The following is a 55229-nucleotide window of genomic DNA, read 5'->3' as shown; positions in this document are numbered from 1 at the left end:
GACGTTGGACACATAGCTGCCGAGCACTTCCGGCGTGTCGCGCTCGGGGTCGACGGTGACGAAATAGGCCTGCATCTTCGAGCCGTCCGGGTCGGTCTTTGCCAGCCAGCCATCGAGTTCGAACAGCGTCGTCGGGCAGACCTCCGGGCAATGGGTGAAGCCGAAGAAGAGGGCGGTCGGCTTGCCGGCGAAGGCCGCCTCGGTGATCGGGCTGCCGTCCTGGGCGACGAGGGTGAAGGGTACGCCGAAGGGCCCCTCGGCCAGCTTCTCGCCGGCACTCTTCCATTCAATGGTGACCCAGCCGAGCAGGCCGGCAAGGACAGCGATGGCGATCCAGAGCGCTATGCGTACGGTTTTCATGCAATTTTCCCAATTTCCGGCCTGACGGCCACGTTTGCCGTTGTCTTAAATCGCTGGCGGGCAGCGCGCAAATGCGCCGATCGCCGCAACCGGCCTCTCGCGAGAAAGTGATCGCCTGAGAGCTTAGAAGCACCAGGAAAGGCCGCTTTCGGCCATCGAGAGCAGGATCGAGGACCCGTGCCCGATCCAGCCGGCAAAGGCCAGCGAGAACAGGACGGCGAGAAGCGCAAGCCCAAGGGCGTAGGCAATGCCGGTCCGGACGGTGGTGCGGTTCTGGTTCATGGCGACAATGTAGTGCAAATCCGGAGGAAACGAAATGCGGCGACGCCCGATCGCGGCCGGGCGTCCCGAGGCCGGGACCCAACGGATCTGGGAGCGATTCTTAGGGGTTGCTTAATCTCTGTTTGCGAGGCTGCCGGGGCGTATAGGGCCGCCCGCGGTCCGTCGGGCATGAGGTCCGCAGGCCGCCGAGGCCTCCCGCGCATTCGCGAATCCTGCCGCCGCAATCTGGGAAGAGTCCGATCCATGTCCAACGCCATCAAGCAAACCGGCGCCTACCTCGAAATCGTCTCGTTTCACCTGGGCGACCAGGAGTTCTGCATCGACATCATGGCCATCCGGGAAATTCGCGGCTGGGCCCCGGTGACGCCGATGCCGCACACGCCGCCCTACGTGCTCGGGCTGATCAATCTGCGCGGCGCGGTGATCCCGGTCATCGACATGGCCTGCCGACTCGGCATGAAGATGACGGAGCCGTCGGAACGCTCGGCCATCATCGTCACCGATATCGCCGGCAAGCTGGTCGGGCTGCTGGTCGAGCAGGTCTCGGACATGATGACCATCAAGAGCGAGGACCTGCAGCCGGCGCCGGAAATCATCCCCGAAGCCCAGCGCGCCTTCTGCCGCGGCATCGTCGCGCTCGAGAAGACCATGGTCTGCTTCCTCAACCTCGATACGGTCATCGCCGACGAACTGGCACAGGCGGCCTGATCGACGAAGTGGCCGAACGGCACCGAGGACCCCGGCAAGCGGCCGGGGCCTTGGCATTTGCGCGCCCCGCCGAAGCCGACACGCGCCGCGGGCGGTTTCTCGATCCGCAGCCGTTGCGCTAAGATCACGCTCACGACCGCCCTCGGCCTGCATCCCGCCCGACCGGAGTACCGCTGATGAAATGCCTGCTGCTCGTCGACCTGCAAAACGGCTTCTGTCCCGGGGGCAACCTTGCGGTCGCCGGCGGCGATGAGGTGATTCCGGTGGCGAACCGGCTGATGGCGGAGGGCGGCTACGACCTCGTGGTGGCCTCGCAGGACTGGCATCCGGCCGACCACGGCAGCTTCGCCTCCCAGCATCCCGGCAAGCAGCCGTTCGAAACGGGAGAACTGAAAGGGCGGCCACAGGTGCTCTGGCCGGACCACTGCGTCCAGGGGACGACGGACGCCGATTTCCATCCCGCTCTCGACATGTCCGCGGTGCACCACATCCAGCGCAAGGGCATGGATCCGCTGGTCGACAGCTATTCGGCCTTCCGAGACAACGAGCGCACGGCCCATACCGGGCTTGCGGACTACCTGATCGGCCGCGGGGTCACCCGGCTCGACATCGGCGGACTGGCCACCGATTACTGCGTGCAAGCGAGCGCGGTCGACGCGGTCGAGATGCTGCCCGGCGTGCGCGTCCGCTTCATCGATGACATGAGTCGCGGTATCGCTGCCGAGACGATCGCGGCGGCAAAGCAGGCGATGGCCGAGGCGGGCGTCGAGACGGTGACCTCGGTCGAAATTTTGCGCGAGGCAGGCGCCGGCTAGGCGGCCAAGTGGAACAAACCCTGCGAGCGGGCATTCTCCTTGCCAAAGCGCCAGCCGCGCCCAGGGAGAAAAAGATGAAACCGCTCGCAGCCATCGCCTCCATCCTTCTTGCCTCCGTTGCCGGATCGAGCTTCGCCGCCACGACGATCGACGGCATGACCGTGCCGGTGCCGACGCCGCGCCCGGCGGTCACGGAAATGGCGCAGGCCGCGGCCGACAGCGGCAAGCCCGCAGCCGCCGCGCCCACCGCGACCTGGGCGGATCCGATGACCACCGGCGCGGTCAAGCCGGGCGGCCCGGGCGCTGAAGACCTCAAGGCCGTGGATATCACGAGGATTACGGTCATGCGGGTCGACGAGATGTCAGACGAGAACGAGCGCGACCGCTACCGCCATATGGCGGACGGCCCGTCTGCGGATGTGGGCCGTCTTCAGGCCGATATCCGGGACATTCCGGATCTGGCAGCCGCCCTGCAGGCAAGGCAGGTCGATGTCGAGGATATCGTCGAGGTGCAACGCAACGCCGACGGCAGCGTCACCTTCATCGTCATGTGACGTCACCAGAGGACGGCGCCCGCACGCGCGGGCGTCCGCTAGTCCGGCTTTCCCTTCGCCCAGGTGACGTCGCCGCCGAACAACGGCACCGTCGAGATCGACATCTTCGCCGACCCGTCGGTCAGTTCGCGCGAGTGGGCCAGATAGATCAGCGTATCGTTCTTGCGGTCGTAGATCCGCGTTACCACCAGCTTCTTCCAGACCAGTGACAGGCCGGCCTTGAAGACCTCCTCGCCACTTTCGGAAAAGTCGATGTCGCCGATCGTGATCGGGCCGGTCTGCCGGCAGGCGATGGCGTTGTTGGACGGATCCTCGAACCAGTTGCCCTTTTGAAGGCGGTCCAGCACGCCGCGGTCGAAATAGGTGATGTGGCAGGTGACGCCCTTGACCTCCGGGTCGCTGACGGCGTCGATCATGATGTCATTGCCCATCCAGTCCACACCGACTTCACCGACGGTCTCGGCCGAGGCGCTGGCTGTGGCAAGGGAGAGGGCGGCCACAAGGGCGAGGCGGAAGCACGGCACGGTCATCGTTCGTTCTCCTTGCACTTCGACGTCCGCGGGCGAGGAGCCGCCCGCGCATTTGCCGGATCAGGCGCCCTTGGCGGCCGCGATCGTCGCGCGCACGGCGTCCCGGTCGGTCAGCGTCAGTTCGTATTCGCGGTCCTTTTCGGTGCCGCCCATGCCAACATGCGGATTGCGGAATTCCATGCCGCTCGGCACCGTCTTCAGCGCGGCGAAATGCATCTCGCGGAGATCCGCGCCGTCGCGCACCGCCTTGATGTTGTCGGCGTCGAGCGCGCCGCAGCCCATGATCACGATGCGGTCAGCCGCCTGCCGGTTGATCGACGCCAGGATCTCCAGGCCTTCCAGCGCGGTGTCGCGCTGGCCGGAGGTCAGCACCCGGTCGACGCCGCAGCGGATCAGCGCCTCCAGCGCCTCGGCGGCGTCGGCGGTCATGTCGAAGGCGCGGTGGCAGGTGACCGACATGGGTCGCGCGGCCTCCACCAGCGCCTGCATGCGTTCCTCGTCGATGCGGCCGTCCGCCGTCAGGCAACCGATGACGACGCCGGCGACGCCCTCCGGGCGCAGGGCATGAATGTCCTCGCGCATCGTCTCGAACTCGGTCTGCGAGTACAGGAAATCGCCGCCGCGCGGGCGAATGATCACATGCACGGGAATGCGCGCCGCCTTCACCGCCGCACGGATCGTCGCCAGGCTCGGCGTAAGGCCGCCCTCCACCAGGCTGGCGCACAGCTCGACGCGGTCGGCGCCTGCCTCCTGAGCCGCCAGAAATCCGTCAATGCCTTCGACGCAGAGTTCGATGAGCGGCGCTGCCATGCAAAATGTCTCCCATGTGTGCCATCTGTGATTCCGCGGGCACGTTAGGGCGGCCGGGCCGCGTCGGCAATGGGGCTTGGCGAGCCGGTGCCGCTATCGTTGCGGGCAGGTGCCTGTTGTGAATTGTCCTTTTGCCGGACGCGCCGTATTCTCAGGGACGTTCCGGCCGGAATGCCGGCCACAGCTTCTGGAGGGATCCATGGGGCGGAAATTTATCGATTGCCGGGAATATCCGAGCGAGATGCAATGCTCCATCGCGATTTCGGCGGATAGCGACGAGGAACTCGTCGAGGCTGCGGTGCTGCATGCCGTGTCCGTGCACGGCCATCACGACACGCCCGAGTTCCGTGCGGAGATCCGCAAGGCCATCCATGACGGCATGCCGCCGTTGAAGTGGCCGATCCACGCGGTGCGTTGATCGCCGGCGTCCCTGCCGTCCGACCGGCTCAGGGCCAAAGCCACCCGCTACCCCGACCGCACCGCTGCCCGATAAGTCAGCCGGCTGCGATGCGAGGCTGCCATGGCTCGGCGCTCTTCCAAACCGCTTCAGGTATCGTTGCAAACCGCCTTGAAAAGGCTGCGCGATTCGCTCCGGCGATGGGGGCGATGGCACGCCTGTCAATCGGCGTAAAGGAATTGCTTACCATAGTTTGACACTATTTCCGTCATTGTTTTGACCAGCATGCATGGCACGGGGCGCCAAAAAAATCGGCGCTCGACGCCGTCATGACGGTCCCGACGACAATCCTTCGATTGGCGACGGGTCGAGTAACCAGTTCTATGGATAGCGAGTATCATGGCGTCATCCGTCGCAGCGTGCAGTGACAACCCTTCCCGCAAGGCGCTCCTTCCTTTCTCCAGAAAATCCCGCGCCGCGCTCTTCGCAGCCGTCGTCGTCTGCCTCGCGGTCACCGCCGCGACCTGGATCACGGCTGCGCTGGCGACGGTTCACACCATGGCCGATCCGGCGGCGCCGAAGCAGGGCAGGCTGCAGGCGTCGCTCGACCTGCCGGCGGTCGGCCGGGCGGCACCCGTCGAGCGCAACGTCAAGGTGCGCAAGTTCGCCCGGCTGTCGAAGACGCCGGCCGACCAGCTGTGGCCGGCCGGCCTGACGGCAGCAGCAATCAGGGCGCATCACGACCGGCGCGTGGCGCTGGCGGCGTCGGAACTGAAGCTGAAGGCAGCGGAGCGGGCGAGAGCCTTTGCCGCGCTCAGGACGCCGCCGGCGGAGAAGGTGCTTGCGGCGGCCCTGCCGGCCGCTGCCCAGCCGACCATGGTGGCCGCACTCGTCGATCCGCGCGTCGCGCGCGACGGCGCGCGCGGCAAGCCCTTTGACCTCGTGATGCCGGAGGCCGACCGGGCCGAGACCGCAGAACTGCCCGATACCATCCCGCTGCCCGAGGCCCGGCCGAAGGCGCTGGCGCGGGCGGGAGATGGCAAGCCCGAAGCGCGGCGGGCCAAGCCGGCCGCAAGGGAACTTGCCTATGCCAACCCGGCCCAGGTCGACACGGATGATGCGGTCCGGCGCGAGACGCGGCCCAGCCTGTTCGGCACGCGTCATCGCTCACGGGGGCGAACCGCTTACTACGACATTTCCGCCGGCGTCGTGCACCTGCCGAACGGTGAGCGCCTCGAGGCGCATTCCGGCATCGCCAACATGCGCGACAATCCCAAATATGTTCACGTGAAGATGCGCGGCTCCACCCCACCCGGCGTGTTCCGGCTGTCGATGCGGGAAAAGCTGTTCCACGGCGTCCAGGCGCTACGGATGACACCGGTCGACGGCGTCAACCCGCATGGACGCGACGGCCTCTTGACCCATTCCTACCTGCTGGGACGGAACGGCAACTCGCATGGCTGCGTCGCCTTCAAGAACTATCCGCGCTTCCTCGCCGCCTACAAGCGCGGCGAGATCGACACGCTCGTCGTGGTGCCCAGCATGGGAAGCCAGCGGCTTGCTGCGATCTTCGGCAAAAGAAGCTGACAAAGCCGCCACGCTGCCGGTCGGTGCGACCGGAAGCCTGGCGGCCCATCATATTGCGTGCACGCCAACCCCGTGCCGTTCAAGCTCCCGGCGACGTCGACAGTCGCGCCCGCGCGCCAGACGCCGCGCCCAAGGGTCCGTTCGACACCTTGTGCCCGCATGCGATTCCGTATCCGGAAACCGTGACCGATTTCCGGTGGTGGGCGCTAGGCCATGAACAGCCGACGCAGGGTTGCAAAGAATCCAGGCGGTTTCGGCGCCAGAATTGCCCGGATCTGTGCCGCTGCCGTTGCCGCACTCACAGCGGATCCGTAGTGGCAGTAGCAGATGACCTCGTGCAGTTCGTCATCGGACAGTTCGAAGAACCGCCGTGCCTCGCCGTAGGTGTCGTCGGCCAGCCCGGCTGCGCGCAGCATTGGATCGCTGTAGGCGACCGAGATCGGTGACCCGTCTCCGCGCATGTTGGCGCGGACGCTCGGTGACTGGTGCTCGGTCTGGCGCAAGGTCGAAAGGTGCCAATGAGGATTCCGCTCGAGCAGTTCCGCCCAGCGCTCGAGGCGCTCCTTGCGGTTCAGTGTCTGAGCCGGAAAGGTCTCGACTTCTGCAACAAGTCGTAGTTGTTCGACCGTTTGATGCTTCATCTTGGACTCCCATTCAGAGGATGAATGTTCCGTCCCCCAATGCTCACAGTTACCCCCTCGGGAAAGCGTGACTCCACTGAGGGAAGAAGTCCAATCACGATAGGAATCCAACGGCTATTTCTGCCGCCGCTGCAGGCGAGCGCCCTTCTGTGGCCGCACCGATGCGCGCCAGGCGCCGGCCCTCTTGCAGGTCGGCTTCGGTCCGGCGGGGCCGCTGCCGACTACACGCGCTCCACGAAGCCGTCGAGGACCCGCTTCTGGCCGGCGCGGTCGAATTCGATCGTCAGCTTGTTGCCCTCGATCGCGGCGATATTGCCGTTTCCGAATTTCAGGTGGAAGACGCGGTCGCCGACCGCAAAGCGCGACGGCTCGGTGGCGGTCGACTTGGCGACAAGCTCGCCCTCGATCGTGCGCACCCGCGGGCCGCTCTCGCCATAGCCGATGCGTTCGACGGCATGGCCGGAGCGGTTGCCCCAGTTGTCGCGGGTCGCGTCCGTCCTGTTCGCCTGCGCCCGGCGCCAGCCCGGGGTGGCATAGGCGTTCTGGAACGGTTCCTGCCGGTCGAAGCGGGACTGGCCGTACCCGACGCGGCCGTAGCCGCCATAGCTCTGATCGGTCTCGGCCACCTCGACATGGGCCTCGGGCAGTTCGTCGAGGAAGCGTGAGGGGATGGTCGACTGCCAGAGGCCATGGATACGTCGGTTGGAGACGAACCAGATGTGGCAGTTGCGCTTGGCGCGGGTGATGCCGACATAGGCGAGGCGGCGCTCCTCCTCGAGCCCGGCGCGGCCGCCCTCGTCGAGCGCACGCTGGTGGGGGAACAGCCCTTCCTCCCAGCCGGGCAGGAACACCGTCTCGAATTCGAGCCCCTTGGCCGAGTGCAGCGTCATGATCGAGACCGCGTCGAGATCCTCGTTCTGCTCGGCGTCCATGACGAGCGCGACGTGCTCGAGGAAGCCGCGCATGCTCTCGAACTGCTCCATCGAACGGATCAGTTCCTTCAGGTTCTCGAGCCGGCCCGGAGCCTCCGCCGACTTGTCGTTCTGCCACATGGCGGTGTAGCCGCTCTCGTCGAGGATCTGCTCGGCGAGCTCGGTATGCGGCAGGGTCTCGAGCAGGCCCGACCAGCGCTTGAAGTCGGCGACGACGTCGAACAGCGCCTTGCGCGCCTTCGGCTTCAGCTCGTCGGTCTCGGTGATCTCGCCGGCCGCCGCCAGCATCGGAATGTCGCGGGCGCGGGCATAGTCGTGCAGGTTGCGGACGGTGGTGTCGCCGAGGCCGCGCTTCGGCGTGTTGATGATGCGCTCGAAGGCGAGGTCGTCGGCCGGCTGGCAGACGAGGCGGAAATAGGCCATCGCGTCGCGGATCTCGAGCCGCTCGTAGAAGCGCGGGCCGCCGATGACGCGATAGTTCAGGCCGAGCGTGACGAAGCGGTCCTCGAACTCGCGCATCTGGAACGAGGCCCGCACGAGGATCGCCATGTCGTTGAGGTTGTGCCGCCTGCCGTTGCGATCCGGTCGCTGCAGGCTCTCGATCGTCTCGCCGACGGCGCGGGCCTCCTCCTCGGAGTCCCAGGCCGCATGCACGATCACCTTGCCGTCATCCGGATCGTGCCGGTCGGTGAACAGCGTCTTGCCGAGCCGGCCCTCGTTGTGGGCGATGAGGTGGCCGGCGGCACCCAGTATGTGCGCGGTCGACCGGTAGTTGCGTTCGAGCTTGATGACCCTGGCGCCGGGAAAGTCCTTCTCGAAGCGCAGGATGTTGTCGACCTCCGCCCCGCGCCAGCCGTAGATCGACTGGTCGTCGTCGCCGACGCAGCAGATGTTTATCTGCTGCTTCTCGCTCGCGCTCACGCTGTCGCCGCTGCGCGGCTCGCTCCGCGGGGGGGCGCCATCGGGGCCGACGGCCGCTTGGCCGGGCCGGGCATCGGCCGGAGCTCGCAGACCACTCGATGCCGGCGACCGCTGTGCCAAAAGCCGCAGCCACAGATACTGGGCGGTGTTGGTGTCCTGGTATTCGTCGACCAGGATGTAGCGGAATTTCTGGTGGTAGTCCTTCAGGATGTCCGGGTTGGCACGCAGGATGCGGATCGGGTGCAGCAACAGGTCGCCGAAGTCGCAGGCGTTGAGCGTCTTCAGCCGGTTCTGGTAGGCGGTGTAGAGTTCGCGGCCCTTGCCATTGGCAAAGGCGCGGGCGTCGCCCTCGGGGATCTGCGCCGGGTCGAGCCCCTTGTTCTTCCAGGTGTCGATCATGCCGGCGAACTGCTTGGCCGGCCAGCGCTTGTCGTCGATGCCCTCCGCCTGGATCAGCTGCTTGATCAGGCGCACGACATCGTCGGTGTCGAGAATGGTGAAGTCGGATCGCAGTCCGACCAGTTCGGCGTGGCGCCGCAAGAGCTTGACGCCGATCGAGTGAAACGTGCCGAGCCAGGGCATGCCTTCGACGGTGCCGCCGACGAGCAGGCCGATGCGCTCCTTCATCTCGCGCGCGGCCTTGTTGGTGAAGGTCACCGCGAGGATCTGCGAGGGATAGGCCCGGCCGGTGGCGAGGATATGGGCGATGCGGGTCGTCAGCACCCGCGTCTTGCCGGTGCCGGCGCCGGCGAGCACCAGAACCGGTCCGTCCAGCGTCTCGACCGCCTCGCGCTGCTCGGGATTGAGCCCGGAGAGATAGTCGGGCGTGCGGGCCGCATCGCGGGCCGCCATGGCGCGCGCGGCGATGCCGCCCGCGGGCGCGAGGCCGGGCCTTGGCTCCGGGGCAGGGGGCTTCTTCAGCGTCGGATCCTCGTCGTCGAAGAAGGGAATGTCGTCGTAACCGCTCATCATGCGCCCAATGTAGCGATTCGGGGGCGAAAGGCCAGTTCGTGTTCCTCTTTTATTCCGGTCGCCGGCCACGCAGCGGCGGCCGGCGCGGAGCAACGGCCGCCTGCTACTGGTAGACGACGATGCGGGCGTGGTACGGCACGCGGCGGTAAAGGTCGATCGCGTCCTGGTTCATCAGGCGCACGCAGCCCGACGAGACCGCCTTGCCGATCGAGCGCCATTCCGGGCTGCCGTGCAGGCGGTAGAGCGTGTCCTGGCCGTTCTGGAAAATGTAGAGCGCCCGCGCGCCGAGCGGGTTCTTCAGCCCGGGCTCCATGCCGCCGTTTTCGATGGAGTATTTTGCCAGTTCCGGCTGGCGGGCGACCATCTCGTTCGGCGGCTTCCAGCGCGGCCAGGCCTGACGCCAGTGGATGACGCCTTCACCCTGCCAGGCAAAACCATCGCGGCCGATGCCGACACCGTAGCGCATGGCCGTGCCGCCGGGCTCGACGACGTAGAGGAAGCGCTTCGGCGTGTCGACGACCACCGTGCCCGCCGGTTCGCCGGTCGGGTCGACCACCCGCTGGCGATAGAACCGCGGGTCGATCTCCTGATAGGGCACTGCCGGGATGAGAAAACCGCCGTCCTCGACCGGGCCGTACATCGCCTGCAACTCGGTGTCGCTCGGCGCCAGCACGGGCCGGCGCGGCGCGACCGGAACGGGCGCGGTCCTGGGCATGGAGGTGGAGCAGCTCGCGAGCGCCACGGAAGCCGCGGCGAGGATGAAGGATCTCCGGGTGGTGGTCGGCATGCGTGCGGGTCTTTCGAGGCGGTTGTGCGGAAGATGTACCCCCCGTAGCGAAGGTGTCCGCCCCAGGGCAAGTCCGGGCGGCGATCACATTTTCGTCACGGCGCGGCATCGTCACGGAAAGCCAGCCCGGTGCCGTGGGTGGCGCGATGACCGCGCAAGGCGCGGCGGTGGCCGGAGTGCGCGATCCGGCGAGGAGTGTCTGCAATCACCGCAACGGCGAGCGCGCCGCCGGCAGCCGATGGTTTGGCTGCATTCGGTTGCTCGCGCAATTCTTACAATTCCGTAATGATTGCATTCTTTCGTTGCCGGTTCATGGGCAAGACACGATACTTGTTCTATGTGGCAACCGTGCCGACGCGGTACGTCGCCCTATGCCCCGGAGAATTCGATGCGCCTTTGGAAACAAACCCTTGTGAGCCTTGCGGTGATCGCGGCCGGTGTGCTGATCTGGGGGCGCCTGGCACCGGGCGCAGGCGACACGCTGAAGGCGGCGGGCCTGCCCGATAGCGTGGTGGCGTGGGTGGCGCCGGCGGCGGAACCCGGCAACGGGCAGGATGGCCAGGGCGAGCGCCGGCGCGGCGGCTTCGGCGGTCCGTCGCTGGTGGTGACGAAGCCGGTGCAGATGACGCTGGTCAACGACCGGCTGAGCGCGATCGGCGACGGCGAGGCGATCAGGAACGTGATCGTGACGCCCTATTCGGACGGTTATCTCGAGCAGGTGCTGGTCAGATCCGGCGAGCGGGTCACCCAGGGCCAGATGATCGCGCAACTGGACAACATCGAACAGCGGATCGCCGCCGACCAGGCGCGGCTGACCCGCGACCGGGCCGAGGACAAGCTGGACCGCTACGAGAACCTCAAGGCCGCCGCCGCCGTCACGGCCGTCGCGATCCAGGATGCGCGCGACGAGCTCAAGGCGGCGGAACTGGCGCTGCAGAAGGCCGAACTGGATCTCAGCCGCCGCGACATCAACGCGCCCTATGCCGGCGTGGTCGGCATCATCTCGGTCAATCCGGGCGACTATGTCACCACCTCGAGCGAGATCGCGCGCGTCGACGATCGTTCGGAAATCCTCGTCGATTTCTGGGTGCCGGAACGGTTCGCGACCAAGATCGAGGTCGGCGGAGCCGTTTCGGCAACGGCGATCGCCCGGCCCGGCGAAGTCTTTACCGGCGCGGTGCAGGCGATCGACAATCGCATCGACCAGGCGAGCCGGACGCTGCGCGTGCGTGCCCGCATCGACAATCCCGAGGACGTGCTGCGCGCCGGCATGTCCTTTTCCGTCACCATGCGATTCGAGGGCGATCGCTACCCCAGCGTCGATCCGCTGGCGGTGCAGTGGAGCGCCGACGGCTCCTTTGTCTGGCGCATCGTTGGTGACAAGGCGCAAAAGCTGCCCGTGAAGATCATCCAGCGCAACCCGGACAAGGTTCTGGTCGATGCCGAACTCGCCGAAAACGACGCCGTGGCCACGGAAGGACTGCAGCGTCTGCGCGACGGAAGCGAGGTCAGGATCCGCGACGCCGGCAGCGCGGCGCCCCAATCCGCGATGGCGGAGGGCTCGTGATGTCCAAGCACGGTGCGTCTAAGGAGATGCAGGGCGGGCAGGCTGGTTTTACCGCGCTGTTCGTGCGCCGGCCGGTACTGGCCCTTGTCGTCAACACCCTGATCGTGGTGGCGGGGCTGGCCGCCTTCAGCGGCGTCGAGATCCGCGAACTGCCGTCGGTCGACCAGCCGGTGATCACCGTCACCACGGACTTCGACGGCGCCTCGCCGGAGACCGTCGACCGGGAGCTGACCGACGTCGTCGAGGGCGCGGTCTCGCGCGTTCAGGGGATCAAGGACATTTCCTCGACCTCCTCCTTCGGCCGCAGCCGCGTCGTCATGCAATTCTCCGATTCGACCGATGTCGGCCAGGCGGCGAACGACGTGCGCGATGCGCTCGGGCGCGTCGCCAACCAGCTTCCCGACGAGGCCGAGGAGCCCCGAGTCGTCAAGGCCGACGCCGACAGCCAGCCGATCATGCGCCTTGCGCTCACCTCCGACCGGTTGTCGATGGAAGACCTGACGCTGCTGGCGGAAAACGAGATCACCGATCGCCTCGCGGCGGTCGAGGGCGTGGCGGACGTTTCGGTCTACGGCGAACAGGAGAAGGTGTTTCGAGTCGACATCGACCAGGCCAAGCTGGCGAGCCGCGGGCTGACGATCGCCGACCTCAGCGCTGCGCTGAAGACCGCGTCCTTCGACGTGCCGGCCGGTTCGCTGACCAGCATGAACCAGGACATCACCGTCCGGGCGACGGCCGATCTTGCCTCGCCGGAGGACTTCGAGAACCTGATGCTGCAGAACCATGTCCGGCTCGGCGACCTCGCGACCATCACGCTCGGACCGGACGACGGCACGACGGCGCTGCGCGCTAATGGACGTCAGGGCATCGGCCTCGGCGTGATCCGGCAGGCGCAGTCGAACACGCTCGAGATCTCCGACGGCATCCGCGCCACCGTCGCACAGCTCAAGGAGATCATGCCCGAGGGCACCGAACTGCGGGTGACCAGCGACGACGCCGTGTTCATCGACGGCGCCCTGCACGAGGTCGAGATCGCGCTCGCGGTCGCGGTCGTGATCGTGACGTTGGTCATCTTCCTCTTCCTGCGCGACTGGCGGGCGACACTGATCCCGACGATCAGCATGCCGATCGCATTGATCGGCACGATCGCGGCAATCTATCTCGCCGGTTTTTCGATCAACATCCTGACGCTGCTCGCCGTCGTTCTCGCCACCGGTCTGGTCGTCGATGACGCGATCGTGGTGCTGGAGAACATCGTGCGTCGGCGCACCGAGGGGCTGGGGCCGCGCGCGGCCGCCGTGCTGGGAACGCTGGAGGTCTTCTTCGCCGTCCTTGCCACGACCGCCACGCTCTGCGCGGTGTTCGTGCCGCTGTCATTCCTGCCCGGGCAGACCGGGCGGCTCTTCCGCGAGTTCGGCTTCGTCCTCGCGTTCGCGCTGCTTCTGTCCAGCTTCGTCGCGCTGGCCCTGTGCCCGATGCTCGCCTCGCGCCTGCTCAACCGCAAGCCCGACCACAACCAGTCCAGCCTGCTCGGCCGGTTCGGCACCCTGTGCTCGGCGTTCTACCGGCGCACGCTGAGGGCCTGCCTCAACGCGCCGCTGATCGTCTACGTGGTGGCGCTGCTGTTCACGGCGTTCGGCGCCGGGTCGTTCCTGACGTTGGAGTCGGAATTGACGCCGCGGGAGGACCGCTCGCTGGTGATGATGCGCATCAACGCCCCGCAAGGCGTGTCGCTCGAATACGCGCAGGAACAGATGCGGCTGATCGAGGAGCGCCTGCGCCCGCTCTACGAGGCGGGCGAAATCGTCAACATCTTCTCGATCTCGGGGCAGGGCGGCTCGACCAACAGCGGCTTCATGGTGCTGACGCTGGCGCCTTGGGGCGAGCGCGAGCGCTCGCAGCAGGAGATTGTCGTGGACATCAACGCGGCGGCGGAGGCCGTCCCGTCGGTGCGCGCGTTCGCGATCCAGCCGAACAGCCTCGGCATCCGCGGCGCCGGTAGTGGCCTCCAGGTGGCCCTCGTCGGCAACAACTACGAGAAGCTGGGCAAGGCCGCGGCCGAGCTGGTGCGCAAGATCGAGGACAGCGGCCGATTCGAGAACGTGCGGCTGAACTACGAGGCGAACCAGGCGCAGTTGTCCGTGACGATCGACCGGGAGCGCGCCTCCGACCTCGGCATCGACATCGACGGGCTTTCCTCTGCGCTCAAGGCGGTGATCGACGGCTCCAGCATCGTCGACGTCTATGTCGAGGGCCAGGCCTATCCGGTGATGATCTCGTCGACCACCAATCCGGTCAACGATCCCACCGATCTCGAGAACATCTTCCTGAAGACCGGCGATGGCCGGATCGTGCCGATGTCTTCGATTGCCTCGCTCAGGGAACAGGCGGTCGCGCCGCAATTGTCGCGGGAGCAGCAGCTGCGCGCGGTCTCGCTGTCCGCCGGCCTGAAAGACGGTCTTGCGCTCGGCGAGGCCCTGACGCTGGTCGAGGAAATGGCCGAGCCGCTGCTGCCCGAGGGCTCTCGGGTGATCCCGCTGGCCGAAGCCGCCACGCTCGACGAGAATGCCAGCGGCCTGTTCATCACCTTCGGCTTTGCGATCGTCATCATCTTCCTGGTGCTGGCTGCGCAATTCGAAAGCTTCGTCAGCGCGCTGATCATCATGACGACGGTGCCGCTCGGCCTGGCCTGCGCGGTCTTCGCGATGATCCTGACGGGAACGACGCTGAACATATACAGCCAGATCGGGCTGGTCCTGCTGGTCGGCATCATGGCCAAGAACGGGATCCTGATCGTGGAGTTCGCCAATCAACTGCGCGATCGCGGGCAGGACGTGCGCAACGCGATCGAGAACGCGTCGAACATCCGCCTGCGCCCGGTGATGATGACGATGATCGCAACGATCTTCGGCGCGCTGCCGCTGGTGTTGGCAAGCGGGGCCGGCGCCGAAGCGCGCATCGCGCTCGGCTGGGTGCTGGTCGGCGGTCTTGGTCTTTCCGCCATCGTGACGCTGTACCTGACCCCGGTCGCCTACCTGACCATCGCCCGTTTCACCACGCCGCATGCGGACGAGGAGAAGCGACTGCAGATGGAGATGGACGCCGCGGCGGGGCCGCCGCTCCAGCCCGTTCCCATGCCAGGAAAGACAGCGCTGCCCAAGGCCGAGGCTGCGGAGTAGCAGCCTCGGAGATGTCCCGGGAACGCCGCGACCGCAATCGCACGGGGCCGGAGTTCCATCGGCAAGGGGCCCTTGCCCAGGTCAGTTGCTGGTCCCTGTTTGGGTTCCCTCCGCCGGCACCGGTTCGGTCGTTCCGCCCGTTGCGGGGGCGCTTGTGTCGGTTCCTGCCGGTTCCGTGGTGGTGGCTGGCGCCGTCGTGGTCTCGGCCGGCGGTGGGCGTTCGCCGAGCATCCGGTAGCCGAAGAAGATGATGACCAGGGCGAGGACGACGGCAACGATTGTCCAAGTGCTGCGCGGGTTCATGGCTGGCACTCCTTTCCATCCCTGCGTGCAATTATCCGGCATCGCGCGGTATATTACAAACTAATAACATAAGCGTGTTTCGACCGGGGATTTGACGGCGGGTGCCGGGAAATCTTGCTCTGGACAGCCGCCCTGCAATCCGCACATATGGCCGCAGTCACGCGGGGAGGAGCAGCCATGGCGCTTTCGGACATCCGGGCGGGAGCCCGCAACGAGGAGGCCATCAAGGCCGCCGCATCGGCGTTCAGGGAGGCCTTCGGCACGCGCTTCCAGACGGGCGAGGCCGTCCGGGCGCAGCACGCCCACACCACGACCTACATCCCGGCGCAAATCCCCGACGGGGTGCTGTTTGCCGAGAACGCGGAGGAGGTGAAGACCGCCGTCCGGCTCTGTGCCGAGCACAGGGTGCCGATCGTTCCCTTCGGCGCCGGCTCCTCGCTCGAGGGCCAGGTCAACGCGCCGCACGGTGGCATCTCGATCGATTTCAGCCGGATGAACCGGGTGCTGGCGGTCAACGCCGAGGATCTCGATTGCACGGTGGAGCCCGGCGTCACGCGCGAGGAGCTGAATGCGTACCTGCGCGACACCGGCCTGTTCTTCCCGATCGACCCCGGCGCCAACGCCTCGATCGGCGGCATGACGTCGACCCGCGCCTCCGGCACCAACGCCGTGCGTTACGGGACTATGAAGGACAATGTTCTCGCGGTGACGGCGGTGACCGCCGCGGGCGAGGAAATCCAGACCGCCCGGCGGGCACGAAAGTCGTCGGCGGGCTACGACCTGACCGGGCTCTATGTCGGTGCGGAAGGCACGCTCGGTGTGCTCACCTCGATCACGCTGCGGCTACGCGGCATTCCGGAGGTGATCGCCGGCGGCATCTGCGGGTTCCCAACGCTCAAGGATGCCTGCAACGCGGTGATCATGACGATCCAGCTCGGCATCCCGGTGGCGCGGATCGAGCTCGTCAATGCGCTGCAGATCAAGGCTTGCAACGCCTATTCGGGGCTGTCGCTGCCCGAACAGCCGACCCTGTTCGTCGAGTTCCACGGCTCCGGCGACAGCGTTGCCTTGCAATCGCGACAGTTCGGCGAGGTCGCCGCCGAGTGCGGCGGCGGCGATTTCCAGTGGACGTCGGACGCCGAGGAGAGGGCGCGGCTGTGGAAGGCGCGGCACGACGTCTACTGGGCCGCGAAGGCCTTGCGCGCCGGGGCCGCCGTGCTCGCCACCGATGTCTGTGTGCCGATCTCGCGCCTGGCGGACTGCGTGGCTGAGACCGAAGCCGACATCGAGGCGCATGGCCTGCTCGCCCCGATCGTCGGCCATGCCGGCGACGGCAATTTCCACGTCAGCGTCGTCTTCGACGACAGGGATCCCGCCGACATCGAGAAGGTCGAGGCCTTTGTCGCGCGCCTCAACGCGCGCGCGCTCGGCATGGACGGGACCTGCACCGGGGAGCACGGCATCGGCCAGGGTAAGCAGACCTTCCTGCCGCGGGAACTGGGTGGGGCAGTCGATGTGATGCGGCAGGTCAAGCGCGCGCTCGATCCGGACAACATCTTCAATCCCGGAAAGATTTTTCCGCTGGAGTGAGACAGGGAGCCAACATCCTGCTTATAGTCGGGGCTGGATCGATCCGGCGAAGAGCGCCGGACAGCGTGGGCGTGAGCCGCTTCCGGGCGGCCATGCGGATGGGATAGACTCGGGTTTGGCGGCGTGCTGTCACGGGTAATGTTGGCAATTGGTGGTCTGGTGGTCGTGGCGCTGTTTGCAGCCCTGCTCGCCCCGTTCTTCATCGATTGGACCGAGTTCCGCCGCGACTTCGAGCGCGAGGCCAGCCGCATCGTCGGCCGCCGGGTGGTCGTGCATGGCAGCGTCGACGCGCGGCTGATCCCGTTCCCCTCGGTCACCCTCAGCGACGTGCGCGTCGGCGAGGAGGACGGAGCCGAGCCGGTCGCCAGCATCCGGCGCTTTTCGATGGATGCGGAACTGGCGCCGTTCCTCAGCGGTGAAGCGCTGATTTTCGACATGCGCGTGGAGGAACCGAAGGTCAGGCTGAAGCTGCGCGCCGACGGAACGCTCGACTGGGCGCGTGGACGCCGGACCGCCATTCCGGCCAAGGTCGTCGTGCTCGAAAATGTCGAGGTGACGGGCGGCGAGATCGAGTTCGTCGACGAGCAGGCCGGCCGAACCCGGCGACTGGCGGGGCTGGACGCGCAGCTTTCCGCGCGCGCTCTCGGCGGGCCGTGGCGCGCCGAGGGCCGCGGCGTGCTCGACGGCCAGAGCGGCTCGTTCCAGCTGTCCACCGGACAGCTGGACGATGACGGCAGCCTGAAGGTGAAGACACGGATCGTCCCTGACAGCGCCGGCTTTGCCGCCGATCTCGACGGCGACTTCCGTGTCGTCGACTTCCGGCCGCAATATAACGGCAACTTCTTTCTTGCCGAACGAAAGCCGGCGGGAGACGGCGATCCCCCCACCCCGATCCGCGTTTCCGGAGAGTTCGAGCTTTCGAACGATCGCCTGCGGGTGCCGCAGTACAGTCTTGCGGCCGGCGATCCCGCCGATCCCTATGTCGTCACCGGCGAGGCGACCCTCGACACCGGCAAGCAGCCGGAATTCCTGCTGATCGCCGACGGCCAGCAGATCGACGTCAACCGCATCGGCAACAGCGGTGAGCGCGGCAAGACCGGGCGAAACGCGGAGGTGTCGGCGCGGCAGCGGCTGCAGGGGCTGCTCGGGATCCTGGCCGACATCCCGATCCCGCAGGTGCCCGGCCGCGCCAGTCTGAAGCTGCCGGCGATCGTCATCGGCGACACGACCGTGCGTGAGGTGATGCTGGACGTCGTGCCGGACGGGACCGGCTGGACCATTGCCCGCAGCACCGCACAGTTTCCCGGCCGGACGACGGTCGAGGCCAAGGGCCGACTGACGCTCTCGGGCCGGCGCGGGTTCAGCGGCGAGCTGCTGGTGGCCTCGAACCAGCCCTCCGGGCTGGCATCGTGGCTGGCCGGCTCGGTCGACCCGGAGATCCGCAAGCTGAGAAGCGCCGGCTTCGCCGCCAAAGTCGACCTGGCCGACGAACTGCAGCGCTTCGAGGATCTCGAAATCGCCGTGGGCGCTGCGACCCTCACGGGGCGGGTCGAGCGGCAGTCGCGCCCGGACAGGGCGCCGACGCTATCGATCGCGCTCACCGGCGACAGCGTCGAGATCGAGATGCTGCAGGCTCTGGTGGGGCTCGTCGCCGGCGAGGCGTCCTCCGAGGCTTTGTACCGGCATTCGATCGCGCTCGACCTGAAGGCGGACCGCTTTGCCGCGCTCGGCGAGGAGGCGCGGGCGGTCGATGCCGTGCTGTCGCTGAAGAACGGCGTGTTGAATGTCGGCCGGCTGGAAGTCGGCTCGCTCGCCGGGGCGGCCGTGTCCGTCAAGGGACAGCTGGGCGGCACCGTGGCTTCGCCTTCCGCGGGCCTCGAACTGAGCCTGAAGGCGGCACACTTGCGGCCGGTGCTTGAAATGCTGGTCCGGCATTTGCCGTCCCACCCGGTGCTCCCGCGCCTCGCCGCCAGCGGCGGCTATTATGACGACGCCGACCTGGCGCTGACGCTGGCCTTGCCCGGCGACCGCAGCGGGCCGGCCGGGATCATTCTGGCCGGCAGCGTCAATGGCGGGCGGATCGACGCGCGCCTTTCCGCGGACGTGTTCGGGGACTTGCTCCAAGGCGGCAACTTCGAGGCCGAGGCCGTGCTGGAAAATCCGCGTACGGTCGTTCTGGCGGGGCAGCTCGGGCTTGAACCGCTGCCGCTCGACGGCGAGCCGGACGGCATCGTGGCAATGAAGGTCAGGCAGCCCCGGCACGGTGCGGCGGACCTCAGCTTTTCCTTCACCACCCACGGCACGTCGATCGAGGCCGCCGGCAAGGTCGAACTGGCGCCAGACCGGTTCCTCGAAGGCAAGCTGGACGTTTCCGCCGAAGCGGGCGACATCGAGCCCTACCTGCTGATGAACGGCATCGTGCTTCCCCAGTCCGGCGCGGGCCTGCCGGTGGCATTGAAGGCCACGGCCCTCATCGACGCGGCGGACGTCCGGCTGGCGGACATCGCCGGAACGCTGGACCGCAACGGCGTATCCGGGCAGGTGGTGGTCGCCCGTAGCGCCGCCGCCAAGGGCAGCGGTGCACTGCGTTTCGATACCATCGATCTGGCGTGGCTCGCCGAAGGCGTGCTCGGGCCGCTCGAGGACGTCGAGGCCGGCGGTTTCAATCGAGCGTCGCTCGGCAGTCCCGTCCGCGACGGCGCCGATTTCACGATCCGCCTGACGGCCGGGCAGTTCTGGACGGGGCTCTACGAGCCGGTCGAGAACTTCGATGCCTGGCTTGCCTGGAACGGCGGCGACGTCGCCCTGTCAGACATCGCCGGTGACTGGCTGGGCGGGACGCTTTCGGGTCGGCTGAAGCTGACGAACGCGGAGGGCAACGGCCTCCTGGAGACGCGTCTTGGGTTGAGGGGGGGCGACGTCGCGCAGATGGTGTGGGTCGGGCAGGACGGCGTGCCGGCGGCAGCAGGCACGGCCGACCTGACGCTGGCGCTGGACGCGTCGGGAACCAGTGTTGCCTCTATGGTCGCGGCCGCGAGCGGCTCGGGCGAGGCACGCCTTGAAGGATTGAAGCTCAACGGGGTCGACAGTGGCGGCTTCGGCGCGATCCTCGCGGCGGCGGACGCGATCGACGGCGATATCACCGAACCGAAGGTCGATGCGATCGCCCGAGACCATGCCCTGGGCGGCGAAGCCCTGCTCGGCGCGGTCGATATTCCCTTCACCCTCGCCGCCGGCAAGCTCCGCGCCGACACCATCACGGGCACGGACGGCGCTGCCAGCTTCGAGGGCTGGGCGGAGGCCAACCTGCCGGCCCGCACGCTGTCGGCGCAGATCGCCATGCGCCTGAACGCCGGCGAAGAAGCCCTGGCCGGCGGAGAGCCGGAGGTGGTGCTCGCCTTTGCCGGGCCGATCGACGCGCCGCAGATGCGGCTCGACGCGCAGCCGCTGAGCAACTACCTCTCGCTCCGCAAGTTCGAGCGCGAGCGGCGCCGGGTCGAGATGCTGCAGGCGACGGTGCTGGAAAAGCAGCGCCTGCGCCGCGAGGCGGCCCTCTACCGATCGCGGGCGGCGGCGCGTGCTGCCCTGGCCGAGGCCATCCGTCTGCAGGCGCTGGAAGAAGAGCGCAGGCGCAAGGCGGCGCAGGATGAGGCTGAGCGCCGACGGCAGGCGGCCGAGGCGGAGCGGCGGGCCGCGGAGCAGGCCCGACAGCCGGCAACGCAAGGACGCGGGCTGCCGGTCAGCCCCGGCGAAGGGGTGGTGCGCGAGGAACTGCCGCCGATCAGCGGCCAAAGCCTGAACTTCGATTCGCTGCCCGGCGTGAACTGACGCTGCGGACCACGGTAACGGACGGCCCGGCCGCGGCCGGTCGTGGCTAGCCGCTCAATCGCGCGGTCCGGCAGGCCCCCGTCTGGCGAGCCTGGCCTTGAACTGCTCGAGCACGTAGACGCGTAGCGCGGAGGAAAGATTGCTTTCCGGGTCGCGGCCGTCGTCGACCTCCCGGAGCAGCGCGGCAAGGGGAATGCCGCGATCGGCAGCGATCTCCTTCAGTTCCGCCCAGAACGGCTCCTCCAGCGAGAAGCTCGTGCGATGACCGTGCAGGGTGGCGGAATGTTTGCGGATCACCCAAGGCTCACAAACGGATTCAGGTTGCTGGCGGGTTGATTCCGCCGGCTGGTGCAAACTGCTGAAATGGAAGCGTTTTCGCCTGTTGCGGGGTGTGGCGTCATTCGCCCTGGCCATCCGGCTTGCCGTCCGGTCGTTCGAGTCGGCCCTGCTCGAGCACCTTCTCCGCCTTGTCGTTCAAGGCGCGGGTGAGGTTCTTCTCGGCCTTGGTGCGGCCAAAGGAGATGCGGTTCTGCTCGGCCTGGCGTTCTTTTTCCGAGCGGGCCTTCTGCTTCCGGACCTGGCGGAGATTGACGACGTCGCCGCTCATGCCGCCTCCGTCCGGTCAGTTCTTCTTGCGGAAGGAATCGAGCGAGACAACCGAGGCGCCCGGCTTCTTGTCGTCGTCACCGCCGTCGCGGGGCGGTTCCTCGCCGGCCTCATCGGCCCTGTCGGCCGGATAGGCGGTAACCTCTGCGCCCGGCTGGTCTTCCTCCTCCTCGCCGGCTGCGACGTCGAACTCGAGCTCGAAGCTGACGGAGGGGTCGTAGAAACCACGGACGGCATTGAAAGGAATCACCAGCTTCTCCGGCGTATCGGAGAAGGACAAGCCGATCTCGAACTGGCTTTCGTTGACCTTGAGATCCCAGAACTGGTGCTGGATGACGATGGTCATCTGTTCGGGGTACTTCGCCTTCAGGTGCTGCGAAATGCGCACGCCGGGAGCGCCGGTGAGGAAGGTGATGAAGAAATGATGGTCGCCGGGAAGATGCCCGGTGGCCGCTACCTCGCTCAAGACTTTGCGGATGACGCTGCGGAGAGCGTCCTGAGCGAGTATGTCGTAGCGGATATGGTCCTGCGCCATCAGAGCCTGTCTTTCTGCTTGTCCCGTTCTTCGCCTTTTGCCGAAATCCGGCGGCGGCGTCAAACGGCTTCAACTGTCTGCGCGCCTATCGCTGCCGATTGTTTCGGCGCGAGCGACCGCGAGTCATTGTTCGTGACAGCTATAAACCATTTCGGAAGAGGGGAGAAGGTGAAGGCTTCTGTTGCCAGGTGCCTTCGGACCCCGCCTTACGGTGCTACCCGCAAGGGCTTGATTTGAAGTGTCGCACCGCGATTAAGCGGCGAGACGTGCTTCAGCATAGTTGTCGTTTGCAACTATAAGTTTAGCCCGATAACGGTGGTACAATGCCGGGCACAGCGAAAGTCTTTCAATGCCTGTCGATCCCATTTCGCCCCCATCAAAAGCCGAACTCGTCCTTCGGTTTTTGGTGGAGGCGGCGGCTTCGAAGCCGCGTCCAGAACATCTATTGCACAGTCGGTTTAGCGCCATAGTCTTCTTGCGAAGCAGGCTTAAGATAAGGAAAGCTTTCTGCGAATTCAAGGCGCAAGTTTCGCCGCGGCCGCGACGGCGGCAACGGCGGCCGCCCACTGACCCTCCGTGCGCTGGCAGGCCGTCGGCAGCTTTACGTCAGGCCCGCCCTCGACAGACCCTCGAGCCAATGATCTCGGTCGCTCTGGCGGGTATAGGGGTAGGCGGACGATTTCGCGAGCGTCCAGTTCTGATCGTAATGCGTGAACTCGGCCATGATGTGCTTTGCATAGTCAGTCTCGCCCAGTTGCGCCTTGCTGGCGGCGACGATCAGCCGGAGATCGTTCGGCACGATCCTGTTGATTTCGTCGATCGCATCCTGGTAGCGGCCGGCCATGTAATAGGCACGAGCCAGGTTCCAGCGAAACCAGTAGGGGAAATCGGGGTATCGCTTCATGGCGTCCTCGATCAGGTCGATCGCCTGTTGGTGGTCGCCATTGTAGATGCAGGCTTCCGCCATGTCGGCGTCGAGTTCGGCCGTATCCCTGGCAAACCGGTCCGGATCGTTTATCTGCGCGCGCGCGGCCTGATACTCGGCAAAGCCCTTGAGGAAATTGCCGTCGTTCCAGTGTACGATCGCACTGTACCAATGGCCGCGGAAGTCGTTCGCCCAGTGGCTCTTGGGGTCGGCGCTCAGCGCAACCGCGCGGTCGGCATTTCTCCTTGCCTCTGCAAGCGACGCTTGCGGGTTGGCGCTCCAGCCGTTTTGGGCTTCCCGCACAAACACATAGGAGAGTTCGGCGTAGGCGGGGAGATAGTTTGGATCGAGTGTAATCGCATCCACGTAGTATTTCTTGGCCTTGTCGTTGCCGGCAGGCGTCAATTCCTGTCGCCGGGCTAGATGGCACAATTCTCGGGCGGTCGTCATGCTGTCCTCCCAATGGCAAGTGTCCAACTGCTGTGTGATGCAGGGTCTGTACGGAATGTCGGCCAAATTCAATGCGTCAGGAGACTGGCAGTGCTTTGCGAAAATTGCTCTGCCGACAAGTATAACATACTGTCAGAGACCGTTCGAACATTCTTGTTGGTGCAAATCTTTGCTGGATTTCGGCGGAAACCACTAGTTACGCCGGGCATATCCGCTCATTTTTCCTTCAGTCCGGCCTTTCTCAGCCCGTCGGCCCAGTGTTGCCGGTCGCTGTCCTTGCGATAGTAGTAGTCCGTCGACTTTTCGACCGACCAGTCCGGGTCGTTCTTGCTGAACTCGGCCATGATCGCCCGTGCCTCGTCGAGGTTTCCGAGCTGGGCTTGGCTTGCGGCCGTGATCAGGCGCACATCGTTCGGCGGGTCGGTCATCTTGTCGATCGTGTCGATCGCCTCCTGGTACCGGCCGGCCATGTAGTAGGCCCGGCCAAGGTTCCAGAGGTACCAGTAGGGATACCAGGGATTGCGCAGCATTGCGCCCTCGACCTGCTCGATGGCCCGTTCCGGTTCGCCGCCATAGATCAGCGCCTCGGCCATGTCGGCGGCGAGGTCCGGGTCGTTCGGGTTGAGCTGGCGCGCGGTCTCGTACTCGTGAAAGGCCTTGTCGAAATTGCCCTGGTTCCAGGCGACGATGGCGAGGTACCAGTGGCTGCCGGAGTCGGCGCTCAGGCTGAGGGCCTTTTCGGCGTATTCCTCCGCCTTCTTCAACGAGGCCTCGCCGTCGGAACTCCATCCGTTCTGATAGTCCCGGACGTGGACATAGGAAAGCTCCGAATAGGCCGACGCGTAGGACGGGTCGAGCTCGATCGCCTTCTCGAACAACTGGCGTGCCTCCTCGTTGCCCTCGGGCGTCACCTTGTCGGGATCCGACCAGATCCGGCGGCCCTGAAGGTAGTAGTCATAGGCGTCCATGCTGCCGGTTGGCTTGTGGCTGGCGCGCTGCTCCTCCGCGTCGCTGACCTTGACGGCCATCGCCGTCACGATGTTGCGCGTGATCTCGTCCTGCACCTCGAACGCGTCCCCGAGGTCTCGGTCGTAGCGGTCCGCCCAGACGTGGTGCCCGGAGAGGGCGTCGATCAGCTGCACGTTGATGCGGAGCCGCTCGGGCGTCTTCTGGACCGTCCCCTCCAGCAGGTAGCGCACCTTGAGCGACTTGCCGATCTCGTTGGCCTTCGTCGGCTTGCCCTTGAAGGTCGCAGCCGAATTGTTGGCGATGACGAAAAGGCCGGCGAACTTGGACAGGTCCGTCGTGATGTCGTTGGTCAAACCGTCGCTGAAGTATTCCTGCGTTTCGTCGCCGCTGACATTGTTGAGCGGCAGCACCGCGATCGAGGGCTGCGCCGAGGCGAACTGTTGCGGCTCGCCGTTGCCGGAGGGGGTGACCGCGGGGCCGTAGGCCCACCAGAGCGGGACGGCCGCCACCGCCAGAACTGCTGCGACCACCGCGGAACGCCTTAGCGGCGAGCGCCGACGCCCTCGGCGCGACGCGGTGCCCTTCACCTCGTAGGCGCGGACGGGCAGCGGAATGTTCTTCAGCCGGCGCGCGCCGAGATCCTGGAACGCGAATTCCGGCAGGTGCTTGACCTGCTCGTACAGGCTTTCCGACACGCAGATGCCGCCCGGCTGCGACAGGCCTTCGAGGCGCGCGGCGACGTTGACGGCCTCGCCGACGAGGTTGTCCTGCTCGACGACGGCATCGCCGAGGTTGAGGCCGAGGCGGAACAGCATCCGCCGGTCCTCCGGCAGTTCGCTTTCGACCTCGCTGATCTGGCCCTGGATGGCGAGTGCGCTGCGCAGCGCCTCGACCGGGCTCTGGAACTCGGCGATGACGCTGTCGCCGGCGGTGCCGAAGATGCGGCCGCTGTGGCTACGGATGCATTGCTCGATGATCGTGGCGCATTCCTTGAAGAGGACGAGCGCGCCCTCTTCATCCTGCCCCACCAGTCGACTGTAACCGACGGCGTCGGCCACAAGTACGGTAACCAGCCTCCGCTCCATCGCTGCCCTCCAGCCATCGCTTTTGCTGTGCCGTTCGAGAAATGTGGTCGATCGGGTCAGGGGGGGACCGTGTCGTGATGCCGGTCACTCGCGACCGGATGCGGTGTGCCGATCCCTGCGCGTGTCAGCGCCGAAACGACGATCCGGTCGATCAGGTCGACATAGGCGATGCCGGCCAGCTGGCCCAGCAGCGGCAGGTCGGAATGCGTCGGGTGAAGGCCGGCCAGCGGGTTGGCCTCGAGAAAGCTCGCATTTCCGTCGCGATCGAGGCGGATGTCGATGCGGCCGGCGTCGCGGCATCCCAGTGCCATCCAGGCGGAGAGCGCGAGGCGGGATACGGCCGTGCCAGCCGCGTCCGTGGCCAGTCGAACCCGGACCCGCTCCTCGAAATACTGCTTGTTTTCATAGGAATAGATGTCCGCCTCGGCGGCATCCAGCATCAGCAGTTCCATCGCGCCGATCGCCTCGGCGTCAGCGCCGGTCCCCAGGATGCCCACGGTGAACTCGCGGCCGGGAAGGAAGGCCTCGACGAGCACGGGCTGCCTGTGACGGGCGAGCAGACGCCGACAGCCGGCGCGCAACTGGGCCATGTCGGTCACCCTCGACGCGGGCGAGATGCCCTTGCTCGTGCCCTCGGCGACGGGCTTGATGAACAGCGGAAAGGCGGTCGTCACGTGGCCCACGTCCTCAAGGCGCTCGACGACCAGAAAATCGGGCGTGCGAAGGCCGTGATCGCGGACGATGCGCTTTGCCGTCGGCTTGTGCAGCGTGACGCAGAGCGCGAGCGGGTCGGAGAAGGTGTAGGGTATGCCGTAGCTGTCCAGCAGCGACGGGATCAGTGCCTGGCGTCCGAATCCGTGCATGCCCTCGCCGATGTTGAAGACAAGACCCCAGCGCTCGCCGGCGGCAAGCCGCTGCACGAGGGCCTGGGCACGGCCGATCCGTTCGGTTGCATGGCCGAGCGAGTGAAGCGCGGCCTCGATGGCGACGATCGTCTCGATGCTGTCGAACTCGGCGGTCTGCTCGTCGTCAAATCCTTCCCCGGCATAGTCGTCGCGCAGGTCGAATGTGATGCCAATCCTCATTGCCCGATCGTCCTTCTTGCTGCGCGGCGCAGATCTTGCGGTCAAAGGAATCCGGATGGCTGCGATAAGCGTTCAGCTCGGTCGGCCCGAACAAGAGGAGGTGCCTGCGATCGACGGTCCGCCACCGCCCGGCACTGCAGCCTTGATCAGGACTGAGACGTCCGATGCTGCTTCCGGTTAATATATGTCAAATGTCGAATATAGACAAAACCAAAACTCTGGCTGGCATGCGGTTGAGCACCGCGCGCCGGGATACGCCCGTTTGCACTTGACTTGCCATTATCGCGTGAAAGACTGCGACCGTTGGCTGAAGCCCGCACCGGTCCACACCCGATATCCGACGGAGGAGACAGCATGACCGACTATCTCGCAGATGTCCGAAAGTACGACAGCGCCGCCGACGAGGCCGTGGTGAAGAAGATCGTCAGCCATCTCGGAATCGCGTTGCGCAACCGGGATTCTGCGCTCGTCTCCTGCTCCGACCCCGACGAACTGGATCGCGTCAAGGAGAAATGGTGCGGCAAGAAACTCGGCGTCACCGGCGAGGCGGCGGACAAGGCGGTCGAGAAGGTGTGCGCGGCGATGGCCGACGACCGCTCGAAGTCGCGCGTCACCTTCTACTATCTGGCGGCAAAGGAACTGGGCAAGCTCGGCACGCTCGCCTGAGCGCTTCGGGGCAGGAAATCCGGGATAAGATCCGATTCGCCATTGGTCGGTCGAAGTCTTGGCTCTAGATTGGGTGTCCGGAATCAGATCGGCGGCCGCCCCATGCAGCAATATCTCGACCTTCTCGCCCACGTGATGGAGCACGGGACCGACCGGTCCGACCGGACCGGAACGGGCACACGCTCCGTCTTCGGCTATCAGATGCGGTTCGACCTGTCGGACGGCTTTCCCGTGCTGACGACGAAGAAGCTGCATCTTCGCTCGATCATTCACGAGCTGCTGTGGTTCCTCAAGGGCGACACGAACATTGCCTACCTCCGCGACAACGGCGTCACGATCTGGGACGAGTGGGCCGACGAGGCCGGCGATCTCGGACCGGTCTACGGCTACCAGTGGCGCTCGTGGCCGGCCCCGGACGGCCGCCACATCGACCAGATCGCCACGGTGGTGGAAAGCATCCGCAAGAGCCCGCATTCGCGCCGGCACATCGTCTCCGCCTGGAATCCCGCGCTGGTGGACGAGATGGCGCTGCCGCCGTGCCACTGCCTGTTCCAGTTCTACGTCAGCGACGGAAGGCTGTCCTGTCAGCTCTACCAACGCTCGGCCGACGTTTTCCTCGGCGTACCCTTCAACATCGCCTCCTACGCGTTGCTGACGATGATGGTGGCGCAGGTGACCGGCCTGCAGCCCGGCGACTTCGTCCACACGCTGGGGGATGCGCACATCTACCACAATCATTTCGAACAGGTGGCGCTGCAGCGTGGCCGCAAGCCGAGGCCGCTGCCGTTCATGAGGATGAACCCCGCTGTGAAGGACCTTTTTTCCTTTCAGTACACAGACTTCGAACTGGTCGGCTACGAGGCCGAACCAAGCATCAAGGCGCCGATCGCCGTCTAGCGCGGCCGGCTGGCAAGGGAGGGAGCCATGCTGACGCTTGTCCATGCCACGCAATCGCGTTCGTTCCGCATGCTCTGGCTGCTCGAGGAACTTGGCGCCGACTATGCGATCCGCAATGTCAGCATCCGCCGCCGCGACGGGTCCGGCGGGCCGGATCCGGGCAATCCGCATCCGCATGGCCAGGTGCCGGCGCTTATCCATGACGGGTCGATCGTCACGGAGTCGACGGCGATCGCACTTTACATGACCGACCTCTTTCCCGGCTGCGAAATGGGCCGGGAGGCGGGCACGAGCGAGCGCGGCGCCTATCTCTCCTGGCTGGCCTATTATGCCGGCGTGATCGAGCCGGCCGCGATCAGCCACGTGAACGGCTGGACAGAGGGCAACGTCGAGGCTGCCCGGCTGCACAAGGCGATGTGCGACCATGTCGTCGCCACGCTCGACAAGCAGCCCTACCTGCTCGGGCAGGGGCCGTGCTCGGTGGACGTGATCCTGTCGAGCTCGCTGATGTGGATGCGATCGCTGCTGCCGGCCGGCGCCACGGTCGACCAGTACGTGCAGCGCATGGCGGCGCGGCCGGCGCTGGCGCGTGCGCAGGAACGGGACAAGGCGCAGGCTGCGGGCGGGGTGGAGTGAATGTCTGAACCGAAGATCGTACTGGTGGTGGCGGCCGCGCTGAACGGCGTGATCGGCCGCGACGGCGACTTGCCGTGGCGGCTGCCCTCCGACCTCAAGCGCTTCAAGCAGCTGACGCTCGGAAAACCGGTGGTGATGGGGCGAAGGACCTATCAGTCGATCGGCCGTCCACTGCCGGGGCGGCCGAACATCGTCGTGACCCGGGACACCGCCTTCCGCCCCGAAGGCGTCATCGTCGCGCGCTCGCTCGACGAGGCGCTGGTCTATGCGCGCCGCGAGGCGCAGCAACTCGGTGCTGACGAGATCTGCATCATCGGCGGCGGCGACATCTATCGCCAGACCATCGCCACGGCGGACATCGTGCATGTCACGCAGGTGCAGGCGGAAATTGAGGGCGATACCCGCTTTCCCGCCATCGAACCGGGCGATTTCGAGGTCGTTCACGAAGCGGAGATTCCGCAGGGCGAGAAGGACAGCCACGCCATGCGCTTCCTCACCTACCGGCGCCGTTCCGGGCGCTGAACGGTCCTAAGGGCCTGTTCACGAACTATTTTGCCCATTTGGCCCGAAGTTGGCGCCGGCTCCGTTGAAAGCGGCATGGTGGATACATATAACGGGATCACATCGTGTGACGCCCGGTTAACTTCGCGCGTGCGCATGAGAGCGGGAGAGACCAGAGAAAGAGGTATTGATGCCCTGGAGCAATCAGAACGGCGGCGGCGGCCCTTGGGGCGGCGGCGGCAACAATCAGGGACCATGGGGGCAGGGACCGAACCGACCCCGCGGCAGCGGCGGCCCGCCGGATCTCGAGGAGATCATCCGGCGCGGTCAGGACCAGCTGAAGAACGTGGTTCCCGGAGGCTTCAACGGCGGCATCCTCGTCATCGCGGCCCTGCTCATCGGGGTGTTCTGGCTGATGAACTCGATCTACACGGTCCAGCCGGACGAGCGCGGCGTCGAGCTGCGCTTCGGCAAGCCGAAGGACGAGATCGCCATGCCCGGCCTGCACTTCCATTTCTGGCCGTTTGAAACGGTGGAAATGGTCACCATCACCGAGCAGCAGCAGAACATCGGCCGCAGGGGCGCTGCCGCGGGCTCCGACGACAGCGGCCTGATGCTGTCGGGCGACCAGAACATCGTCAACGTGCAGTTCTCGGTGCTCTTCTCGGTCACCGATCCGCGGGCCTACCTCTTCAACCTGGAAAACCCGACGGCGACGCTGCAACAGGTCGCCGAGAGCGCGATGCGCGAGGTCGTCGGCCGCAGGCCGGCCCAGGACGTCTTCCGCGACAACCGCCAGGCGGTCGCCGAGGCCGTGAAGACGACGATGCAGTCGACCATGGATTCCTACGGCTCCGGCATTTCCATCAACACGGTCGCGATCGAGGACGCCTCGCCGCCGCGCGAGGTGGCCGACGCCTTCGACGAGGTGCAGCGCGCCGAACAGGACGAAGACCGCTTCGTCGAAGAGGCGAACCAGTATGCCAACCAGAAGCTCGGTCAGGCACGAGGCCAGGCCGCGCAGATCCGCGAAGAGGCCGCCGCCTACAAGAACCGCGTCGTCAACGAGGCCGAAGGCGAGGCGCAGCGTTTCGTGTCGATCTACGAACAGTACCGGTCCGCGCCGGACGTGACCCGCAAGCGCATGTTCCTGGAAACCATGGAGGGTGTCCTGAAGGGCTCCAAGACCGTCGTCATCGACGAAAAGCAGGGCGGGCAGGGCGTCGTTCCCTTCCTGCCGCTCAACGAGCTCGGAAAGCCGACGACGCAGCAGCAGCAGGCGGGAGGTACGCAGTAATGGGCAACCGTTTGCCAGCCATCCTTGTCGGGGCCGCCGTGCTCCTGTTCCTGGCCTATTCGTCGGTGTTCATCGTCAATGCCCGGCAGCAGGCGATCGTCGTCCGCTTCGGCGAGATCCAGTCCGTGAAGACCGAGCCGGGCATCTATTTCAAGCTGCCCTTCGCCTTCATGGACGCCGATCGCGTCCAGTTCGTCTCCGACCAGGAGCTCCGCTTCGACCTGGACAACATTCGCGTCCAGGTCTCCGGCGGCAAGTTCTACGAGGTCGACGCCTTCGTGGTCTACCGCATCAGCAATGCGCGCCGCTTCCGCGAGGCGGTGTCGGCCGACCGGGACGCCGCGGAAGCGCGGCTGCGCACGCGACTGGATTCGGCCCTGCGCCGCGTCTACGGTCTGCGCGGCTTCGAGTCCGCGCTTTCGGACGAACGCGCCTCGATGATGCGCGAGGTCCGCAACGAGTTGACGCCCGATGCGGAGAACCTCGGACTGACGATCAGCGATGTGCGCATCCGCCGCACCGATCTGACACAGGAAGTCTCGCAGCAGACCTACGAGCGCATGAAGGCCGAGCGTCTCGCCGAGGCCGAACTGATCCGCGCCCGCGGCAACGAGCAGGGGCAGACCCGCAGGGCGATCGCCGACCGTCAGGTCGTCGAGATCATTTCCGAGGCGCGGCGGGAATCGGAGATCATTCGAGGTCAGGGTGATGCCGAGCGCAATCGCGTCTTCGGCGAGGCCTTCTCGAAGGATCCGGACTTCTTTGCCTTCTATCGCTCGATGGGCGCCTATCGCCAAAGTCTGGGCGTCACCGACACCACCCTCGTGCTCAATCCGGATTCGGAGTTCTTCCGCTATTTCGGCGACATGAGCGGACAGGTGCCGGCTGCCGCGGCGCCACCTGCGCCCGTTCCTGCGGACTGAGCTTGCGGGAATGGCCGATTTCCTGACGGGAATTGCGTTCTTCCTGGTGATCGAGGGGCTGGTGTACGCACTGGCCCCTTCTTTGTTGAAACGCATGGCGGCGCTGCTGCCAGCCGTTCCGGATGCACAATTGCGGTTCCTCGGCCTCGCGTCTGTCGCTGCCGGCGTCGGGCTGGTCTGGATGATCCGGGGATAGACGCGCACGGCCACGACCGGCGCTTGCAGGCCGCAGGAGGAAGGGCAACAGTGCCGCGGCCGACGCCGGCCGATGCGCATCCCCAATTCCGCCGCATCCGTCGCGATGATTGGTTTATAATGGTTCATAAAGGAAAGCGCAGATGACAACGATCACCGGGGCACGACAGTTCGGCACGCGGACCTTGGCGACAGCGCTTTCGTTGCTCGTCGCGAGTGCCGGGCTCGTCCATGCGCAGGCCCAGTCCCAGGTTCAGATCCGGCCGCAGGTGGCGCTGCCTGCGCAGGGGCCGCAGTCGGTCGCCGATCTCGCCGAAAAGCTGCTGGACGCCGTGGTCAATATCTCCACCTCGCAGAACGTCAAGGACGACGACCAGACGCCGATGCCGCAGATCCCGGAGGGATCGCCGTTCCAGGACTTCTTCGACGAGTTCTTCAAGGGCGAACAGGGCGAGGGCGGCGGCGGCCCGCGCACCGTCAACTCCCTGGGGTCGGGCTTCGTCATCGATCCCGCGGGGTTCATCGTCACCAACAACCATGTGATCGAGGGCGCCGACGACATCGAGGCGAATTTCGCCGACGGCAGCAAACTGAAGGCGAAGCTCGTCGGCGTGGACACCAAGACCGACCTTGCGCTGCTCAAGGTCGAGCCGAAGACGCCGCTGGTCGCGGTTCCGTTCGGCGACTCGCGCCAGATGCGGATCGGCGACTGGGTGATGGCGATCGGCAACCCCTTCGGCCTTGGCGGGTCGGTGACCGTCGGGATCATCTCCGCGCGCGGCCGCAACATCAACGCCGGCCCCTACGACAACTTCATCCAGACCGACGCAGCGATCAACCGCGGCAATTCCGGCGGGCCGCTGTTTAACATGAAGGGCGAGGTCATCGGCATCAACACGGCGATCATCTCGCCGTCGGGCGGATCGATCGGCATCGGCTTCTCGGTGCCGACGGAACTGGCCGAGAACGTGATCCTGCAGTTGAAGGAGTTCGGCGAGACCCGGCGCGGCTGGCTCGGCGTGCGCATCCAGCCGGTCACCGACGACATCGCCGAAAGCCTCGGCATGGCCGCAGCCAAGGGGGCGCTGGTGGCGGGCGTGATCAAGGGCGGACCGGTCGACAACGGCATCATCAAGACCGGTGACGTCATCATCCGCTTCGACGGCAAGGGCGTCGAGGAGATGCGCGACCTGCCGCGGGTGGTCGCCGAGAGCCCGGTCGGCAAGGCTGTCGACGTCGTCGTCATCCGCGACGGCAAGGAGGTCAACGTCAAGGTGACGCTGGGCCGGCTGGAGGACGGCGAGAAGATCGCCCAGGCCGACACGGACGCCGGCGAAAGCGAGGACAAGGCACCGGATCAGCTCGCCGAACGGCAGGCCGCCCCGGTGATCCTCGGGATGACGCTGAGCGCGCTGGACGAGGCGACCCGGAAGAGCTACGGCGTCGTCGAAACCGTCAAGGGCGTGATGATCACCGCCGTCGATCCCAGTTCCAACGCCGCCGAGCGCCGCATCCAGCCGGGCGACGTGATCGTCGAGATCGGCCAGGAGGCGGTCACCACCCCGGAGGACGTCACCAAGCGCTTCGCCGCGCTCAAGGGTCAGGATCGCCGCAACGCGCTGCTCATGCTCGCCGACAAGACGGGCGCGCTGCGCTTCGTGACCGTGCGGATCGAGTAGGAATATTCTATTTTCGTCAGCGGGTTATGTCTGTCTGCGGTGAATTCGATTCATCACCTTCAGAACCCGATTCACGTGCTGGGACCCGGTTCGCGTGCCATTGTCGATGCGTGATCGCGTAGACGACGTGGGGGGCGAGGTGCGGATGGGTGTCCGGCACGCGCGGATGAAGAAAGTCGCGCGAGGGGTCTCGGCGCAGGCCGATGCGGGCCATGACAGCGGTGGATCGGACATTGTTGGCCACCGCGAAGGAGACGATTTCCGGCAGTGCGCAATTCTTGAAACCGTGGGCGAGCAGTGCCGAGGCCGCCTCGGTCGCATAGCCCTGGCCCCAGAAGGGCCGGGCCAGTCGCCAGCCGATCTCGACCGTGCCGTTCGGGAAGATGGGCTCGAGTTCGGTCCGGGCGAGGCCGCAGAAGCCGATCGGCCTGTCATCGCCGCGCAGCGCCACCGCGAAGAATCCGAGTCCGGTTTGCGCAATCGACTGGCGAATGCGGTCGAACAGTTCGTCCGACTGCTGTCGACTGCGCCGGAACGGGAAAAAAGCCATCACCTCCGGGTCGGAATTGATCTCGTGGAACAGGTCGCGGTCAGTCTCCGCCCAGTTGCGAACCGTCAGGCGGGGTGTCTTGCTGATGCTGCCGCTCACGCGCCCGGTCCGGGCGTGACGAAATCGGATCGCCGGTAGCCCTGGATGTAGAGCAGCGCCGTCAGGTCGCCGTGGTCGATGCGCATCCTGGCCTCGGCCGCGACGGCCGGCTTGGCATGCAGCGCCACGCCGGAACCGGAGCGGTGCAGCATGCCGAGATCGTTGGCGCCGTCGCCGACGGCCATCGCGTCCTGCGGAGAGATGCCGAGGCGCGCACAGATGTCGATCAGTGCATCGACCTTGGCCTGCTTGCCGAGGATCGGCTCGGCAACCTCTCCCGTCAGCGTGCCATCGTCCTCGAGCAGGATATTGGCCCGGTTCTCGTCGAAGCCGAGCCTTGCGGCGATGGGGTTGGTGAAGACGGTGAAGCCGCCGGAGACGAGCGCGGTATAATGGCCCCTGGCCTTCATGGTCGCGATCAGTTCGGGGCCGCCGGGGGTGAGCGTGATGCGCCTTGCGATAACCTCTCCGACGACGGCGAGCGGAAGCCCCTTGAGCAGGGCCACGCGCTCGCGCAGGGCCGGTGCGAAGGCAATCTCGCCGTTCATCGCGCGAGCGGTGATCGCCGATACCCGATCTTTCAGCCCGACCTCGGCCGCCAGCTCGTCGATGCATTCCTGGCCGATCATGGTCGAATCCATGTCGGCGATGAGGAAGCGCTTGCGCCGGGTCTCGGCCTCCTGGATGACGAGATCGATCGGATCGCCGCCCACGGCGGTCCGCAGACTTTCGCCCGCACCGGCCGGGTCGGCGCCATCGCGCAGCACGAGATCGCAGGCAATGCCGTCGGCGAGCCAGTAGAGGCCCGCCGCGTTCACCGCCGCCGCCGCCTTCTCTCCGATCGAGGGCGACAGGACCGGGTTTGACGGATTGGCGATAAGCGTGGCAACGAGGGCCATGATGAATATTCCCGAAGCTGAGACCGACGCGATCCTGATAGCCGGCCCGACCGCCAGCGGCAAGTCCGCGCTGGCGGTACGGCTGGCGCGGGCGCTTGGCGGCGTGGTCGTCAATGCGGACAGCATGCAGGTCTACGACACGCTGAACGTGCTGACCGCACGGCCGCAGCCGAACGAGATGGGCGGCGTCGAGCACCGGCTCTACGGGCATGTGCCTGCGGGGGACGCCTATTCGAGCGGGGAGTGGCTGCGCCAAGCGCGCGCGGTGACGGCGGAGCTTCGCGACCGCGGCAGGATGCCCGTCTTCGTCGGCGGGACCGGCCTCTATTTCAAGGCGTTGACGGGCGGGCTGTCGGACATGCCCACGGTCCCTCCGGAGATCCGCGAGGCGCTGCGGGCTCGGCTGGCCGCGGAGGGGCCCGAAGCGCTGCACGCAAGGCTGGCGGAGCGCGATCCCCGGTCGGCCGAGGCGCTCCGGCCCGCCGACGGGCAGCGCATCCTGCGGGCGCTGGAGGTCTTCGAGGCGAGCGGGCGCTCGATCCGGGACTTCCAGGCCGCCGCGGGTCCGGCGCTCATCGAACCGCAACGCGCGCGCAAGCTGGTGGTGCTGCCGGAGCGCCAGTTGCTGCACGAGCGCATCGATCGCCGCTTCGCCGCCATGCTGGCGTCCGGCGCCGTCGAGGAGGTGAGGGCGCTGCTGGCGCTCGGCCTGCCGCCGGAGATGCCGGTGATGAAGGCGATCGGCGTGCCGCAGATCGCGGCGTTCCTGGACGGCAGGATGAGCGCGGCCGAGGTGGCCGAACGCGGTGCCGCCGCCACCCGCCAGTACGCCAAGCGGCAGATGACATGGTTCCGCAACCAGATGGACGACAGCTGGACCCGCACCGACGGGGCCGACGTGACGGCGTGAGCGAGCAGCCTACTTCTTGAGCAGGCTGCTCAGCGGCTTCTTCAGCAGTTGCTGGCGGATCGAGCTGTCGCGGCGCACCTCGCCGCCTGCGGACTCGCCGAAGGCCGGCCGGGGCTTGCCGGCCGCAGCCGGATCCTTCTGCTGTTCGGAGCCGAACTCGCGTTTGAGCGCCTCGAACCGGTCGTGTGCCGACAGTGGCGAGTAGGGCGAATCGGGTGCGGAGGCGCGCGGCAGCATGTCGGGACGATAGGGCTCGATCCTGGTCTCGCCGCCGGGCTCGGCCGGCGCCTGCGCATCGGGCGGCATGTCCGGCGGAACCTCGCCGGCTGCCACGAGGTCATCGTCCTCAAGGTCCGGGCCTTCCTCGGGGTACAGCGTGGCGGCAGCGCGCTCGGCGGCCATGTAGGATTCCTGGAAGGAGGAAATGTCCGGGCCGGACACCGACCGCATCCGTCCGACGATCGAGCGTAGGTCCACGGTGTTGGGGTCGTCGGCGCTGGCCTTGACGCTGACGCCGCTGGCTTTCGGTAGCCGGTTCTCCTGCACCCGGTTAAACTTCATGCGCATCGGCACCGACACGGCCTCACCGAAGGCAATCGCTTCGCCGTTGCCGATCGAGGAAATGAAGCTGGTCGTCGAGGACGACGAATTCGGGATGGCGGAGCGGATGATCTCCTGGTCGTGATCGTTGGCAAGACGCATCGCGAACACCGTCGAGCACTGCGACAGGATGGTCGGGTCGAGTTCGCCGGGGCGCTGGGTGATGATCCCGAGCGATACCCCGTACTTGCGGCCTTCCTTGGCGATGCGCGCGATGGCCTGGCGGGTCGGCAGGAAGCCGAGGGTCGGATCGGCCGGAACGTATCGGTGCGCCTCTTCGCAGACGACCAGCATGTGCACGCCGCCGCCGCTCCAAAGGCCAATCTCGAAGGCCATGCGGCAGAGCACCGAGGCCACCGAATTGACCACTTCCGAGGGGATGCCGGCAAGCTGGAAGGTGGTGATCGGCCGGCCTTCGCCGGGAATGCGGAAGATGCGCGCGATCGTGTCGTGGATCGTGTCCGAGATCGTGTTCGTCGAGAACATGAAGTGGAAGCGCGGATCGTTGATCGCCGACATGATCTTCACCTTCAGCGATCGAAGGTGCGGCTTCTCGTTACGCCCGTCGAGCCGCCCGACGCGCTCGTCGATCAGCGCCAGCAGGTCGGCGAGGCGATAGGGCACCGGGGTGTCGGCGGTGATCGAGCTCTTTTCCTGGTTGCGGCGCACCAGGCTGGTCTCGCCGCCGCGAAACGCCTTCTTGGCCTCGGGGATCAGGTCGCGCAGGACGTCGACTTCTTCCGGGACGGCCGGGCGGCCACGGAAGATCACTTCGGAGAACTCCTCCAGCCGGAACAGCCAGAACGGCAGGTCGAGCGTGTCGGTCTCGATGACGACGGAGTGGTCGGGGAAGGCGGCGGCGAACTCGTTGTGCGGGTCGAGCATCAGCACGCGCAGCTTCGGGTCGGACTGGATCGCCTTGTGCAGCAGCAGCGTGACGGCGGTCGACTTGCCGACGCCGGTCGTGCCGACGATGGCGAAGTGTTTCGACAGCATCGAGGGGACGTGGATCGTTGCCTCGATGGATTCGTCCTGCGTCAGCTTGCCGATGACGCAGACGTCGTTGAGGCCGGTGTCGTAAACCTTCGCCAGGTCGGAGGCGCGGATCCGGTGGGCGATGGCGCCGAGATAGGGGTAGCTGCTGATGCCGGCGGAGAAAATCTCGCGCCCTTCCGGTCCCATGCGCACTTCGCCGAGAAGCTCGACCTCAACGTGGAAACGCGTGTCGCCGTCCTCCGACCAATTCTGCGCGTCGGTCGCCATGGCATAGACGAGCGCGACGACCCGGTTGTCGTTGACGGAGATCGAGATCAGGCGGCCAACCGACCAGAGTTCCGTCAGACCGGTCTGGCCGGTGGAGGCAATCGCACTGATCGTGGCCTTCGCCCCGCTACAGGCGACGACGCGACCCAGCAGCCGGTTTCCCAGCGCCTCGTCGTCCCTCCTGTCCTGCTCCCCGGCTGCGATCGAGTTCTGAAAATCGGTGTTGCGCAACACAGACACTCCCTGCCGTTTGGGCCAGGATAGCGGCGGCGGCTTAACAATGCGTTGCGGGTGGAATGGCGAAAACCGGCGGGCCGCCAGCGGCGCCGGCCAGTCGGAGGGGGAGCGCACCGGCCAAGGCCGTTGACGGTTGGGACATAAGCGGCTATCAATCCGCCCCATGATTTCGACGATCGCGAAGATTCTTGTGGTGGGACGGCGCATGGGCAAGGTGGTGTAACCACCGGGCGAAAGCACCCATGCGCGGTAAGCAGGCTCCGAACGGGGCCTTTTTTTATGCCCGCGATTTCGCTAATCAGACTTTCAGAACGGAAACGGACGGACACAATCCGATGAGTGGTACAGAAAACCAGATGACGGGGGCCGAGATCGTCCTCCGCGCCCTGAAGGACAACGGCGTCGAGCATATCTTCGGCTACCCGGGCGGCGCGGTGCTGCCGATCTACGACGAGATCTTCCAGCAGGAGGACGTCCAGCACATCCTCGTGCGCCACGAGCAGGGCGCCGGGCATGCCGCCGAGGGCTACGCCCGCTCGACCGGCAAGGTGGGCGTCATGCTCGTCACGTCCGGCCCGGGCGCCACCAACGCCGTCACGCCGCTGCAGGACGCGCTGATGGACTCGGTCCCGATCGTCTGCATCACCGGCCAGGTCCCAACCTCGCTCATCGGTTCCGACGCCTTCCAGGAATGCGACACCGTCGGCATCACGCGCCCCTGCACCAAGCACAACTGGCTGGTCAAGGACGTCAACGATCTGGCGCGGATCATCCACGAGGCGTTCCGCGTCGCCCAGAGCGGGCGCCCCGGACCGGTCGTCGTCGACATTCCCAAGGACATCCAGTTCGCCACCGGCACCTACGTTGCGCCGACGATGGTCTCCGCGCAACACAGCTACGAGCCGAAGACACAGGGCGATCTCGCCCGCATCCGCGAGGCTGTCGCCCTGATGCAGGGTGCCAAGCGCCCTGTGATCTACAGCGGCGGCGGCGTCATCAACTCCGGTCCCGAGGCCGCCCATCTGCTGCGCGAACTCGTGGAGCTGACCGGTTTCCCGATCACCTCGACGCTGATGGGGCTCGGCGCCTATCCGGCCTCCGGCAAGAACTGGCTGGGCATGCTTGGCATGCACGGCACCTACGAGGCGAACATGGCGATGCACGACTGCGACGTCATGCTGTGCGTCGGTGCCCGCTTCGACGACCGCATCACCGGCCGGCTCAACGCCTTCTCGCCGCATTCGAAGAAGATCCACATCGACATCGACCCGTCCTCGATCAACAAGAACGTCCGCGTCGACGTTCCCATCCTGGGCGACGTCGGCCGCGTGCTGGAGGATCTGGTCCGGCTGTGGCGCGCCTCGGCGCAGAGCGCCGGCAAGGAACATCTCGCCGACTGGTGGACGTCGATCGCGAAGTGGCGCGCGCGCAACTCGCTCGCCTACAAGCCGAGCGACGACGTCATCATGCCGCAATACGCGATCCAGCGGCTGTACGAGCTCACCAAGCATCGCGACACCTACATCACCACCGAGGTCGGCCAGCACCAGATGTGGGCGGCGCAGTTCTTCGGCTTCGAGCATCCGAACCGCTGGATGACCTCCGGCGGCCTCGGCACGATGGGCTACGGCCTGCCTGCCGCGTTCGGTGTGCAGATCGCCCATCCCGATGCGCTCGTCATCGACATCGCCGGCGATGCCTCAATCCAGATGTGCATCCAGGAGATGTCGGCCGCCGTCCAGTACGAGGCGCCAATCAAGATCTTCATCCTCAACAACCAGTACATGGGCATGGTCCGGCAGTGGCAGCAGCTGCTGCACGGCAACCGCCTGTCGCACTCCTACACCGAGGCGATGCCGGACTTCGTCAAGCTGGCCGAGGCCTATGGCGCCGTCGGCCTGCGCTGCGAGAAGCCCGGCGACCTCGACGCGGCGATCCAGGAGATGATCGATGTCAAGAAGCCGGTGATCTTCGACTGCCGCGTCGCCAACCTCGCCAACTGTTTCCCGATGATCCCCTCGGGCAAGGCGCACAACGAAATGCTGTTGCCGGACGAGGCGACCGACGAGGCGGTGGCCAACGCCATCGACGCCAAGGGTCGCCAGCTGGTTTGATGAAAAGGCAGGAACACGGATCATGAGCGCACATCTTCAGCCGACCGGTTCGGCCTATTTCATCGCCGCCGAGACCCAGGTGGCCGAAAGCCACACGCTGTCGGTGCTGGTCGACAACGAGCCGGGCGTTCTGGCCCGGGTCATCGGCCTCTTCTCCGGCCGCGGCTACAATATCGAGAGCCTGACGGTGTCGGAGACCGAGCATCAGGCGCACCTCTCCCGCATCACCATCGTCACCCGCGGCACCCCGCACGTGCTCGAGCAGATCAAGGCCCAGCTCGAGCGGATCGTGCCGGTGCACAGGGTGGTCGACCTGACGGTGCGGGCCAAGGACCTTGGTCACGAGCGCCCGCTGGAACGGGAACTGGCGCTGGTCAAGGTCTCGGGCACCGGCGACCACCGCGTCGAGGCGTTGCGGCTGGCCGATGCCTTCCGCGCCTCGGTGATCGACGCCAACACCGAGCACTTCGTTTTCGAGATCACCGGCAAGGTGTCGAAGGTCGACCAGTTCATCGCCATCATGAAGCCGCTCGGCCTGATCGAAGTCTGCCGCACCGGCATTGCCGCGATGAACCGCGGCCCGCAGGGAATGTGAACCGGAGCGCCGGGCGCGTGCGTCCGGCGCTCCGCATCGGTCCGGCCGCGAAATCGCCTGCCTATTCGGCGGCGATCACGATCGCATCGGGTGCGGCATTCGCCTGAAGAATTCGGGCGCGGACGGGCTCGAGGGCGGCAAGCACCATCTGGCGGAGCCAGGCGTTGCCGGCATTGCGGTCGGACGAGGCATGCCAGGCCAGCGAGATGTCGAACGGCGGCACGTCGACCGGCACCGGGCTGATCGTCAGACCGAACACCGGAGCCCAGGCCCGGGCAAAGCTTGCCGGCACGGTCGCGATGGCCTGCGTTTGCTGGACGAGGATCGGCAGCGTGAAGAAGTGTGGCGTGGTGACCGCCGCGTGCCGCTTCAAGCCGATTGCCCCCAGCGCGTCGTCGACGAGGCCGCAGCGGCCGTCCCTGGCGACGATCATGGCATGCGGGCTGGTCAGGAAGGTCTCGAGATCGACGGTGCCCAGCCGACCGATCTTCTCCGGGGTCGTCAGAACCACATAGCGTTCGGACCACAGCTTGCGGCGCTTGTGGAGTTCGCTGCCGGTCTCCACCTTGCCGATCGCAAGATCGATTTCGCCGCGATCCAGCAGTTCCGACGGGTACGACTGGTCGATCGACCGGACCTCGAAGCCGATGCGGGGCGCCTGCTCTTGCACGGAAGCCAGCAGCGGCGCCATCAGCAGGCTTTCCAGATAGTCAGTCATTCCAAGGGTGAAGGTCCGCTCGGCAGTCGCCGGGTCGAATTGCTCCGGCTCGATCAGGCGCGCCTGCACCGTGCACAAGATATCGTTCACCGTCGCGGCGAGTTCCAGCGCGCGCGGTGTCGGCTCGATACCGCGTGCGGAACGGACGAAGAGCTCATCCGAAAGCAGCGCCCGCATGCGCCCGAGATTGTGGCTCAGCGCGGACTGGGAGGTGCCGATGCGTTGTGCCGCCCGCGTGACGTTGCGCTCGGCCATCAGCGCGTCGAAGGCCACCAGCAGGTTCAGGTCGAATTTCGAGATATGAATGTGATCGATCGACATGATGAAGGTCATCTGTTGGATTTATGATAGTGATAGAAATATCTCTTTGGTCGATGGTAATCAACCGACCTTAGGAGCAATGTTCATGAAGTCTCTGTTTGAAGCCTATGATCTGGGCGGCCGGCAGCTGCGCAACCGCATTGTCATGGCGCCCATGACCCGGGCGAGGGCGAAGGACGGTGTCGCCGACCAGCGGACTGCCCTCTATTACCGCCAGCGTGCCGGCGCCGGCCTGGTGGTCACCGAAGGCACGCCGATTTCGCAGGAAGGAACCGGCTTTGCCTTCATTCCCGGCATCTGGTCGCAAGAGCAGGTCCACGGCTGGGCGGGCGTGACGAAGGCGGTCCACGAAGAAGGGGGGGCGGTCTTCGCGCAGATCTGGCATGTCGGGCGCATGTCGCATACCTCGCTTCAGCCGGCAGGGGGGCAGCCCGTCAGTTCATCCGCCAGTCCGGCGCGCGACGACAAAAGCATGGCCTTTGCCGTCAATGAGGCCGGCGTGGCCGGGTTCGTAGAGGCCAGCGTGCCGCGGCCGCTTCAGGCCGCCGAGATCGCGAGGGTTGTCAACGACTTCGCGAATGCGGCGTCCAATGCCGTTGCCGCCGGGTTTGACGGCGTGGAGATCCACGGCGCAAACGGCTACCTGCTGGAGCAGTTCCTCAATCCGCACGTCAATGACCGCGACGACCAGTATGGTGCCGGCAACGTCGAGGACCGGACGCGTTTCGTCCTCGAGGTCGTGGACGCGGTGGTGGCGCGCGTTGGCGCCGAAAAGGTCGGCATCCGCCTCTCGCCGTTCGGCAAGCTCTTCGACATGCCGCATCATCCCTTGATCGAGGAAACCTACCTGCACCTGGCGGAAGCGCTTGAGACCCGCAAGCTCGCCTATGTACATCTGAAGGACCAGGGACCCGCCAGCGCACCGGCGCTGTCGCCGGATTTCCTGCGCAAGTTCCGCCAGGCCTTTTCGGGGACGCTCATCCTCGCCGGCTCGCTGGACAAGCGTCGCGCCGACCAACTGCTGCATGACGGCCTGATCGATCTTGCGGCCTTCGGCCAGCCGTTCATCGCCAATCCCGATCTTGTCGAGCGCCTGCAGCGTGACCTGCCTTTGGCGACGCCGATCCGCGAGACCTACTATGGCGGCGGTGATGAAGGCTACACCGACTATCCGGCCTACGAAGACGGTCTCGTGGCAAAGGTCGCCTGATCGCAAGCCGGATTCCGGCGGGCTCGTCCCAGCGGGTCGCCCCAATATACGGCAGACTGCGGCCCCGATCGGATCGGGGCCGCAGTCTGCGTCTCAAGGCGCGTATCGACGGCCAAAGCGTGCCGTTGCGGCGCTCATATCATCTCCAGCGGCTGCCGGCGCATGGGCGGGGGAAAGAGCGTGTCGAGGGCGGCCATGTCCTCGGACGTCAGCCTGAGGCCGGCGGCCTTCCGGTTTTCCTCGACCCGGTCGACCGATGACGACTTCGGAATGGCGATCAAGTTCCGGCGCGCGAGCACGAAGGCCAGCGCCAGCTGGGCCGCCGTGACGCCCCGCGCGCCGGCGATGCGGGCAAGTCCGGCATGGCGGACGAGCCGCCCCTCGTCCAGCGGCGAATACGCCATGACGGGGATGCCGTGCCGGGCACTCCACGGCAGCAGGTCGAACTCGATGCCGCGGCGGGCGGGATTGTAGAGCACCTGGTTGGCGGCGACATTCTCGCCGGCGGGAACAGAGAGCAGTTCCTCCAGGTCGTGGACGTCGAAATTGGAGACGCCCCAGGCTCCGATCTTGCCGACCTCCTTGAGCCGCTCGAAGGCCTCTACCGTCTCGGCGAGCGGGTAGCGCCCGCGCCAGTGCAGCAGATAGAGATCGATGCGGTCCGTGCCGAGCCGGCGCAGGCTGCGCTCGCAGGCCTCGATCGTGCCCTGGGCGCTCGCGTTCGAGGGCAGAACCTTGCTGACCAGCAAGACCTCGTCGCGACGGCCGCGGATCGCCTCGCCGACGACGCTCTCGGCATCGGCATACATCTCGGCCGTGTCGATCAGCGTCAGACCGAGGTCGAGCCCGGCCCTGAGAGCGCGCGCCTCGACGGCAGCGGTGTTGCCGCTTTCGCCCATGTGCCAGGTGCCCTGGCCGAGGGCGGCGACCTGTCGATTGTCGGGGAACGTGGCTTGGGGGAGATCGTCCTGCATGCCTCTCACCTCGCTGGCGGTGCCTATCATCACATCAATGAATGCCAGTATGACAACAATTGGCCGATCCTGCCCGGCATTTTGGGGTATCTGTGGGTCGAGTTTGAAGCGTCAGGAGGGCGCGTTGCCGATCGAAATCTTCCTGGCGCTCGTCGTCTTCGCCTTCACCACCTCGATCACGCCCGGGCCGAACAACATGATGCTGTTCGCCTCCGGCGTGAATTTCGGCTTCGTCCGCACCATTCCCCACATGTGCGGCATCGGCGTCGGATTCCTGACGCTGCTGCTGTCGGTCGGCTTCGGGCTGGGGGCCCTGCTGGATACGGTGCCGCTGCTCTACACGGCGCTGAAGGTGCTGGGCGGGACGTATCTCGTCTGGATCGCCTGGAAGATCGCGACCTCCGACAGGCTGAGCGACGGCAAGGCCGGCAGCCGGCCGATGACCTTCCTGGAGGCGGCGGCCTTCCAGTGGGTCAATCCGAAGGCCTGGGTGATGGCGGTCTCGGCGATGGCGACCTACACGGAGCCCGCGAACCACTCGTTCAGCGTACTGGTCGTCGGTCTCGCCTTTGCGCTGGTCAATTTTCCGAGCGTATCGACCTGGGCGGGCTTCGGCTCGGTCCTGCGGGAGTGGCTGTCGGTGCCGGCCCGGCTCAGGGCCTTCAACGTGACGATGGCCGTGCTGCTGGTCGCCAGCCTTTGGCCGATGCTGCGCTGAGTACGCCGCCGCGGTTCACGCCGCTTCCATCTGGCGGTAGCATTCGTCGGCGACGCGGCGGAGCTCTTGCTCCGACAATTCGCCCGTGACGGCATAGCCGATCGGCCCGTCGATCCAGTAGAAGGTGCGAAGCGGTCCCTCGGCGTCGAGGCGAAAGCTGGTCTCGCGGTTGTCCTCGTTGCGACCGATCAGCACGGTCAGCCGCTCGCCGCGCTCATTCTGGTACATCAGCAGCGCTCCGGCCCGGCCGCCGACCGGGACCAGCCGGCCGCCGACGAGGTTGTAGCCGAGCGCCGTCAGGTCGGGCAGGCGCAACCGGTAGTCGAGACGCTTGCCCAGCCAGGCGGCCAGATGCGCCTGCTGGTCGGCGCCGACCTCGACCGGATGGCGGACCTCGCTGGTGTAGATCAGGAACGCCGAGCGCGCCTCGGTGGCCAGTCCACTCGTGGCGGCGATGGGAACCGGCGCGGGCAGCAGCGGCAGGGTCAGACGCCCGGTCGCGACACCGGCAGCGTAGATCAGCAGCGCGGCCGCCGCGGCCAGCGATGGACGGACCAGACGGCTCCAGGGGCGGGCGGGCTTCGGCTGAAGGATGCTGCGGTCCCCTTCGCGGGATACGAAATCGGCGGAGAAGGCATCGCGCAGACGCTCGTTCTGCATCGTCCAGCTCGCGACGCGGTCGGCGTCCTGGGGATTGGTGGCGAGCCAGGCTTCCACCTCGGCACGGCGACCATCGTCGAGCTCACCGTCAACATAGGCGTGGAGGTCGGCTTCGCCCACGTTGCCCTTCGCATCGTTCATTTCGGTCTCCTGATTGCGACGATGTTGTCCTTCGCCAGTCGTTCCGCCAGCTGGTGGCGCGCGCGCGACAGCCGCGACATGACCGTGCCGATGGGGATCGAAAGGATGTCCGCCGCCTCCTGGTAGCTGTAGCCTTCGACGACGACCAGCATCAGCGTGGTGCGGGTGTCGGACGACAGCGCATCGAGGGCGGCGCGGATGCGGGTCCGGGCCAGCGGGTCGCCAATCTGGTCGGGCAGGGGGATGTCCTGCGCATCCTCGATCGACGCCGTCGGCCTGCGGGTGGCGCTGCGACGGCGGTTGCGGTAGAGGTTGGTCATGATGGTGAAGGCCCAGGCGCGCAGATTGACGCCGCGCCATTGCGCGCGCCGCGCCAGCGCCGTCTCGACGCAGTCCTGCAAAAGATCCTCGCCGTCGGCGTCTGAGCGCGACAGGCTGTGCGAATAGCGGCGCAGTCCCGGCACGAGCGCCAGCAACGCCTCTTCGAAATCAGCCGGCGCCGCAGCGCCAGCCGTTGGTTCGCGGGTCCCGTCGCGGTCGGAACCCGTCCTGCCGCCATCAGGGCCGTGCGACATCCCAAACGTCCCTCACACCGTCGCCGGCCACATCGCCTTCCTTTTCGTCCTTGATGAAGAAATACAGCGGCATGCCGTCCTTGGCCCATTGCTTCGTGCCGTCCTTGCGGTCGATCACGGTGTAGGCACCCTCGGCCATCGCTTCGGCGTCGGCCGCCAGCGGCGGCCAGTTGACGGCGCACTGGTCGTAGCAGTTGGACATGCCTGCGGTGTCGTTCTTGAAGGTGTAGAGCGTCATGCCGTTATCGGCGGCGAGCACCTCGCCCTTGTCCGTATTGACAGTCTTGACGGGGGCTGCGGCAAAGGCTGTGCCGGCGGCGAGGACGAAGGCGGCAAGCGTGAGGGTTGGCAATCTCATGGCGTCGTATCCCGTATTGTGTGATCGGCCCGCCAAGCGCGGGTCCGAGCATGAGACAAGCGCTGCCGCCTCCTTATTCCCGCACAGGTCGAATTTTCCCGTCGGCCGTACGCGGATTGCGGGTCGTGCCGCGGGCGCGGCGGGCTAGCGCGCCTTCCACGCCGGTGGGCGTTTCTCGAGGAAGGCGGCAAGCCCTTCCGCGGCCTCCGCCGTCTCCCAGGTGTCGGCAAGCCGCGTCAGCGTCATGTAGATCAGCGACTCGTCGATCGGCGAAGCGACCGCATGGACAAGGGCCTTCGCGGCCGCGACCGCGCCCGGTGCGGTGGAGAAATAGGGGGCGATCTCTGCTTCGACCGCGGCATCCAGCGCGTCCGGCGCGACAAGCGCGTTCACCAGCCCGACGGCCTTTGCCTCGCCGGCGTCAAAGATGCGGGCCGAGGTGAAGTAGCGCAAAGCCTGGGCCGGACCGATCCGGGCAAGAACATAGGGGCTGATGGTCGCCGGGATCAGCCCGAGCCGGGTCTCGGTCAGGCCGAAACGGGCGCCCGAGGCGGCAATCGCCGCATCGCAGACGCTGACGAGCCCGACGCCGCCGCCATAGGCCTGGCCGTTGATGCGGCCGATCAGCGGCTTCGGCAGGTCGCGCAGCGCCTTCAGCATCATGGCGAGCTTGCGTGCCTCGGCGATGCGCTGCTCGCGCGTCGCCTCGACCTGCGCCTTCATCCAGTTGAGGTCGCCTCCGGCGCAGAAGCTGGCGCCGGCGCCGGTGAGGATGACGATCCGAACCGCCGGATCGTCGCCGAGCCGCGCGGCCGCTTCGGTCAGTTCGGCAATCATCGTCGCCGAAAGCGCGTTGTGCTGTTCTGGTCGGGCCAGCGTCAGCGTCGCGACGCCACGGCTGTCCGTGGCAATCGAAATCGTCTCTTGGGTCATCGGTTCTCCTCCGCAGGTGCGGCCACGAGGGTGCGGGCGAAGGTCGCCGCCTCCTGCAGCCGCGCCTTGTCCAGGCCGGTCTGGTAGCCCGCGTTCGCCAACATTCGGGCGACCGCCAGCGTGTCGACATTGCCCCTGGCGCCCGGCGCATACGGGCAGCCGCCAAGCCCGCCCACCGAGGCGTCGAAGACCCTCAGGCCCTTGTCGAGGCTGACGCTGATATTGTCGAGTGCCCGTCCGCCGGTGTCGTGATAGTGGCCGGCAAGGCGGGCCGGAGCGGCTATGTCCAGTACGGCCGACAGCATCGCTTCCACCTGCTCCGGGGTCCCGCGCCCGATCGTGTCGCCGAGGCTGACCTCGTGGCAATCAAGCGCCAGCAGCGCCTCGGACACGGCCGCAACGGCCGCGGGCGCGGTAGGGCCGTCATAGGGGCAGGCGACGACGCAACTGACGTAGCCACGCAGCGGGATGCCGTCGGCGCGGGCCCGGTCCGCCACCGGCTTGACCCGCTCGAGGCTTTCGGCGACCGAGCAGTTGATGTTGGCGCGGGAGAAACCTTCGGACGCGGAGACGAACACCGCCACCTCGTCGACGCCCGCCGCCCGGGCGGCCTCGTAGCCCTTCATGTTGGGGACGAGCGCCGCATACCGCACGCCGCGACGCCGTTGGATTCCCGCCATGACCTGGGCACCGTCGGCAAGCTGCGGCACCCACTTCGGGCTGACGAAGCTGGTCGCCTCGATGCGGCGGAAGCCGCAGGCCGACAGGCGGTCGATCAGCGCGATCTTTTCCGACGCCGCGATGACGCGCTTTTCGTTCTGCAGGCCGTCGCGCGCCGCCATCTCGACGATCTCGACATATTCGCCCATCGATGTTCCTCCCTCCGTCATGGTAGCGACCGGGCCGCCCTTGGCAACTCCGGACCTCAGGCGCGGTCCGCGACGAAACGCGCGATTACCGGGCCGATCAGCGTGATGACCACGAGTCGTGCCGTCTGCAGCGCCATGACGAAGGACAGGTCGACATTGCTCGAAGCGGCGATGACCGCGATCGAATCGAGGCCGCCCGGACTCGTCGCCAGATAGGCCGTCATCGGATCGACGCCAAGCATTACGACCAGAAGGGCCGCGAGCAACCCGGAGAACGCGATCAGGACGAGGATCGACAGCAGCGTCGGTGCGAAGGCGCGGCGCGCATGGCGCAGGATCGGCCGGGTGAAGCCGAGACCGATGTTCCAACCGAGCAGGGCGAAGGCGATGGCGAGCAGCCACTGCGGCAGTTCGACCTCCAGCCTCCCGGTCATGGTCAGCATCGAACCGACGACAAAAGGCGCAAGGAACGCTCCGGCCGGAATGCGCAGGCGAAGCCCGACGAAGCCGCAAGCGATGCCGAGACCGACCGACAGGGCGAGGTTCGTCGGCTCGACCGTCGCAAAAAAGGGTACATCGCCCGTGATCGCCTGATGACCGCCGAAATGGGCGACCAGCGTCGCCAGCGTCGCCACGCAGACGACGCGCATGTACTGCATGAAGGCCACCAGCCTCACATCGGCACCGTACGCCCCCGCCATCAGCAGCATGGTCGAAGCCGCGCCGGCGGAGGTTCCCCAGATGGCCGTCGTTCCGGGCAGGGTGCCGGTGCGCGTGATCAGCCAGCCACAGAGGGTGCTCATGCCGATCACTGCCAGCACGATCGACAGGATCAGCGGTCCGCGCGCCGAAAACGTGCCGATCAGACTCGGCGAGACCATGCCGGCAATCATCATCGCGAGGACAACCTGGACGCCGAAGAAGAAGATGCGCGCCAGCCGTATGGTGCCGCCATTCAGGCCGACGATGATGCCTGCCAGCATGGGGCCGATCAGCAGTCCCGCCGGAATGCCTGTCGCCTCCAAGATGACCGCAAGCGGCAGGGAAAGCACGAGCAGCGCCAGCCATTGTAGCGACGGCGCAAGGCGCCCAATGCCGGAAACATCGTCTGTCGGGCTCTGGGCTTGGGGATCGGTTTTCAACGAGACACCGGGGGCAGGCAGGGAAGGGGCTGCAGGCGCCCCTTCATAGGGCGATACGGCGTGTCGCGCCACCGCGAAAAATAGCCTTCTCCTTCGAACGCGGCCGGTGATCCGGTGCGGCGGCGCGCTCGCCGATTGATGTCCGGCTGCGGTTTTCCTTGCGCCGGACCTGCGAATCCTGCCATTTCGCAGCCATGGAATTCGCACCGCAACAGGATGAGGCTCTCAAGGCGGTCTCGCGCTGGCTGAAGGACGGGCGTTCGCCGCTCTTCCGGCTGTTCGGCTATGCCGGGACCGGCAAGACGACGCTTGCCCGGCACTTCGCCGAGCATGTCGACGGCGAGGTGCTGTTCGCCGCCTTTACCGGCAAGGCGGCGCAGGTGCTGCGCTCGAAGGGCGCCAGCAACGCCAAGACCATCCATTCGCTGATCTACCGGCCGCGCGGGGAAGAAGAGGTGTCCGACGAGGAGACCGGCAAGACCTCGATCTCGCCGATGTTCTCGATCAACCGCCAGAGCCCTGTCGCCAAGGCGGCGCTCATCATCGTCGACGAATGTTCGATGGTCGACGAGGCGCTCGGCAAGGACCTGATGAGCTTCGGCACGCCGATTCTGGTGCTTGGCGATCCCGGTCAGTTGCCCCCGGTCTCCGGCGGCGGCTACTTCACCAATCAGGAGCCGGACTATCTGCTGACCGACATCCATCGCCAGGCGCGCGACAACCCGATCATCCAGCTGGCGATGCACGTGCGCGAGGGCAAGGAGATCCTGCACGGCGACTGGGGCAGCGCGAAGGTGATCCCGAAGGGCGAGGTGACGCAGTCGCTGGTGCTCGACGCCGACCAGGTGCTCGTCGGCACCAACAGGACGCGCCGGCGCTACAACATGCGTCTGCGCGAATTGAAGGGCTTCACCACCGATTACCCGCAGTCCGGCGACAAGCTCGTCTGCCTGCGCAACGATCCGGCCAAGGGCCTGCTCAACGGCTCGCTGTGGCAGGTGATGACGTCGTCGAAGGAGACGGTCAAGCCGGGCATCAACCTGATGATACGCCCCGAGGACGACGACATGGACCGGGGGGCGGCCAAGATCAAGCTGCTCAAGGCCGCCTTTGAGAACACCGAAGACGAGATTCCGTGGTCGACGCGCAAGCGCTACGACGAGTTCGACTACGGCTACGCGCTGACCGTGCACAAGGCCCAGGGCTCGCAGTGGAACGATGTCGTGCTGTTCGACGAGAGCTGGGCGTTCCGAGATACGCGCGAGCGCTGGCTCTACACCGCCATCACGCGGGCCGCGGAAACGCTGACGATCGTCCGCTGACCGAAACCGCCCCCTGCAGGGCCGGACGGCTCAGTGGCCGATAACTCCCAGCAGGACGGCCTTGGCGACCGCCTGGAAGCGGTTGTTGCCGTTGAACTTGCGGATGATTTCCTTTTCCATCGCCTGCACCTGTCCCGGCTCGACCTCGAGAGCGCGGGCGATGCGGGTGGTGGGGTAGCCCTCCGCCATCAGCGTGAGGCACCGCAATTCCAGGTCGGACAGCAGGTCCGGCCGGGCATTGTCGTTCATCTCGACGTCCTGACCCGAACTGAATTCGAGCAGTTCGCCGATCTGCTGCATCTGGCGGCGGATGGTCGATTGCTGGGCCGTCAGTTCACGCTTGCGCGCGATCATCGCGCCGCGGAAGATGATGTCGGCCTCTTCCTGGCTGTCCGCCTCTGACAGCGCCTCGAGCAGTTCCTGGATCGCCGCCACCGGCATGCCGGTCTCGCGGCAGGTGTTGACCATCGCCATCTGCTGGATTTCTTCCGGGCCGTAGACCCGCATCGGGCCGACCCGCGCCGCGGTCAAAAGGCCCTTCTCCTCATAGAAGTGGAGCGTGCGGTGGGTGACACCGAAAGCATTGGCCATGTCTGCGATAGCGAGCCGGCCTTCGGGGAGATTGTCGGGGAGCGGAGCTGCCGGGAGAAAACGGATGGGACGTCCGCCTGACCCCGGGGCCTTCTTTCCCTCGCGCGAGATCATGAAGACCACCTTGGCGAACATGCCAGCATCGAACTTACCCCCGACTGCATATGGAACGAGGCGGCGCTGCCGGAGCGGAAGCGTCCGATATCCTCGATCTCTCCGATTTCCATCCGGTCGGCGACGGTCGTTCTGCCTGCGGCAGGATTCCAACCTTCCCGGATAGCCAAGAGTAACCCCCGTGGGTGCAGTTTCAAACCCCCATATCTAGGGGCGCATCCTGTCATTCATATACTTGTCAAAGCGCCCGGAAAAGTTGCAGTGCCTCGGCATCACCGGCCTGCGAATCATCGCCTCGGCTCGCCGCCTCCAGCGGATCGGTTATCCCCTGGATAGCGGGCGTGTCCAAACAGGCCAGATGGCTGCCGATGGGCAGTTGCTGTCGGTCCGCCTCCTGAAGGCACATCATCTTCGCGTTCGCCATGCGCATCTCAGCCGCGTGCTGGTACATCCGTCCGGTGGCGGAAAGCATGCGTCCGGCATAGGCGACCGCCTCGTAGGCCACCGCGACCTCGTCGTCGAGGTCGCCGGCATGGAAATGCTCGGCATGGACCGTGTCGCCGCTTTCATCGTGGACGAGGCGCGCATAGACGGCCTCTCCGTTGCGCTGTGTCTCGAGGCGGATGGTGTAGGACAGGGGGCCGGCCGAAGGCGAGCCCGCGTCCTCGCGGAGTTGAACCGTGCGGTAGTGGCCGGCGGCTCTCTCGATGGCCGATGCAAGGCTGCGCCGGCCGGTGGAACAGCCGAGACATGGCTCGATGTGCAGGCTCGGCAGAAGACTGTTGGTCTCGCGAGACTCAGTCTGTCCAGACGGCGCCGCCCCGGCGATGGCGGGCACCGCCGCATGACGATCGGCCGGAGGAGCGAGCAAGAATAGGGTCAGGAGCGTGAGCAGGGCAAAAGCACCAGCCGCCGCGAGCCGTGAGGGCCGCCGGAAGGGGTGCTTGCGGTCGGACAGCGCTCCGACGGCTGCCGAGGTGGGGGGAAGGGGCAGATATTCCGGCGCGTAGCTGCCGACGGGTATGCGGATGCGCAGCCGCGCCGTCGCTCCTTCCGCGTCGTAGTATTCGTCTAGCAACTTGCGAAGCTTGCCCGCCTGGACGCGCACGATCGGGTCGCTGCCGGCGTCGAACCCGGACGATCGCCCGAAGACGTCGATGCCGATCGTATAGCCCTTGAGCTGGCCGGCCTTGCCTTCGAGTTCGCGTTCGACCACATAGCCGAGGAAGGCGCGTAACCGTCCCGACCGCGAAAAGGTCCGGCTTGCGAGAATGTCATTCACGCAGGCCCGGACCGTGTCCTTGTCGGCCGCCTCGGGCCCTCTCATCGCATTTCCACCGCTGCCAACATTTTCCGGGGCGTGTGACGACAAAAGTGACCACCACTCACCTTCCTTGGAAGTTACCGGTGATTCTCCCCTTTGGGCAAGACCTGCCATCGTCTCGGGGCCTCGCGGCGATCCGCAGTGGAAAAGTGCTCAGGCGGTTGCGCCGAGATGACCGACCCGTGGGCGCCGACACCGATTGAAGGAAAGGAAACAACAGGCTAGACCTTCGCTACGATGATATGGAAGGTGTTGCCATGCCTGCGAAACTGTCGGTCAATCTGAACGCCATCGCCATGCTGCGGAACCGGCGGGACCTGCCATGGCCCAGCGTCACCGGACTGGGCCGCATCGCGCTCGAAGCGGGCGCGAGCGGGCTCACCGTGCACCCGCGGCCGGACCAGCGGCACATCCGTTTTTCCGATCTCGCTCCGATCCAGGACCTGATCGACGGAACGTTTCCGGACGCCGAGTTCAACATGGAAGGCTATCCCGAGGAGGGTTTCTTGCGTCTCGTCGAGGAGCATCGGCCCGAGCAGGTCACCCTCGTGCCGGACGACCCGGCCCAGGCGACCTCCGATCACGGCTGGGATTTCCGCAGGAGCCGCGGGCTGCTCGAGGGCGTCGTGGCGCGTATCAAGGCGCTCGGCCTGCGCGTCTCGCTGTTCGCCGACGGCGAGCCCGATCGCGAGGCCCTGACGATCGCGCGGGAGCTCGGCGCCGACCGCATCGAGCTTTATACCGGTCCCTATGGCGGCTGCTTTGACGATCCCGCCCGTGCCGCCGCGCTCGTCGAGGCGCTGGGGCAAACGGCCGACATCGCTCTGGACCTCGGGCTGGAGGTCAATGCCGGGCACGACCTGACGGTGGCGAACCTGCCGGCGCTGGCACAGCGTATTCCCGCGCTCGCCGAGGTCTCGATCGGCCACGGCCTGACGGCCGATGCGCTCGAATACGGCATGGCCGAGACGGTACGGCGGTTCCGGCGCGCCTGCGGGCAGTCCGCCTGATAGCATCCAAGCTTTCGGTCGCGGCCGGGGCGCCGGCGCGCGCCCCGGCCCGGCACCGCGGCGTTCAGGCCGCCAGGGCGGCTGCGTTCTGCTTCAGGAACTGCTCGAGGCCGGCGGGCTTGCGGCCGGCAAGGGCTTCGATGTCGTTCGTCGTCATGGCGATCTTGCCCTCGCGCGTGTTCGCGTCGAAGGAAACGACCGTCGGGATCACGACCTCGGGCAGGCCGGCGGCCTTCAGCCCGGCGGCCAGTTCTTCCTCGCCGACGTGGACCACCTCGAGCGGGCGGCCGGTCGCCAGCGTGGCCAGGGCGGCGATCTCTTCGGTCGTGCGGGCAACGTCGCCGGTCAGCGTGTAGGTGCTGCTCTCGTCGCCTGCCGCGAGCAGGCCGGCGGCGATGGCCGCGCGATGTCGGCGCGCGCCACGTGGGCGATTCGCCCTGCGCCGGAGGCGGTGTGCCACTTGCCGCTGGCAAGCGCATGCGGGAGCGGCATGAACAGGTTTTCCATGTACCAGCCGTTGCGGAAAATGGTGTAGGGGAGGCCAGCGGCCTTGACCGCGGCCTCGCTGCCCAGGTGCTCCCCGGCAAAGGTGACGCGGGAATCGTCCGGCTGCGGCATCGAAGTGTAGAGGACATGGCGGGCGCCGGCCCGGGCGGCGGCCTCGATCGCGGCCGTGTGCTGCTTCAGACGCCTGCCGTCGACGCCGAGCGCATCGGTGGACACGACGAGGATCTTGGCAGCGCCGGCGAAGGCGGCCGGCAGGGAGGCCGGGTCGTCGAAGTCCGCCCTCCGCACGGTCACGCCCCTGGCGGCATAATCGGCGAGTTTGGCGGTGTCTCGCGTCGTCGCGACGATGTCGGCGGGCGCGACCCGGCCAGAGACGAGCAGGTGGTCCAGCACGCCGCGGCCGAGCCGGCCGGCGGCGCCGGTGATGAGTATGGAGTCCGACATGGGGTTCCTTTCGCTGCCGCACGGGCAACGACATGCCGCCCGAGAGATGGTCTCAAAATGAGAGTTGCTCTTATCGGCGGATATGCTAATGGCTGTAAAGGAGGCAGTTTTGCCTCCCGTGGTTACATCGAGGGAACCGTCATGAACCGGATCGCGCGCCGCCTTGAGGGAGAACGTGTCATCGTCGTCGACGGCGTCGCCATGTCGATGGACAACTGCCCCGTGCGGGACGTGCTCGACCACATCGGCGGAAAGTGGAACTCGTTGATGCTGCTGGCGCTTGCCGACGGCCCGCGGCGGTTCTCGCAGCTCAGGCGCTTCATCCCGGACATCTCGCAGCGCATGCTGACGCAGACGCTGCGCGACCTGCAGCGCGACGGCTATCTGACGCGCACGGTCTATCCGACCAAGCCGCCCAGCGTGGAATACCGGCTGACGGAGATGGGGGCGTCGCTGCTGGCGCCGATCCGGGCATTGGTACAGTGGTCTCAGAGCAATCACGCCGCGATCAGGCAGGCGCGGCGTGACTTTGACGAGCAGGAAGGGCGCTAGGACAAGTCAGGCTGCCAGCGTGCCGCGGGCGCCGGCCGATTCGGTCAGGGCAAAATCGACGGCGGCCGCGGCGTGGACCGCGGTGGAATCAAAGCCGGGCAGGGGCAGTCGCGCCGGATCGAGGATCAGGCAGATTTCCGTGCAGCCGAGGATGACGCTGTCGGCGCCGTCCAGCTTCGCCTTTTCGATGATCGCCAGCAGCCGGTCGCGCGAGGAATCGAGGATGCGGCCCGCGCACAGTTCCTCGAAGATGACGTCATGGACAAT

Annotated in this window: 53 protein-coding genes, 1 other RNA gene and 1 pseudogene (2 of these 55 running past the window's edge); 25 read left to right on the top strand and 30 right to left on the bottom strand. The window is 66.4% G+C overall.

Going from position 1 to position 55229, the window contains the following annotated elements; translation table 11 throughout:
- A protein-coding gene (locus ACXAGF_RS12115) for an SCO family protein (protein WP_475017341.1) crosses the window boundary here: on the bottom strand, positions 1 to 360 show its 5' portion. It extends 240 nt beyond the left edge of the window; 360 of the gene's 600 nt are visible here — the first part of the coding sequence; it begins with the start codon at positions 358 to 360; its stop codon lies beyond the left edge, outside the window.
- Positions 361 to 483: 123 nt separating this feature from the next.
- Entirely contained in the window at positions 484 to 642 is a 159-nt protein-coding gene (locus ACXAGF_RS12110; RefSeq protein WP_475017339.1) for a hypothetical protein, read from the bottom strand.
- Positions 643 to 885: 243 nt separating this feature from the next.
- On the opposite strand from ACXAGF_RS12110, the gene ACXAGF_RS12105 reads away from it, so the two are divergent.
- The 3 genes from ACXAGF_RS12105 to ACXAGF_RS12095 all read left to right on the top strand — a co-directional run bounded on the left by ACXAGF_RS12105 (position 886) and on the right by ACXAGF_RS12095 (position 2719).
- Positions 886 to 1350: a chemotaxis protein CheW gene (locus ACXAGF_RS12105; RefSeq protein WP_075292239.1), complete on the top strand. Its 465-nt coding sequence runs from the start codon at positions 886 to 888 to the stop codon at positions 1348 to 1350.
- A 176-nt stretch (positions 1351 to 1526) separates the two neighbouring features.
- Positions 1527 to 2165, top strand: a complete 639-nt coding sequence (gene pncA, locus ACXAGF_RS12100) for a bifunctional nicotinamidase/pyrazinamidase (RefSeq protein ID WP_475017335.1) — start codon at positions 1527 to 1529, stop codon at positions 2163 to 2165.
- An 8-nt stretch (positions 2166 to 2173) separates the two neighbouring features.
- On the top strand, positions 2174 to 2719 hold the full coding sequence (locus ACXAGF_RS12095; RefSeq protein WP_475017334.1) for a hypothetical protein: 546 nt from the start codon (positions 2174 to 2176) through the stop codon (positions 2717 to 2719).
- A 38-nt stretch (positions 2720 to 2757) separates the two neighbouring features.
- Here ACXAGF_RS12095 and ACXAGF_RS12090 read toward each other — a convergent pair whose 3' ends face one another.
- Both ACXAGF_RS12090 and ACXAGF_RS12085 read right to left on the bottom strand, forming a co-directional pair.
- On the bottom strand, positions 2758 to 3249 hold the full coding sequence (locus ACXAGF_RS12090) for a CreA family protein (protein WP_475017332.1): 492 nt from the start codon (positions 3247 to 3249) through the stop codon (positions 2758 to 2760).
- 60 nt (positions 3250 to 3309) lie between these two features.
- Entirely contained in the window at positions 3310 to 4059 is a 750-nt protein-coding gene (locus ACXAGF_RS12085; RefSeq protein ID WP_475017330.1) for a copper homeostasis protein CutC, read from the bottom strand.
- A 199-nt stretch (positions 4060 to 4258) separates the two neighbouring features.
- Here ACXAGF_RS12085 and ACXAGF_RS12080 point away from each other — a divergent pair, with 199 nt between their 5' ends.
- Together ACXAGF_RS12080 and ACXAGF_RS12075 are read left to right on the top strand one after the other, a co-directional pair.
- Entirely contained in the window at positions 4259 to 4477 is a 219-nt protein-coding gene (locus tag ACXAGF_RS12080) for a DUF1059 domain-containing protein (RefSeq protein WP_475017328.1), read from the top strand.
- A gap of 378 nt (positions 4478 to 4855) precedes the next feature.
- On the top strand, positions 4856 to 6043 hold the full coding sequence (locus ACXAGF_RS12075) for a DUF2778 domain-containing protein (RefSeq protein ID WP_475017326.1): 1188 nt from the start codon (positions 4856 to 4858) through the stop codon (positions 6041 to 6043).
- Positions 6044 to 6249: 206 nt separating this feature from the next.
- On the opposite strand, the gene ACXAGF_RS12070 is transcribed toward ACXAGF_RS12075, so the two are convergent.
- The 3 genes from ACXAGF_RS12070 to ACXAGF_RS12060 all read right to left on the bottom strand — a co-directional run bounded on the left by ACXAGF_RS12070 (position 6250) and on the right by ACXAGF_RS12060 (position 10296).
- On the bottom strand, positions 6250 to 6684 hold the full coding sequence (locus ACXAGF_RS12070) for a hypothetical protein (protein ID WP_475017324.1): 435 nt from the start codon (positions 6682 to 6684) through the stop codon (positions 6250 to 6252).
- Between the two features lie 221 nt (positions 6685 to 6905).
- On the bottom strand, positions 6906 to 9509 hold the full coding sequence (locus ACXAGF_RS12065) for an ATP-dependent helicase (protein ID WP_475017322.1): 2604 nt from the start codon (positions 9507 to 9509) through the stop codon (positions 6906 to 6908).
- A 103-nt stretch (positions 9510 to 9612) separates the two neighbouring features.
- Positions 9613 to 10296 carry a L,D-transpeptidase gene (locus tag ACXAGF_RS12060; RefSeq protein WP_475017320.1) on the bottom strand — a complete coding sequence of 228 codons (684 nt, stop codon included), beginning with the start codon at positions 10294 to 10296 and terminating at the stop codon, positions 9613 to 9615.
- A 388-nt stretch (positions 10297 to 10684) separates the two neighbouring features.
- Between ACXAGF_RS12060 and ACXAGF_RS12055 the strand changes: the two genes are divergently transcribed.
- Both ACXAGF_RS12055 and ACXAGF_RS12050 read left to right on the top strand, forming a co-directional pair.
- Entirely contained in the window at positions 10685 to 11863 is a 1179-nt protein-coding gene (locus ACXAGF_RS12055) for an efflux RND transporter periplasmic adaptor subunit (protein WP_475017317.1), read from the top strand.
- Complete coding sequence (locus ACXAGF_RS12050) at positions 11863 to 15042, top strand: efflux RND transporter permease subunit (RefSeq protein ID WP_475017314.1); 3180 nt, start codon at positions 11863 to 11865, stop codon at positions 15040 to 15042. The genes ACXAGF_RS12055 and ACXAGF_RS12050 overlap by 1 nt, the downstream gene beginning before the upstream one ends.
- A gap of 81 nt (positions 15043 to 15123) precedes the next feature.
- Here the strand turns inward: ACXAGF_RS12050 and ACXAGF_RS12045 are convergent, their stop codons facing one another.
- Positions 15124 to 15345 (bottom strand): hypothetical protein, encoded by a 222-nt coding sequence (locus ACXAGF_RS12045; protein WP_475017312.1) that lies wholly within the window; start codon positions 15343 to 15345, stop codon positions 15124 to 15126.
- A gap of 177 nt (positions 15346 to 15522) precedes the next feature.
- Here ACXAGF_RS12045 and ACXAGF_RS12040 point away from each other — a divergent pair, with 177 nt between their 5' ends.
- Entirely contained in the window at positions 15523 to 16935 is a 1413-nt protein-coding gene (locus tag ACXAGF_RS12040; RefSeq protein ID WP_475017309.1) for an FAD-binding oxidoreductase, read from the top strand.
- A 138-nt stretch (positions 16936 to 17073) separates the two neighbouring features.
- Positions 17074 to 20763 carry an AsmA family protein gene (locus tag ACXAGF_RS12035; protein WP_475017307.1) on the top strand — a complete coding sequence of 1230 codons (3690 nt, stop codon included), beginning with the start codon at positions 17074 to 17076 and terminating at the stop codon, positions 20761 to 20763.
- 54 nt (positions 20764 to 20817) lie between these two features.
- Here ACXAGF_RS12035 and ACXAGF_RS12030 read toward each other — a convergent pair whose 3' ends face one another.
- The 7 genes from ACXAGF_RS12030 to ACXAGF_RS12000 all read right to left on the bottom strand — a co-directional run bounded on the left by ACXAGF_RS12030 (position 20818) and on the right by ACXAGF_RS12000 (position 26418).
- Complete coding sequence (locus ACXAGF_RS12030; protein ID WP_475017305.1) at positions 20818 to 21060, bottom strand: ribbon-helix-helix domain-containing protein; 243 nt, start codon at positions 21058 to 21060, stop codon at positions 20818 to 20820.
- A 100-nt stretch (positions 21061 to 21160) separates the two neighbouring features.
- Positions 21161 to 21370 (bottom strand): DUF4169 family protein, encoded by a 210-nt coding sequence (locus ACXAGF_RS12025; RefSeq protein WP_475017303.1) that lies wholly within the window; start codon positions 21368 to 21370, stop codon positions 21161 to 21163.
- A 15-nt stretch (positions 21371 to 21385) separates the two neighbouring features.
- The gene (locus ACXAGF_RS12020) at positions 21386 to 21904 is read right to left on the bottom strand and encodes an SspB family protein (protein WP_475017301.1); all 519 of its coding nucleotides are present in this window, start codon (positions 21902 to 21904) and stop codon (positions 21386 to 21388) included.
- A 167-nt stretch (positions 21905 to 22071) separates the two neighbouring features.
- Positions 22072 to 22427: a transfer-messenger RNA gene (gene ssrA, locus ACXAGF_RS12015) on the bottom strand.
- A 78-nt stretch (positions 22428 to 22505) separates the two neighbouring features.
- Positions 22506 to 23279 (bottom strand): tetratricopeptide repeat protein, encoded by a 774-nt coding sequence (locus tag ACXAGF_RS12010; RefSeq protein WP_475017298.1) that lies wholly within the window; start codon positions 23277 to 23279, stop codon positions 22506 to 22508.
- Between the two features lie 215 nt (positions 23280 to 23494).
- Positions 23495 to 25333 (bottom strand): tetratricopeptide repeat protein, encoded by a 1839-nt coding sequence (locus ACXAGF_RS12005; protein ID WP_475017295.1) that lies wholly within the window; start codon positions 25331 to 25333, stop codon positions 23495 to 23497.
- Positions 25334 to 25389: 56 nt separating this feature from the next.
- A complete protein-coding gene (locus tag ACXAGF_RS12000) occupies positions 25390 to 26418 on the bottom strand; it encodes a D-alanine--D-alanine ligase family protein (protein ID WP_475017291.1) in 1029 nt (342 codons plus the stop codon).
- A 354-nt stretch (positions 26419 to 26772) separates the two neighbouring features.
- Between ACXAGF_RS12000 and ACXAGF_RS11995 the strand changes: the two genes are divergently transcribed.
- The 8 genes from ACXAGF_RS11995 (at position 26773) to ACXAGF_RS11960 (ending at position 33212) form a co-directional block, all read left to right on the top strand.
- Positions 26773 to 27084: a DUF2853 family protein gene (locus tag ACXAGF_RS11995; RefSeq protein WP_475017290.1), complete on the top strand. Its 312-nt coding sequence runs from the start codon at positions 26773 to 26775 to the stop codon at positions 27082 to 27084.
- Positions 27085 to 27186: 102 nt separating this feature from the next.
- On the top strand, positions 27187 to 27981 hold the full coding sequence (locus ACXAGF_RS11990; RefSeq protein WP_475017288.1) for a thymidylate synthase: 795 nt from the start codon (positions 27187 to 27189) through the stop codon (positions 27979 to 27981).
- Between the two features lie 27 nt (positions 27982 to 28008).
- Entirely contained in the window at positions 28009 to 28617 is a 609-nt protein-coding gene (locus ACXAGF_RS11985) for a glutathione S-transferase family protein (protein ID WP_475017287.1), read from the top strand.
- On the top strand, positions 28618 to 29139 hold the full coding sequence (locus ACXAGF_RS11980; protein WP_475017285.1) for a dihydrofolate reductase: 522 nt from the start codon (positions 28618 to 28620) through the stop codon (positions 29137 to 29139).
- Between the two features lie 169 nt (positions 29140 to 29308).
- Positions 29309 to 30415 (top strand): FtsH protease activity modulator HflK, encoded by a 1107-nt coding sequence (gene hflK, locus ACXAGF_RS11975; RefSeq protein ID WP_475017284.1) that lies wholly within the window; start codon positions 29309 to 29311, stop codon positions 30413 to 30415.
- Positions 30415 to 31338: a protease modulator HflC gene (hflC, locus tag ACXAGF_RS11970; RefSeq protein ID WP_475017283.1), complete on the top strand. Its 924-nt coding sequence runs from the start codon at positions 30415 to 30417 to the stop codon at positions 31336 to 31338. Before hflK ends, hflC begins: the two co-directional genes overlap by 1 nt.
- Before the next feature lie 10 nt (positions 31339 to 31348).
- A complete protein-coding gene (locus ACXAGF_RS11965; protein WP_475017281.1) occupies positions 31349 to 31534 on the top strand; it encodes a DUF2065 domain-containing protein in 186 nt (61 codons plus the stop codon).
- 142 nt (positions 31535 to 31676) lie between these two features.
- Entirely contained in the window at positions 31677 to 33212 is a 1536-nt protein-coding gene (locus ACXAGF_RS11960) for a DegQ family serine endoprotease (RefSeq protein WP_475017278.1), read from the top strand.
- A 16-nt stretch (positions 33213 to 33228) separates the two neighbouring features.
- On the opposite strand, the gene ACXAGF_RS11955 is transcribed toward ACXAGF_RS11960, so the two are convergent.
- Together ACXAGF_RS11955 and serB are read right to left on the bottom strand one after the other, a co-directional pair.
- A complete protein-coding gene (locus ACXAGF_RS11955; RefSeq protein ID WP_475017276.1) occupies positions 33229 to 33861 on the bottom strand; it encodes a GNAT family N-acetyltransferase in 633 nt (210 codons plus the stop codon).
- The gene (serB, locus tag ACXAGF_RS11950; protein WP_475017274.1) at positions 33858 to 34760 is read right to left on the bottom strand and encodes a phosphoserine phosphatase SerB; all 903 of its coding nucleotides are present in this window, start codon (positions 34758 to 34760) and stop codon (positions 33858 to 33860) included. The genes ACXAGF_RS11955 and serB overlap by 4 nt, the downstream gene beginning before the upstream one ends.
- Here serB and miaA point away from each other — a divergent pair.
- Positions 34759 to 35670, top strand: a complete 912-nt coding sequence (gene miaA, locus ACXAGF_RS11945) for a tRNA (adenosine(37)-N6)-dimethylallyltransferase MiaA (RefSeq protein ID WP_475017272.1) — start codon at positions 34759 to 34761, stop codon at positions 35668 to 35670. The genes serB and miaA overlap by 2 nt on opposite strands.
- Before the next feature lie 9 nt (positions 35671 to 35679).
- On the opposite strand, the gene ACXAGF_RS11940 is transcribed toward miaA, so the two are convergent.
- Entirely contained in the window at positions 35680 to 37764 is a 2085-nt protein-coding gene (locus ACXAGF_RS11940) for an ATP-binding protein (protein ID WP_475017270.1), read from the bottom strand.
- Between the two features lie 341 nt (positions 37765 to 38105).
- On the opposite strand from ACXAGF_RS11940, the gene ACXAGF_RS11935 reads away from it, so the two are divergent.
- Complete coding sequence (locus tag ACXAGF_RS11935) at positions 38106 to 39884, top strand: acetolactate synthase 3 large subunit (protein ID WP_475017267.1); 1779 nt, start codon at positions 38106 to 38108, stop codon at positions 39882 to 39884.
- Between the two features lie 22 nt (positions 39885 to 39906).
- Positions 39907 to 40479, top strand: coding sequence for an acetolactate synthase small subunit (gene ilvN, locus ACXAGF_RS11930; protein ID WP_475017266.1), 573 nt, complete (start codon positions 39907 to 39909; stop codon positions 40477 to 40479).
- Positions 40480 to 40540: 61 nt separating this feature from the next.
- Here ilvN and ACXAGF_RS11925 read toward each other — a convergent pair whose 3' ends face one another.
- Positions 40541 to 41530, bottom strand: a complete 990-nt coding sequence (locus tag ACXAGF_RS11925) for a LysR family transcriptional regulator (protein ID WP_475017263.1) — start codon at positions 41528 to 41530, stop codon at positions 40541 to 40543.
- 73 nt (positions 41531 to 41603) lie between these two features.
- On the opposite strand from ACXAGF_RS11925, the gene ACXAGF_RS11920 reads away from it, so the two are divergent.
- Positions 41604 to 42728, top strand: coding sequence for an alkene reductase (locus ACXAGF_RS11920; protein WP_475017261.1), 1125 nt, complete (start codon positions 41604 to 41606; stop codon positions 42726 to 42728).
- Between the two features lie 134 nt (positions 42729 to 42862).
- Here the strand turns inward: ACXAGF_RS11920 and ACXAGF_RS11915 are convergent, their stop codons facing one another.
- Entirely contained in the window at positions 42863 to 43702 is an 840-nt protein-coding gene (locus tag ACXAGF_RS11915; RefSeq protein WP_475017259.1) for an aldo/keto reductase, read from the bottom strand.
- Between the two features lie 124 nt (positions 43703 to 43826).
- On the opposite strand from ACXAGF_RS11915, the gene ACXAGF_RS11910 reads away from it, so the two are divergent.
- The gene (locus ACXAGF_RS11910; protein ID WP_475017257.1) at positions 43827 to 44420 is read left to right on the top strand and encodes a LysE family translocator; all 594 of its coding nucleotides are present in this window, start codon (positions 43827 to 43829) and stop codon (positions 44418 to 44420) included.
- A 15-nt stretch (positions 44421 to 44435) separates the two neighbouring features.
- Here ACXAGF_RS11910 and ACXAGF_RS11905 read toward each other — a convergent pair whose 3' ends face one another.
- From ACXAGF_RS11905 to ACXAGF_RS11880, 6 genes are all read right to left on the bottom strand, one after another.
- A complete protein-coding gene (locus ACXAGF_RS11905) occupies positions 44436 to 45221 on the bottom strand; it encodes an anti-sigma factor family protein (RefSeq protein ID WP_475017255.1) in 786 nt (261 codons plus the stop codon).
- The gene (locus ACXAGF_RS11900; RefSeq protein ID WP_475017253.1) at positions 45218 to 45796 is read right to left on the bottom strand and encodes an RNA polymerase sigma factor; all 579 of its coding nucleotides are present in this window, start codon (positions 45794 to 45796) and stop codon (positions 45218 to 45220) included. The genes ACXAGF_RS11905 and ACXAGF_RS11900 overlap by 4 nt, the downstream gene beginning before the upstream one ends.
- Positions 45780 to 46154, bottom strand: a complete 375-nt coding sequence (locus ACXAGF_RS11895; RefSeq protein WP_475017250.1) for a COG4315 family predicted lipoprotein — start codon at positions 46152 to 46154, stop codon at positions 45780 to 45782. The genes ACXAGF_RS11900 and ACXAGF_RS11895 overlap by 17 nt, the downstream gene beginning before the upstream one ends.
- A 144-nt stretch (positions 46155 to 46298) precedes the next feature.
- The gene (locus ACXAGF_RS11890; protein WP_475017249.1) at positions 46299 to 47087 is read right to left on the bottom strand and encodes a crotonase/enoyl-CoA hydratase family protein; all 789 of its coding nucleotides are present in this window, start codon (positions 47085 to 47087) and stop codon (positions 46299 to 46301) included.
- Complete coding sequence (locus ACXAGF_RS11885; protein WP_475017247.1) at positions 47084 to 47956, bottom strand: hydroxymethylglutaryl-CoA lyase; 873 nt, start codon at positions 47954 to 47956, stop codon at positions 47084 to 47086. The genes ACXAGF_RS11890 and ACXAGF_RS11885 overlap by 4 nt, the downstream gene beginning before the upstream one ends.
- Before the next feature lie 56 nt (positions 47957 to 48012).
- Positions 48013 to 49098 carry an AbrB family transcriptional regulator gene (locus tag ACXAGF_RS11880; protein WP_475017246.1) on the bottom strand — a complete coding sequence of 362 codons (1086 nt, stop codon included), beginning with the start codon at positions 49096 to 49098 and terminating at the stop codon, positions 48013 to 48015.
- Between the two features lie 194 nt (positions 49099 to 49292).
- On the opposite strand from ACXAGF_RS11880, the gene ACXAGF_RS11875 reads away from it, so the two are divergent.
- Positions 49293 to 50420, top strand: coding sequence for an ATP-dependent DNA helicase (locus ACXAGF_RS11875; RefSeq protein WP_475017244.1), 1128 nt, complete (start codon positions 49293 to 49295; stop codon positions 50418 to 50420).
- A 30-nt stretch (positions 50421 to 50450) separates the two neighbouring features.
- Here ACXAGF_RS11875 and ACXAGF_RS11870 read toward each other — a convergent pair whose 3' ends face one another.
- Together ACXAGF_RS11870 and ACXAGF_RS11865 are read right to left on the bottom strand one after the other, a co-directional pair.
- Positions 50451 to 51011 carry a MerR family transcriptional regulator gene (locus ACXAGF_RS11870; protein ID WP_475017243.1) on the bottom strand — a complete coding sequence of 187 codons (561 nt, stop codon included), beginning with the start codon at positions 51009 to 51011 and terminating at the stop codon, positions 50451 to 50453.
- A 352-nt stretch (positions 51012 to 51363) separates the two neighbouring features.
- Positions 51364 to 52452 (bottom strand): hypothetical protein, encoded by a 1089-nt coding sequence (locus tag ACXAGF_RS11865; protein ID WP_475017242.1) that lies wholly within the window; start codon positions 52450 to 52452, stop codon positions 51364 to 51366.
- A 254-nt stretch (positions 52453 to 52706) separates the two neighbouring features.
- On the opposite strand from ACXAGF_RS11865, the gene ACXAGF_RS11860 reads away from it, so the two are divergent.
- Entirely contained in the window at positions 52707 to 53459 is a 753-nt protein-coding gene (locus ACXAGF_RS11860) for a pyridoxine 5'-phosphate synthase (protein ID WP_475017241.1), read from the top strand.
- Positions 53460 to 53523: 64 nt separating this feature from the next.
- Here ACXAGF_RS11860 and ACXAGF_RS11855 read toward each other — a convergent pair.
- Positions 53524 to 54410 (bottom strand): annotated as a pseudogene (locus tag ACXAGF_RS11855) (NmrA family NAD(P)-binding protein).
- A 141-nt stretch (positions 54411 to 54551) separates the two neighbouring features.
- On the opposite strand from ACXAGF_RS11855, the gene ACXAGF_RS11850 reads away from it, so the two are divergent.
- Positions 54552 to 54962: a winged helix-turn-helix transcriptional regulator gene (locus ACXAGF_RS11850; protein WP_475017240.1), complete on the top strand. Its 411-nt coding sequence runs from the start codon at positions 54552 to 54554 to the stop codon at positions 54960 to 54962.
- A 6-nt stretch (positions 54963 to 54968) separates the two neighbouring features.
- On the opposite strand, the gene ACXAGF_RS11845 is transcribed toward ACXAGF_RS11850, so the two are convergent.
- On the bottom strand, positions 54969 to 55229 hold the 3' portion of the coding sequence (locus ACXAGF_RS11845) for an aspartate/glutamate racemase family protein (protein ID WP_475017239.1). It continues 462 nt past the right edge of the window; 261 of the gene's 723 nt are visible here — the last part of the coding sequence; its start codon lies off the right edge, out of view; it ends in the stop codon at positions 54969 to 54971.

This window comes from Mycoplana sp. ABR4_002, from assembly GCF_056159645.1.
The sequence above is the reverse complement of the archived record's forward strand: the minus strand, read 5'-3'. Positions and strand labels throughout refer to the sequence as shown.

What these genes read in the sequence shown, in the direction of transcription:
- ACXAGF_RS12110 (WP_475017339.1), bottom strand. Translation starts at nt 642, where the DNA reads ATGAACCAGAACCGCACCACCGTCCGGACCGGCATTGCCTACGCCCTT.
- ACXAGF_RS12105 (WP_075292239.1), top strand. Translation starts at nt 886, where the DNA reads ATGTCCAACGCCATCAAGCAAACCGGCGCCTACCTCGAAATCGTCTCG.
- pncA (WP_475017335.1), top strand. Translation starts at nt 1,527, where the DNA reads ATGAAATGCCTGCTGCTCGTCGACCTGCAAAACGGCTTCTGTCCCGGG.
- ACXAGF_RS12090 (WP_475017332.1), bottom strand. Translation starts at nt 3,249, where the DNA reads ATGACCGTGCCGTGCTTCCGCCTCGCCCTTGTGGCCGCCCTCTCCCTT.
- ACXAGF_RS12085 (WP_475017330.1), bottom strand. Translation starts at nt 4,059, where the DNA reads ATGGCAGCGCCGCTCATCGAACTCTGCGTCGAAGGCATTGACGGATTT.
- ACXAGF_RS12080 (WP_475017328.1), top strand. Translation starts at nt 4,259, where the DNA reads ATGGGGCGGAAATTTATCGATTGCCGGGAATATCCGAGCGAGATGCAA.
- ACXAGF_RS12075 (WP_475017326.1), top strand. Translation starts at nt 4,856, where the DNA reads ATGGCGTCATCCGTCGCAGCGTGCAGTGACAACCCTTCCCGCAAGGCG.
- ACXAGF_RS12070 (WP_475017324.1), bottom strand. Translation starts at nt 6,684, where the DNA reads ATGAAGCATCAAACGGTCGAACAACTACGACTTGTTGCAGAAGTCGAG.
- ACXAGF_RS12065 (WP_475017322.1), bottom strand. Translation starts at nt 9,509, where the DNA reads ATGATGAGCGGTTACGACGACATTCCCTTCTTCGACGACGAGGATCCG.
- ACXAGF_RS12060 (WP_475017320.1), bottom strand. Translation starts at nt 10,296, where the DNA reads ATGCCGACCACCACCCGGAGATCCTTCATCCTCGCCGCGGCTTCCGTG.
- ACXAGF_RS12055 (WP_475017317.1), top strand. Translation starts at nt 10,685, where the DNA reads ATGCGCCTTTGGAAACAAACCCTTGTGAGCCTTGCGGTGATCGCGGCC.
- ACXAGF_RS12050 (WP_475017314.1), top strand. Translation starts at nt 11,863, where the DNA reads ATGTCCAAGCACGGTGCGTCTAAGGAGATGCAGGGCGGGCAGGCTGGT.
- ACXAGF_RS12045 (WP_475017312.1), bottom strand. Translation starts at nt 15,345, where the DNA reads ATGAACCCGCGCAGCACTTGGACAATCGTTGCCGTCGTCCTCGCCCTG.
- ACXAGF_RS12040 (WP_475017309.1), top strand. Translation starts at nt 15,523, where the DNA reads ATGGCGCTTTCGGACATCCGGGCGGGAGCCCGCAACGAGGAGGCCATC.
- ACXAGF_RS12035 (WP_475017307.1), top strand. Translation starts at nt 17,074, where the DNA reads ATGTTGGCAATTGGTGGTCTGGTGGTCGTGGCGCTGTTTGCAGCCCTG.
- ACXAGF_RS12025 (WP_475017303.1), bottom strand. Translation starts at nt 21,370, where the DNA reads ATGAGCGGCGACGTCGTCAATCTCCGCCAGGTCCGGAAGCAGAAGGCC.
- ACXAGF_RS12020 (WP_475017301.1), bottom strand. Translation starts at nt 21,904, where the DNA reads ATGGCGCAGGACCATATCCGCTACGACATACTCGCTCAGGACGCTCTC.
- ACXAGF_RS12010 (WP_475017298.1), bottom strand. Translation starts at nt 23,279, where the DNA reads ATGACGACCGCCCGAGAATTGTGCCATCTAGCCCGGCGACAGGAATTG.
- ACXAGF_RS12005 (WP_475017295.1), bottom strand. Translation starts at nt 25,333, where the DNA reads ATGGAGCGGAGGCTGGTTACCGTACTTGTGGCCGACGCCGTCGGTTAC.
- ACXAGF_RS12000 (WP_475017291.1), bottom strand. Translation starts at nt 26,418, where the DNA reads ATGAGGATTGGCATCACATTCGACCTGCGCGACGACTATGCCGGGGAA.
- ACXAGF_RS11995 (WP_475017290.1), top strand. Translation starts at nt 26,773, where the DNA reads ATGACCGACTATCTCGCAGATGTCCGAAAGTACGACAGCGCCGCCGAC.
- ACXAGF_RS11990 (WP_475017288.1), top strand. Translation starts at nt 27,187, where the DNA reads ATGCAGCAATATCTCGACCTTCTCGCCCACGTGATGGAGCACGGGACC.
- ACXAGF_RS11985 (WP_475017287.1), top strand. Translation starts at nt 28,009, where the DNA reads ATGCTGACGCTTGTCCATGCCACGCAATCGCGTTCGTTCCGCATGCTC.
- ACXAGF_RS11980 (WP_475017285.1), top strand. Translation starts at nt 28,618, where the DNA reads ATGTCTGAACCGAAGATCGTACTGGTGGTGGCGGCCGCGCTGAACGGC.
- hflK (WP_475017284.1), top strand. Translation starts at nt 29,309, where the DNA reads ATGCCCTGGAGCAATCAGAACGGCGGCGGCGGCCCTTGGGGCGGCGGC.
- hflC (WP_475017283.1), top strand. Translation starts at nt 30,415, where the DNA reads ATGGGCAACCGTTTGCCAGCCATCCTTGTCGGGGCCGCCGTGCTCCTG.
- ACXAGF_RS11965 (WP_475017281.1), top strand. Translation starts at nt 31,349, where the DNA reads ATGGCCGATTTCCTGACGGGAATTGCGTTCTTCCTGGTGATCGAGGGG.
- ACXAGF_RS11960 (WP_475017278.1), top strand. Translation starts at nt 31,677, where the DNA reads ATGACAACGATCACCGGGGCACGACAGTTCGGCACGCGGACCTTGGCG.
- miaA (WP_475017272.1), top strand. Translation starts at nt 34,759, where the DNA reads ATGATGAATATTCCCGAAGCTGAGACCGACGCGATCCTGATAGCCGGC.
- serB (WP_475017274.1), bottom strand. Translation starts at nt 34,760, where the DNA reads ATGGCCCTCGTTGCCACGCTTATCGCCAATCCGTCAAACCCGGTCCTG.
- ACXAGF_RS11935 (WP_475017267.1), top strand. Translation starts at nt 38,106, where the DNA reads ATGAGTGGTACAGAAAACCAGATGACGGGGGCCGAGATCGTCCTCCGC.
- ilvN (WP_475017266.1), top strand. Translation starts at nt 39,907, where the DNA reads ATGAGCGCACATCTTCAGCCGACCGGTTCGGCCTATTTCATCGCCGCC.
- ACXAGF_RS11925 (WP_475017263.1), bottom strand. Translation starts at nt 41,530, where the DNA reads ATGACCTTCATCATGTCGATCGATCACATTCATATCTCGAAATTCGAC.
- ACXAGF_RS11920 (WP_475017261.1), top strand. Translation starts at nt 41,604, where the DNA reads ATGAAGTCTCTGTTTGAAGCCTATGATCTGGGCGGCCGGCAGCTGCGC.
- ACXAGF_RS11915 (WP_475017259.1), bottom strand. Translation starts at nt 43,702, where the DNA reads ATGCAGGACGATCTCCCCCAAGCCACGTTCCCCGACAATCGACAGGTC.
- ACXAGF_RS11905 (WP_475017255.1), bottom strand. Translation starts at nt 45,221, where the DNA reads ATGAACGATGCGAAGGGCAACGTGGGCGAAGCCGACCTCCACGCCTAT.
- ACXAGF_RS11900 (WP_475017253.1), bottom strand. Translation starts at nt 45,796, where the DNA reads ATGTCGCACGGCCCTGATGGCGGCAGGACGGGTTCCGACCGCGACGGG.
- ACXAGF_RS11895 (WP_475017250.1), bottom strand. Translation starts at nt 46,154, where the DNA reads ATGAGATTGCCAACCCTCACGCTTGCCGCCTTCGTCCTCGCCGCCGGC.
- ACXAGF_RS11890 (WP_475017249.1), bottom strand. Translation starts at nt 47,087, where the DNA reads ATGACCCAAGAGACGATTTCGATTGCCACGGACAGCCGTGGCGTCGCG.
- ACXAGF_RS11885 (WP_475017247.1), bottom strand. Translation starts at nt 47,956, where the DNA reads ATGGGCGAATATGTCGAGATCGTCGAGATGGCGGCGCGCGACGGCCTG.
- ACXAGF_RS11875 (WP_475017244.1), top strand. Translation starts at nt 49,293, where the DNA reads ATGGAATTCGCACCGCAACAGGATGAGGCTCTCAAGGCGGTCTCGCGC.
- ACXAGF_RS11870 (WP_475017243.1), bottom strand. Translation starts at nt 51,011, where the DNA reads ATGGCCAATGCTTTCGGTGTCACCCACCGCACGCTCCACTTCTATGAG.
- ACXAGF_RS11865 (WP_475017242.1), bottom strand. Translation starts at nt 52,452, where the DNA reads ATGAGAGGGCCCGAGGCGGCCGACAAGGACACGGTCCGGGCCTGCGTG.
- ACXAGF_RS11860 (WP_475017241.1), top strand. Translation starts at nt 52,707, where the DNA reads ATGCCTGCGAAACTGTCGGTCAATCTGAACGCCATCGCCATGCTGCGG.
- ACXAGF_RS11850 (WP_475017240.1), top strand. Translation starts at nt 54,552, where the DNA reads ATGAACCGGATCGCGCGCCGCCTTGAGGGAGAACGTGTCATCGTCGTC.